Source organism: Nocardiopsis sp. iso_238, from assembly GCF_056173325.1.
Genome location: NZ_CM149668.1, coordinates 3,815,979 through 3,873,649, shown reverse-complemented (window position 1 = coordinate 3,873,649; position 57,671 = coordinate 3,815,979). Strand labels below are relative to the sequence as shown.

The 57,671-nt window shown below is 71.6% G+C and carries 49 protein-coding genes (2 of these 49 cut by a window edge); 21 read left to right on the top strand and 28 right to left on the bottom strand.

The window, feature by feature from the left end; genetic code table 11:
* The 5 genes from AC0VYL_RS17555 to AC0VYL_RS17535 all read left to right on the top strand — a co-directional run.
* Positions 1–864, top strand: partial view of a MetQ/NlpA family ABC transporter substrate-binding protein gene (locus tag AC0VYL_RS17555; RefSeq protein ID WP_475454148.1) — the 3' portion only. The gene continues 3 nt to the left of window position 1, outside the view; 864 of the gene's 867 nt are visible here — the last part of the coding sequence; its start codon lies beyond the left edge, outside the window; it ends in the stop codon at positions 862–864.
* Between the two features lie 246 nt (positions 865–1,110).
* Positions 1,111–2,163 (top strand): ABC transporter substrate-binding protein, encoded by a 1,053-nt coding sequence (locus AC0VYL_RS17550; protein ID WP_475454146.1) that lies wholly within the window; start codon positions 1,111–1,113, stop codon positions 2,161–2,163.
* Between the two features lie 140 nt (positions 2,164–2,303).
* Positions 2,304–3,353, top strand: coding sequence for an ABC transporter substrate-binding protein (locus AC0VYL_RS17545; protein ID WP_475480874.1), 1,050 nt, complete (start codon positions 2,304–2,306; stop codon positions 3,351–3,353).
* A gap of 7 nt (positions 3,354–3,360) precedes the next feature.
* Positions 3,361–4,134, top strand: a complete 774-nt coding sequence (locus tag AC0VYL_RS17540; protein WP_475454142.1) for an ABC transporter ATP-binding protein — start codon at positions 3,361–3,363, stop codon at positions 4,132–4,134.
* Entirely contained in the window at positions 4,127–4,999 is an 873-nt protein-coding gene (locus AC0VYL_RS17535) for an ABC transporter permease (RefSeq protein WP_475454140.1), read from the top strand. Before AC0VYL_RS17540 ends, AC0VYL_RS17535 begins: the two co-directional genes overlap by 8 nt.
* 86 nt (positions 5,000–5,085) lie before the next feature.
* On the opposite strand, the gene AC0VYL_RS17530 is transcribed toward AC0VYL_RS17535, so the two are convergent.
* The 5 genes from AC0VYL_RS17530 to AC0VYL_RS17510 form a co-directional block, all read right to left on the bottom strand.
* Positions 5,086–5,874 carry a TSUP family transporter gene (locus AC0VYL_RS17530; RefSeq protein WP_475480873.1) on the bottom strand — a complete coding sequence of 263 codons (789 nt, stop codon included), beginning with the start codon at positions 5,872–5,874 and terminating at the stop codon, positions 5,086–5,088.
* 47 nt (positions 5,875–5,921) lie between these two features.
* The gene (locus AC0VYL_RS17525) at positions 5,922–7,082 is read right to left on the bottom strand and encodes an iron-containing alcohol dehydrogenase (protein WP_475480872.1); all 1,161 of its coding nucleotides are present in this window, start codon (positions 7,080–7,082) and stop codon (positions 5,922–5,924) included.
* A gap of 212 nt (positions 7,083–7,294) precedes the next feature.
* A complete protein-coding gene (locus AC0VYL_RS17520; protein WP_475454134.1) occupies positions 7,295–7,891 on the bottom strand; it encodes a Dps family protein in 597 nt (198 codons plus the stop codon).
* Between the two features lie 113 nt (positions 7,892–8,004).
* Positions 8,005–9,219: a cytochrome P450 family protein gene (locus AC0VYL_RS17515; RefSeq protein WP_475480871.1), complete on the bottom strand. Its 1,215-nt coding sequence runs from the start codon at positions 9,217–9,219 to the stop codon at positions 8,005–8,007.
* A 74-nt stretch (positions 9,220–9,293) separates the two neighbouring features.
* Positions 9,294–10,457, bottom strand: a complete 1,164-nt coding sequence (locus tag AC0VYL_RS17510; protein WP_475480870.1) for a PucR family transcriptional regulator — start codon at positions 10,455–10,457, stop codon at positions 9,294–9,296.
* A gap of 303 nt (positions 10,458–10,760) precedes the next feature.
* Here AC0VYL_RS17510 and AC0VYL_RS17505 point away from each other — a divergent pair, with 303 nt between their 5' ends.
* Positions 10,761–11,588 carry an aldo/keto reductase gene (locus AC0VYL_RS17505; protein WP_475463122.1) on the top strand — a complete coding sequence of 276 codons (828 nt, stop codon included), beginning with the start codon at positions 10,761–10,763 and terminating at the stop codon, positions 11,586–11,588.
* A 45-nt stretch (positions 11,589–11,633) separates the two neighbouring features.
* Here AC0VYL_RS17505 and AC0VYL_RS17500 read toward each other — a convergent pair whose 3' ends face one another.
* Positions 11,634–11,789, bottom strand: coding sequence for a hypothetical protein (locus AC0VYL_RS17500; protein WP_352388736.1), 156 nt, complete (start codon positions 11,787–11,789; stop codon positions 11,634–11,636).
* Between the two features lie 82 nt (positions 11,790–11,871).
* Between AC0VYL_RS17500 and AC0VYL_RS17495 the strand changes: the two genes are divergently transcribed.
* The gene (locus tag AC0VYL_RS17495) at positions 11,872–12,402 is read left to right on the top strand and encodes a RidA family protein (RefSeq protein ID WP_475454128.1); all 531 of its coding nucleotides are present in this window, start codon (positions 11,872–11,874) and stop codon (positions 12,400–12,402) included.
* 51 nt (positions 12,403–12,453) lie between these two features.
* On the opposite strand, the gene AC0VYL_RS17490 is transcribed toward AC0VYL_RS17495, so the two are convergent.
* A complete protein-coding gene (locus tag AC0VYL_RS17490; protein WP_475480869.1) occupies positions 12,454–13,365 on the bottom strand; it encodes a DMT family transporter in 912 nt (303 codons plus the stop codon).
* A 63-nt stretch (positions 13,366–13,428) separates the two neighbouring features.
* Between AC0VYL_RS17490 and AC0VYL_RS17485 the strand changes: the two genes are divergently transcribed.
* Positions 13,429–14,028: a TetR/AcrR family transcriptional regulator gene (locus tag AC0VYL_RS17485; RefSeq protein ID WP_475480868.1), complete on the top strand. Its 600-nt coding sequence runs from the start codon at positions 13,429–13,431 to the stop codon at positions 14,026–14,028.
* Here AC0VYL_RS17485 and AC0VYL_RS17480 read toward each other — a convergent pair.
* Entirely contained in the window at positions 14,025–14,909 is an 885-nt protein-coding gene (locus tag AC0VYL_RS17480) for a sulfotransferase family protein (protein WP_475454122.1), read from the bottom strand. The two genes, AC0VYL_RS17485 and AC0VYL_RS17480, sit on opposite strands and share 4 nt — an antisense overlap.
* A gap of 166 nt (positions 14,910–15,075) precedes the next feature.
* On the opposite strand from AC0VYL_RS17480, the gene AC0VYL_RS17475 reads away from it, so the two are divergent.
* Positions 15,076–15,873 carry an SIR2 family NAD-dependent protein deacylase gene (locus AC0VYL_RS17475; protein WP_475454120.1) on the top strand — a complete coding sequence of 266 codons (798 nt, stop codon included), beginning with the start codon at positions 15,076–15,078 and terminating at the stop codon, positions 15,871–15,873.
* Here the strand turns inward: AC0VYL_RS17475 and AC0VYL_RS17470 are convergent.
* The 4 genes from AC0VYL_RS17470 to AC0VYL_RS17455 form a co-directional block, all read right to left on the bottom strand.
* Positions 15,851–19,150, bottom strand: a complete 3,300-nt coding sequence (locus AC0VYL_RS17470; protein ID WP_475480867.1) for an NACHT domain-containing protein — start codon at positions 19,148–19,150, stop codon at positions 15,851–15,853. The genes AC0VYL_RS17475 and AC0VYL_RS17470 overlap by 23 nt on opposite strands.
* 171 nt (positions 19,151–19,321) lie before the next feature.
* Positions 19,322–22,531, bottom strand: a complete 3,210-nt coding sequence (locus AC0VYL_RS17465) for an NACHT domain-containing protein (RefSeq protein ID WP_475480866.1) — start codon at positions 22,529–22,531, stop codon at positions 19,322–19,324.
* A gap of 166 nt (positions 22,532–22,697) precedes the next feature.
* Positions 22,698–23,372: a uracil-DNA glycosylase gene (locus tag AC0VYL_RS17460; protein ID WP_475454114.1), complete on the bottom strand. Its 675-nt coding sequence runs from the start codon at positions 23,370–23,372 to the stop codon at positions 22,698–22,700.
* A 91-nt stretch (positions 23,373–23,463) separates the two neighbouring features.
* Positions 23,464–25,086, bottom strand: coding sequence for a serine/threonine-protein kinase (locus AC0VYL_RS17455; protein ID WP_475480865.1), 1,623 nt, complete (start codon positions 25,084–25,086; stop codon positions 23,464–23,466).
* 154 nt (positions 25,087–25,240) lie between these two features.
* On the opposite strand from AC0VYL_RS17455, the gene AC0VYL_RS17450 reads away from it, so the two are divergent.
* Complete coding sequence (locus AC0VYL_RS17450; protein WP_475480864.1) at positions 25,241–27,382, top strand: protein kinase domain-containing protein; 2,142 nt, start codon at positions 25,241–25,243, stop codon at positions 27,380–27,382.
* 115 nt (positions 27,383–27,497) lie between these two features.
* On the opposite strand, the gene AC0VYL_RS17445 is transcribed toward AC0VYL_RS17450, so the two are convergent.
* The 6 genes from AC0VYL_RS17445 to yczE form a co-directional block, all read right to left on the bottom strand.
* Complete coding sequence (locus AC0VYL_RS17445; RefSeq protein ID WP_475480863.1) at positions 27,498–28,022, bottom strand: hypothetical protein; 525 nt, start codon at positions 28,020–28,022, stop codon at positions 27,498–27,500.
* Between the two features lie 2 nt (positions 28,023–28,024).
* Positions 28,025–28,873, bottom strand: a complete 849-nt coding sequence (locus tag AC0VYL_RS17440; protein ID WP_475480862.1) for a hypothetical protein — start codon at positions 28,871–28,873, stop codon at positions 28,025–28,027.
* 78 nt (positions 28,874–28,951) lie between these two features.
* On the bottom strand, positions 28,952–29,191 hold the full coding sequence (locus AC0VYL_RS17435; RefSeq protein ID WP_475480861.1) for a hypothetical protein: 240 nt from the start codon (positions 29,189–29,191) through the stop codon (positions 28,952–28,954).
* A gap of 112 nt (positions 29,192–29,303) precedes the next feature.
* Entirely contained in the window at positions 29,304–29,807 is a 504-nt protein-coding gene (locus AC0VYL_RS17430; protein WP_475480860.1) for a hypothetical protein, read from the bottom strand.
* Between the two features lie 200 nt (positions 29,808–30,007).
* Complete coding sequence (locus AC0VYL_RS17425; RefSeq protein ID WP_475463121.1) at positions 30,008–31,813, bottom strand: glycoside hydrolase family 15 protein; 1,806 nt, start codon at positions 31,811–31,813, stop codon at positions 30,008–30,010.
* Positions 31,814–32,203: 390 nt separating this feature from the next.
* The gene (gene yczE / locus AC0VYL_RS17420) at positions 32,204–32,884 is read right to left on the bottom strand and encodes a membrane protein YczE (RefSeq protein ID WP_475480859.1); all 681 of its coding nucleotides are present in this window, start codon (positions 32,882–32,884) and stop codon (positions 32,204–32,206) included.
* A gap of 161 nt (positions 32,885–33,045) precedes the next feature.
* Here yczE and yczR point away from each other — a divergent pair, with 161 nt between their 5' ends.
* The gene (gene yczR, locus AC0VYL_RS17415) at positions 33,046–34,506 is read left to right on the top strand and encodes a MocR-like transcription factor YczR (protein ID WP_475480858.1); all 1,461 of its coding nucleotides are present in this window, start codon (positions 33,046–33,048) and stop codon (positions 34,504–34,506) included.
* 36 nt (positions 34,507–34,542) lie between these two features.
* Here the strand turns inward: yczR and AC0VYL_RS17410 are convergent, their stop codons facing one another.
* A complete protein-coding gene (locus AC0VYL_RS17410) occupies positions 34,543–35,364 on the bottom strand; it encodes a lysophospholipase (protein WP_475480857.1) in 822 nt (273 codons plus the stop codon).
* Positions 35,365–35,677: 313 nt separating this feature from the next.
* Between AC0VYL_RS17410 and moaA the strand changes: the two genes are divergently transcribed.
* The 4 genes from moaA to AC0VYL_RS17390 all read left to right on the top strand — a co-directional run bounded on the left by moaA (position 35,678) and on the right by AC0VYL_RS17390 (position 42,261).
* Positions 35,678–36,685: a GTP 3',8-cyclase MoaA gene (gene moaA / locus AC0VYL_RS17405; RefSeq protein ID WP_475463119.1), complete on the top strand. Its 1,008-nt coding sequence runs from the start codon at positions 35,678–35,680 to the stop codon at positions 36,683–36,685.
* 137 nt (positions 36,686–36,822) lie between these two features.
* The gene (locus AC0VYL_RS17400; RefSeq protein WP_475454094.1) at positions 36,823–38,010 is read left to right on the top strand and encodes an RtcB family protein; all 1,188 of its coding nucleotides are present in this window, start codon (positions 36,823–36,825) and stop codon (positions 38,008–38,010) included.
* A 44-nt stretch (positions 38,011–38,054) separates the two neighbouring features.
* A complete protein-coding gene (mobA, locus tag AC0VYL_RS17395) occupies positions 38,055–38,657 on the top strand; it encodes a molybdenum cofactor guanylyltransferase (protein WP_475480856.1) in 603 nt (200 codons plus the stop codon).
* A 127-nt stretch (positions 38,658–38,784) separates the two neighbouring features.
* On the top strand, positions 38,785–42,261 hold the full coding sequence (locus AC0VYL_RS17390; protein ID WP_475480855.1) for a hypothetical protein: 3,477 nt from the start codon (positions 38,785–38,787) through the stop codon (positions 42,259–42,261).
* Between the two features lie 4 nt (positions 42,262–42,265).
* Here AC0VYL_RS17390 and AC0VYL_RS17385 read toward each other — a convergent pair whose 3' ends face one another.
* Positions 42,266–42,523 (bottom strand): hypothetical protein, encoded by a 258-nt coding sequence (locus tag AC0VYL_RS17385; RefSeq protein ID WP_475454088.1) that lies wholly within the window; start codon positions 42,521–42,523, stop codon positions 42,266–42,268.
* A 546-nt stretch (positions 42,524–43,069) separates the two neighbouring features.
* On the opposite strand from AC0VYL_RS17385, the gene AC0VYL_RS17380 reads away from it, so the two are divergent.
* Positions 43,070–43,279 (top strand): dodecin, encoded by a 210-nt coding sequence (locus tag AC0VYL_RS17380; protein ID WP_475454086.1) that lies wholly within the window; start codon positions 43,070–43,072, stop codon positions 43,277–43,279.
* An 84-nt stretch (positions 43,280–43,363) separates the two neighbouring features.
* On the opposite strand, the gene AC0VYL_RS17375 is transcribed toward AC0VYL_RS17380, so the two are convergent.
* The 3 genes from AC0VYL_RS17375 to AC0VYL_RS17365 all read right to left on the bottom strand — a co-directional run bounded on the left by AC0VYL_RS17375 (position 43,364) and on the right by AC0VYL_RS17365 (position 46,849).
* Positions 43,364–44,161 (bottom strand): VldE C-terminal domain-containing protein, encoded by a 798-nt coding sequence (locus tag AC0VYL_RS17375; protein WP_475480854.1) that lies wholly within the window; start codon positions 44,159–44,161, stop codon positions 43,364–43,366.
* A 183-nt stretch (positions 44,162–44,344) separates the two neighbouring features.
* Entirely contained in the window at positions 44,345–45,067 is a 723-nt protein-coding gene (locus AC0VYL_RS17370; RefSeq protein WP_475480853.1) for a cell wall anchor protein, read from the bottom strand.
* A gap of 231 nt (positions 45,068–45,298) precedes the next feature.
* Positions 45,299–46,849: an LCP family protein gene (locus tag AC0VYL_RS17365; RefSeq protein ID WP_475480852.1), complete on the bottom strand. Its 1,551-nt coding sequence runs from the start codon at positions 46,847–46,849 to the stop codon at positions 45,299–45,301.
* Between the two features lie 448 nt (positions 46,850–47,297).
* On the opposite strand from AC0VYL_RS17365, the gene AC0VYL_RS17360 reads away from it, so the two are divergent.
* From AC0VYL_RS17360 to AC0VYL_RS17350, 3 genes are all read left to right on the top strand, one after another.
* Positions 47,298–48,206 (top strand): Lrp/AsnC family transcriptional regulator, encoded by a 909-nt coding sequence (locus AC0VYL_RS17360; RefSeq protein WP_475454078.1) that lies wholly within the window; start codon positions 47,298–47,300, stop codon positions 48,204–48,206.
* Positions 48,207–48,313: 107 nt separating this feature from the next.
* Positions 48,314–49,189 carry a dihydropteroate synthase gene (gene folP / locus AC0VYL_RS17355; protein WP_475480851.1) on the top strand — a complete coding sequence of 292 codons (876 nt, stop codon included), beginning with the start codon at positions 48,314–48,316 and terminating at the stop codon, positions 49,187–49,189.
* Positions 49,190–49,413: 224 nt separating this feature from the next.
* Positions 49,414–50,160, top strand: a complete 747-nt coding sequence (locus AC0VYL_RS17350; RefSeq protein WP_475463117.1) for an RraA family protein — start codon at positions 49,414–49,416, stop codon at positions 50,158–50,160.
* Between the two features lie 84 nt (positions 50,161–50,244).
* On the opposite strand, the gene AC0VYL_RS17345 is transcribed toward AC0VYL_RS17350, so the two are convergent.
* On the bottom strand, positions 50,245–50,946 hold the full coding sequence (locus tag AC0VYL_RS17345; protein WP_475463115.1) for a FadR/GntR family transcriptional regulator: 702 nt from the start codon (positions 50,944–50,946) through the stop codon (positions 50,245–50,247).
* A 168-nt stretch (positions 50,947–51,114) separates the two neighbouring features.
* Here AC0VYL_RS17345 and AC0VYL_RS17340 point away from each other — a divergent pair, with 168 nt between their 5' ends.
* Entirely contained in the window at positions 51,115–52,386 is a 1,272-nt protein-coding gene (locus AC0VYL_RS17340) for a CynX/NimT family MFS transporter (protein ID WP_475480850.1), read from the top strand.
* A gap of 13 nt (positions 52,387–52,399) precedes the next feature.
* Here the strand turns inward: AC0VYL_RS17340 and AC0VYL_RS17335 are convergent, their stop codons facing one another.
* The 3 genes from AC0VYL_RS17335 to aceA form a co-directional block, all read right to left on the bottom strand.
* Positions 52,400–53,257 carry a CPBP family intramembrane glutamic endopeptidase gene (locus AC0VYL_RS17335; RefSeq protein WP_475480849.1) on the bottom strand — a complete coding sequence of 286 codons (858 nt, stop codon included), beginning with the start codon at positions 53,255–53,257 and terminating at the stop codon, positions 52,400–52,402.
* Positions 53,258–53,296: 39 nt separating this feature from the next.
* On the bottom strand, positions 53,297–53,566 hold the full coding sequence (locus tag AC0VYL_RS17330; protein ID WP_475480848.1) for a hypothetical protein: 270 nt from the start codon (positions 53,564–53,566) through the stop codon (positions 53,297–53,299).
* 281 nt (positions 53,567–53,847) lie between these two features.
* The gene (aceA, locus tag AC0VYL_RS17325; protein ID WP_475454069.1) at positions 53,848–55,146 is read right to left on the bottom strand and encodes an isocitrate lyase; all 1,299 of its coding nucleotides are present in this window, start codon (positions 55,144–55,146) and stop codon (positions 53,848–53,850) included.
* 217 nt (positions 55,147–55,363) lie between these two features.
* Between aceA and AC0VYL_RS17320 the strand changes: the two genes are divergently transcribed.
* On the top strand, positions 55,364–56,803 hold the full coding sequence (locus AC0VYL_RS17320; RefSeq protein WP_475454067.1) for a helix-turn-helix domain-containing protein: 1,440 nt from the start codon (positions 55,364–55,366) through the stop codon (positions 56,801–56,803).
* Positions 56,804–56,894: 91 nt separating this feature from the next.
* Here the strand turns inward: AC0VYL_RS17320 and AC0VYL_RS17315 are convergent, their stop codons facing one another.
* Positions 56,895–57,671, bottom strand: the 3' portion of a protein-coding gene (locus AC0VYL_RS17315) for an alpha-hydroxy-acid oxidizing protein (RefSeq protein WP_475480847.1). It continues 384 nt past the right edge of the window; only the last 777 of its 1,161 coding nucleotides appear in the window; the start codon falls outside the window, past its right edge; it ends in the stop codon at positions 56,895–56,897.

Here is a 57,671-nt window from a genome sequence, read left to right as displayed (position 1 = left end):
CGCACGACCTCGACCCTCATCGGCGCGGCCGCCCTGGCTCTGACCCTCGCCGCCTGCGGTTCCCCCAGTGAGCAGGCCTCCGGGTCCGCCGACGCCGAGGCCGGGGAGGGGCCGCTCCGGGTCGGAGTCAGCCCGGTGCCGCACGGTGACATCCTCGCCTTCATCGACGAGAACCTCGCGGAGGAGGCCGGGCTGGAGCTGGAGATCGAGGAGATCGCCGACTACAACACGCCCAACGCCGGGCTCGTCAACGGTGACCTGGACGCCAACTACTTCCAGCACCGTTCGTTCCTGAACGAGTGGGTGGAGAACGGCCCCGACGCGGAACTAACCTACGTCACGGACGTCCACATCGAGCGGCTGGGGCTCTACTCCGAGACCTACGAGGGCGCGGACGACCTGCCCACCGGTGCCAAGATCGCGGTCCCCAACGACCCGGCCAACCTCTACCGCGCGTTGACGATCCTGGAGACCGAGGGTCTGATCACCGTGGACCCCGACGCCGGTGAGACCGCCACCGAGAAGGACGTCGTCGACAACCCGAACGACCTCGTCATCACGCCGCTGGAGGCAGCGCAGCTGCCGCGCTCCATCGCCGACGTCGACGCGGCGGTCATCAACGGCAACTACGCCATCGAGGCCGGGGTCACCGAGGACGCCAACGTCCTGGCCTGGGAGCCCGAGGGCGACGACTACGTCGAGAAGTACGCCAACGGCCTGGTCGCCCTGGAGGAGAACGCCGACGACGAGCGCGTCCAGCTGCTGGCCGAGCTGCTGCACGACGAGCGGGTCCTGGAGTACGTCCAGGAGACCTGGCAGGGCGTGGTGCTGCCGGTCGACGCCGACGGCTCCGTCGCGGAGTAGCGTCCCCACGGGCCCGCGGGTCCGTCGCGCCCCTGGCGCCCTTCCCTCCCCTCGGGGCGGTGGAGCCTTCCGGCTCCGCCGCCCCTTTCGTGTTCCCTGGCGAGTACTGGGAGTATGACTCTCCGTAGTCAGGGCGGGTAAAGTGTCCTGAGTCACAGGAAACCTCCGCGCCTCCTGTTCCACAAAACCTACTTATTAAGTAGAGTTTGGCCCGTTCGCCCCTCTGATCACCCGAAAAGGACCCTCATGAGCCTGCGCAAGACCGTGCTTTCGGCCGCCGCCACGGTACTGGCGATCGGGATGGTCGCGACCGCCTGCGGCGGGTCGGCCGACGGTGGCGGGGGCGGGGACGCCGACACCCTGACCCTCGGCTACTTCCCGAACATCACCCACGCGCCCGCCCTGGTCGGCGTGGAGAACGGCACCTTCGACGACGCCCTGGGCGACGTCGAGCTGGACACCCAGACCTTCAACGCGGGCCCGGACGCCATCAACGCGCTGTTCGCCGGGGAGGTCGACGCCACCTTCATCGGACCCAACCCGGCCATCAACGGGTGGTCCCAGTCCGACGGCACGGCCCTGCGCGTCATCGCGGGTTCCACCTCGCGCGGTGCGGGGCTCGTGGTCCGTCCCGGGATCGACTCCGTGGACGACCTGCCCGGCACCACGCTGTCCACGCCGCAACTGGCCAACACCCAGGACGTGGCGCTGCGCTGGTTCGCCCAGGAGCAGGGTTGGGACGTCGACACCGAGGGCGGCGGCGACCTCTCGATCATCCCGCAGGACAACTCGGACATCATCAACGCCTTCGAGCTCGGGGAGATCGACGGCGCCTGGGTACCCGAGCCGCACCTGAGCCGCCTGCTGGTGGAGCTCGGCGGGGAACTGCTGGTGGACGAGACGGACCTCTGGGAGGAGACCGGTGGCGAGTTCGTCACCACGCACCTGATCGTCAGTGCCGAGTTCCTGGAGGCCCACCCCGACGTGGTGGAGGACCTGCTGCGCGGCCACATCGAGACCGTCGACTGGATCAACGACAATTCCGAGGAGGCGCAGGCGGCCGCCATCGCCCACCTGGAGTCGGTCTCCGGCAGTGGGCCCAGCCCCGAGGTGGTCGCCTCGGCCTTCGAGAACACGGTCTTCACCGTGGACCCGATCGCCCCCTCGCTTCGGGGCGGTGCGGAACACGCCGAGGGCGTGGGCCTGCTCGAGCCGGTCGATCTGGAGGGCATCTACGCCCTGGACCCGCTCAACAAGCTCCTCTCCGAGGGCGGCGGCGAGGCGGTCGCGGGGCTGTAGCGGCCCCCCTTGGAGCGGGGGTGGCGGAGTCGGACGGGGGCCGCCACCCCGGCTCGCGCCACCCCGGTGCTTTCACAAAACCTACTTATTAAGTAGAGTTTTCCCCGTCCCTCCGCAGACGCCCCGACAAGGACCCTGAGATGCGCGTTTCCCCGACCCCGCTGAGATCCACCGCGGCCGCCCTGGCCCTGGGGCTGGTCGCCACCGGGTGCGGGGGCGAGGGGGGAGGTGGCTCCGCCGCCACCCTGACCCTCGGCTACTTCCCGAACATCACCCACGCGCCCGCGCTCGTGGGCGTGGAACGGGGCATCCTCGACGAGGCCCTGGGCGACGTCGAGTTCGCCACCCAGACCTTCCACAACGGGCCCGACGCCGTCAACGCGGTCTTCTCCGGAGAGATCGACGCCGCCTTCCTCGGTCCCAACCCCGCCGTCAACGGCTGGTCGCAGTCCGAGGGCGAGGCCCTGCACGTCATCGCGGGGGCCGCTACCCAGGGCACCGGCCTGGTGGTCCGCGACGACATCGAGACCATCGACGACCTGCCCGGACACACCTTCTCCACACCGATGCTCGGCGGCACCCAGGACGTGGCGCTGCGCTGGTTCGCCCAGGAAAAGGGCTGGGAGGTCGACACCGCGGGCGGCGGCGACCTCTCGATCATCCCGCAGGACAACCCCGACACCGTGGACGCGTTCCGGCTCGGGGAGATCGACGGCGCCTGGATCCCCGAACCCCACCTGAGCCGGGTCCTGGCCGAGGACGACGCACACCTGCTCATCGACGAACCCGAGCTGTGGGAGGAGACCGACGGCCAGTACGTGACCACCCTCCTCGTCGTCAGCGCCGAGTTCCTGGAGAACGACCCCGGAGCCGTGGCCGACCTGCTGCGCGGCCACGTCGCTTCGGTCGACTGGATCAACGACAACCCGGAGGAGGCGGCCGAGACCTCCCGCGCCCACCTGGAGGCCCTCACCGGCGGTGAACTCGATCCCGGGCTCACCACCGCGGCCTTCGAGAACGTCACGTTCACCGTGGACCCGGTCGCGCCGTCGCTCCTGGTCCAGGCGGAGCAGGCCGAGGCCATCGGACTGCTGGACCCCGTCGACCTCAACGGAATCTACGCCCTCGACCCGCTGAACGACGTCCTGGCCGAGGCCGGACACGCGCGGGTCGCCGGGCTGGAAGGGTAAGGGCACCATGACCGCCATCACCGAACCCCGGACGACCGGGACGAACGCCGTGGAGATCGACGCCATCTCCAAGGTCTTCGGCCGGGGCAGGGGCGCCGTGACCGCCATCGACGGCATGTCGATCAGCGTCGGCGCCGGGGAGTTCCTGTCCATCGTCGGCGCCTCGGGCTGCGGCAAGAGCACCCTGCTGTCACTGGTCGCGGGCCTGGAGGAGCCCACCACCGGGGCCGTGGACGTCGGGGACCACCGCGTGGCCATGATGTTCCAGGAGGCCGCGTTGTTCCCGTGGCTCACCGTGGGGGCCAACATCGAGGTCCCCATGAAGGTGAACCGGGTCCCCAGGGCCGAGCGCCGCAGGCGCGCCATGGAACTCCTGGACCTGGTCCGTCTGACCGGTTTCGAGCGCAAGCGCCCCCACGAGCTCTCCGGCGGCATGCGCCAGCGCGTGGCCCTGGCCCGCGCCCTGGCACAGGACGCCGACGTCCTGCTCATGGACGAGCCGTTCGGCGCGCTCGACGCCATGACCCGCGACATCCTCCACGACGAGCTGGAACGGATCTGGCGGGAGAAGTCGCTGACCGTCCTGTTCGTCACCCACAACGTGCGGGAGGCCGTGCGCCTGGGGGACCGGGTCGTGCTCCTGTCCAGCCGCCCGGGCCGCGTCATCGAGGAGTTCACGGTGGACGGCGAACGCCCCCGCCGGATCGACTCCGTGCCCATCGCGGAGCAGGCCGCCGCCATCACCGACCGACTGCGTGAGGAGGTCTCGCGCCATGCCTGAGACCGACGTGCGGGACCGCCAGGTCCAGGGGCTCGACGCCCTCGAACTCCAGCCGCGACGCGGCGTCGACGAACGCGGCGCCGGGGAGGTCGCCCGCGGGATCTGGGCCGCCACCTGGCCCAAACTGGCCGCCGTGGTCATCGTGCTCGCCGCCTGGCAGGCGGTCGTGTGGTCCGGGTGGCGCACGGAGTTCGTGTTCCCCGGCCCGGACCGGGTGCTGCCCACGCTGTTCAACGAGGTGACCAGCCCCGAGTTCTGGACCGCCGTCCAGGTCACCATGCGCCGCGCCTTCGTCGGGTTCGCGCTGGCCCTGGCTGTGGGCGTGGTCGTCGGACTGGCGGTGTCGCAGTTCAAACCGCTGCGGGCGGCGATCGGCTCACTGATCACCGGGCTCCAGACCATGCCGTCGATCGTGTGGTTCCCGTTCGCGATGCTGCTGTACGGCATCAGCGAGTCCGCGATCATGTTCGTGATCATCCTGGGCGCCGCACCCTCGATCGCGGGCGGCCTGACCTCGGGCATCGACTACGTGTCCCCGTCGCTGCTGCGGGCGGGCAAGGTCATGGGCCTGCGCGGGGTCCAGCGCTACACGCTGCTGGTCGTCCCGGCCGCGCTGCCGATGTTCGTGACCGGCCTCAAACAGGGCTGGGCGTTCGCCTGGCGTTCGCTGATGGCCGGCGAACTGCTGGTCATCATCAACCAGCAGAACTCGATCGGCTGGGCGCTGAGCCAGGCCCGCCAGCTCAACGACGCCGAACGGCTGCTCAGCTACATCATCATCGTGCTGGTCATCGGCATCATGATCGACGTCTTCTTCAGCTGGGCGGACCGCTCCCTGCGCCGCCGCTGGGGTATCACGCAGTAGCCCGAGGACCCGGGGAGGGGAAGGGGCGGGGCCGCGCGTTCGCGAGAGCGCGCGGCCCCACCGCGTTCGGGGCCGGGACCCACCGGTCAGGCCAGCAGACCGAGCAGGTAGGCGACACCGGTGAGCGACACCAGACCGCCGAGCAGGAACCGCAGCGGACGCTCTCCCATACGACGTCCGAGCCCGACGCCCACCAGGGCCCCCAGCGCGCCGCCCACCCCCAGCGCGAGGCCCACCCCCCAGTCCGGGGCGGCCGGGGCCGCGCCGAAACCGATCCGGTCGAAGGCGGCGTAGGCGCTCAGTCCCACCGCCGAGGTGACCAGGGTGGTGGTCAGCCCCACCAGGGCCGCGCGGGAGGTGTGCCAGCCGCCCACCGTGATCAGCAGTGGGGCCAGGAGCGATCCTCCGCCGATCCCCACGGCGGCGCCGAGGAGCGCGGCACCTCCGGCCGCGAGGGCGAGCGGGGCACCGCCCGCGCGGCCCCGCCCCACCGATGGTTCGGGACGGGCGTGCGCCCTGGTGACCAGCAGGCGGGCGCCCATGCCGAGCATGAGCACCGCGAGCAGGCCCCGGAACAGCGCCGGGTCCGACAGCCACGTCACGCGGACGGCCGCCCCGGCGACCGCGCACGGGACCGCCGCCCCGGCGGCGACCAGAGCCCCGGTGCCGTGGCCGCGTACGGAGCACGCCAGACGGCTCAGCCCGAGCGGGGTGGCCACGACGTTGTAGAGCAGGTTGGTGGCGCTGACCGCGGGGCCGTGCAGGCCCAGCACGCTGAGCTGGACGGGCAGGAGGAGCACGGCCCCGGACACCCCCACCGGCGTGGTGGCGGCGGCGACGGCGAATCCGGCCAGGACGGCGAGGAACAGGGTCACCCGAAAACCCTACTGCATCAGTAGGAAAAAGGGCGGTGGTCCTCAGGTCATCCGTACACCGCGTGGTACAGCTCCACGATCTCCTCGGCCCCGGGCACCCGGGGGTTGTTGTCGGGCGACCCCGAGGCGAGCGCCTGCTCCGCCATGAGCGGGGCCAGCTCCCACCAGCGCTCGGCCCCGATCCCGTACTCGCGCGGGGTCGGCACCTCCAGCTCCTGGTTGAGCAGGCGCAGCTCCCACACCAGGGCCCCCGTGGCCTCACCGGTGGTGCTGTCCGGGGCGGCCAACCCCATCGCGCGGGCGCAGTCGGCGTAGCGCTCGGGCGCGGAGGGCACCGAGAACTCCGTGACGGCGGGCAGGAGCATGGCGTTGGAGAGCCCGTGCGCCACGCCGAAGTGCGCGCCGACCGGCCGACTCATCCCGTGCACCAGGGCGACGCTGGAGTTGGAGAAGGCCATCCCCGCCTGGGTGGCGCCCACCATCACCGCCTCGCGGGCGGTCCGGTCGTCCGGGTCGGAGTACACGGTCCGCAGGTGGGTGAAGATCGTGCGCATCGCCTCGCGAGCGAACCCGTCCGAGACCGGGTTGGCCCTGGCGCTCACGTACGCCTCGATCGCGTGGGTCAGGGCGTCCACCCCGGTGTCGGCGGTCAGCCGTCGGGGCATGCCCAGCGTGAGCTCGAAGTCCACCAGCGCGGCTCGTGGCAGCATCGCCAACCCCGCGCAGAGCATCTTCTCGCCGGTCTCCGCGTCGGTGATGATGCTGTAGCGCGTGCACTCCGAGCCGCTGCCCGCCGTGGTCGGCACCGCCACCACGGGCAGGGCGGGGGCGTCGGTGACCACCGGCGCCCGGTAGTCGCGCATCCGCCCGCCGTGCGCGCCCACCAGGGCCACGGCCTTGGCGGTGTCGATGGGGCTGCCGCCGCCCACCGCGACCAGGGAGTCGAAGGCGCCCTCCTTCAGCGCCCGCACCCCCTCCTCCACCACGGCGGTCGTGGGGTCGGGGACCGTGTCGGCGAACACTCCGGGGGAGGCGCCCGCGCCCTCCAGGTCGGCCAGGAGCCGCCGGAAGAACGGCTGTCGCGCGATGAAGGGGTCGGTCACCAGGAGCGGTCGGGACAGGCCGAGGGAGTCCAGGGTCCCGGCCAGTTCGGCCGAGGCCCCCGCACCCACGCGGATGATCTGGGGCAGGACGATGGAAGCGGACACTCGGGGTACCTCCGGGGGCGGGAGTACGGGCACGGTCGGACACCCCCGGGTGCCGGGGGCCGTGACGCCCGGTACCTACCCCGCTCTCCGATTCGACTCCTCCCGGACCGTACCGATTTCGTACCGCCTCCGTGACGCACCGTCCCGGCACGGGCGGAGGGCCGGGCACGGAGCCCGGCCCTCCGGCACGGTCCTACGGCGGGCGGACCCGGTCAGGCGTGCACGAGTGGAGTGTCCACCAGGTGCTCGGCCACGAACCAGGCCTCCAGTTCGTTGGTGCGGATCACGTCCGACACCAGGACGTCGTTGGTGCCGTCGTCGCCCAGTTCCTGCACGCGCGCGGCGGCGTCGTGGGCGTCCTCCAGGATCGACTCGTGCGCCTCCAGGAGCCGGGAGAGCATCGCCGGAACCTCCTCCACGCCGTTCGGCGGGCGGGGGATGCTGGTCAGCTCCGCGACGTGCCTCGGGTCGCCCACGGCCACCCCGCCCAGGGTCTGGACGCGCTCCGCGACGGTGTCGATCAGCTCCGTCAGCTCCCCGGCGTGCTTGTCCATCAGCAGGTGCAGCTGGTAGAACGTGTGACCGCGCATGAGCCAGTGGTGCTTCTTGTACATGTCGTGCAGGATGCGGAGATCGCACAACACCTGGTTGAGCCGCTGACACGAGTACATGCGCGCGTCGTAGGACAGACCGACCGGCAGCTGACGGACCGTCCCGAACTTCTGGATCTCCTCACCCCTCTGGTGGAGCCACGGCTGGCTGTTGCGCGGCTTGGGTGTCTGGCTCGAACTCTGGTCGGCGGTGGTCACTGCGGGTTCCCCCTCCGGGTCGGTGCACTGCGTGGAGCAGGAGGCTCCGCCAGCCAGTCTTGGTCACGGACCGTTGTCGGGAGAGAAAACGAACGCCATGTGGTGGCAAGGATTCAGGCGACCCTCCGGTCGAAGGTGACGGGCAGCTCGAACAGACCGTGCATGATCATGCTCGGCCACCACCGCAGCTCGCTCTCGTCCACGGCCAGGCGCAGGCCCGGGAGGCCTTCCAGGACGGCGGTGACGGCCACCCGGGCCTCCACCCGGGCCAGCCGCGCCCCCACACAGAAGTGCGCGCCGTGCCCGAAGGACAGGTGCGAGGCCGCACGCCGGGGATCGAAGACGTCCGGGTCCTCGTACCGACGCGGGTCGCGCCCGGCCGCCAGCAGCGACACCAGGACCGGTTCCCCCGCCTCCAAGCGGACCCCGCCCACCGTCGTGGGCTCAGCGGGGAAGCGCCAGGTCGCGTTCTGGAGGGGGCTCTCCAGTCGCAGCGACTCCTCGATCGCCGGTCCCACCAGCTCGGGGTCCTCGCGCAGCCGCGCCAGTTCCCCGGGGTCGCGCAGGAGGATCAGCAGCATGTTGCCGATCAGTGCGACCGTCGTCTCGTGCCCCGCCACCAGCAGCAGGAACGCCGTCGAGGTCACCTCGTCGCGGGTGAGCTCGCCGGCGCGGTGGGCCTCCACCAGGTCGCCCAGGAGGTCGTCGGAGGGCGCGCGCAGCCGGGCCTCCACCAGCCCGCCCAGGTAGGCGTCGAACCAGTCCGTGGCCGCGCCGATCGCCTCGTACTCGTCCGGGGAGGAGGAGTCGATCACCGCCGCCTGGCGGTGGAACTCGGGCCGGTCCGCCTCCGGCACCCCGAGGATGTCGCAGATGATCGCGATGGGCAGCGGGTAGGCCAGGTCACGCACCAGGTCCGGTGCGGCCTCCTTCCCCAACGCGGCCACGAGCTCCCCGGCGATCCGTTCGGCGCTCTCCTCCAGTGCCCGGACCCGGCGCGGGCTGAACGCCGCGCCGGTCACCCTCCGAAGCCGGGAGTGGTCGGGCGCGTCCACGTTGACCATGCTGCGCACCAGGCTGGGCCGGTGGTCGAAGGGCAACCCCAGACCGGCGCGGTACCAGGTCCCGTCGGCGCGCCGGGGGTCCTTGAGCATGGCGGGGTCGGCCAGCACCGAACGGGCGTCGCCGTACCGGGTCACCAGCCACGCCCAAGCGCCGCCGGGGAGGTCGACGCGGTGGACGGGATCGTGCTCGCGCAGCCACCGGTAGGCCGAGTGGGGGTCCGCCTCGAACTCGGGTCCGTGCAGGGCGGGGGGTGTGAGGGTCATCGCCGGTCTCTCCTTGGGGGTGCGGTTCGCCCGGTTCCTACCCACCTGGGGACGGCGGTGTCGCGGGGGTCGATTTAGGGCGACACGGCGCAGGCCGTCTCCAGGACGAACCTCGGCCAGGGGCGGTGCGGGTCGTGGCCGGTGAGTTCCCGGACCCGTCGCAGCCGGTACCGCAGGGTCTGGGCGTGGACGTGCAGCGACTCCGCCGCCGTGGTCGCCGCGCCGGTACGGAAGTAGGCGCGCAGCGTGTCCAGCAGGTGCCGGTTGTCGTGGGTCAGCAGCGGTCCCAGGACCACCCGGCGCACGGTCGTCGGCGCGACCCCGCCCCCGTTGAGCAGCGCGAGCACGTACGCGTCGGAGTCCCGCAGCAGGCCGTCCGCGCCGAAGGCGTGCGGAGGAGCGGTCTCCACGGCCCCGTCCGCCAGCCGGTACGCGGCGGACAGGTCGGCCAGCCCGCGCGGTTCCAGGGCACAGCCCCGCCACCCCCGTGCCACGAGCGCCTCCGTGAGTCGTCCGGCGTCCTCGGGAGCGGCCAGGACGACCACCCGTCCCGACCGGGTGGTCACCAGGGGGTCCGCTCCGTCAGGGGACGCCTCCGCCACCAGTTCCAGACCCACGGCCACCGTGACGTCGTCCGCGCGCACGGGTTCGGTGACCACCAGCACCGCCGGGTCGGGCGGTGCGATGCCCAGGGTGCGGGCCCGGTCCCGGATGGCGCCCTGGGAGGCCTGGCGGCCGATCAGCAGGTCGTCGAGGAGCGCGCGCCGGGCGCGTTCACGGTCCGCGTCCAGCCGTTCGGCGGCCTCGGCGTGGCCGGTCTCCAGGCTCTCGGAGATCTGGTCGAGGGAGGCCAACCACAGTTCGCTCAGAGCGAACACGTCGGCGGCGTCGAGCCTGTCGCCCGCCTGAGCGCGCAGCAACCGCACGGCGGCGGCCGAACCGACCCGGTGCGCCCGGACCACGGCGCCGATCGAACGTCCGTCGGCGGCCCGTGCCCGGCCGATCCCACGGAGCCGCTCCACGTCCTCCGGGGGCAGGCGGCGTTCCCCGCGCACCCACAGCTCCAGGGACCGGGTGACCAGCCAGCCGGTGATCGCCCGGACCTCCCCGAGCTGGGAGCCGTGCAGCGCCCGGTAGGCGGGCACCTCCGCGTAGACCTCGGAGACGATCCGCTCCACCAGTCCGGCCCGGTCGCGCTCCAGCTCCGCGCTGACCCGCATGCGCTCCGTACGCCCCATGCGCCTCCTCCGTCCCACGCCGTCGGTCCCCGGCGTCTCCCTCGGGAGCGCCGTCGCGCCCACACGGGGCGGGCAGCCTATCGCCCCCTCCCGCACCCGGCCGAGACCGGCCATCCGGGTAAAAACCGTGCACATGTGCGGCGCAGCCTCAGAGGCCGACCTCTGCTGACATGGCAGTATGCGCACACAGGCCCGGGAGAGAGCACGTGTCCAACACCGAGCGCCGGCGTGCCGGGCGCGCCGGGCACACCGGTCGGCCAGTGGAACGGCAGAGCCGGACGGGGAAGACGGGGGATGAGGACGATGACGGTTCCCGGCATCGCGCTGAACAACGGGCTGCAAATGCCGCAGCTGGGTTTCGGCGTGTGGCAGGTGCCCGACGACGCCGTGGGCGAGGCGGTCTCACACGCCCTCGCGGCGGGTTACCGCAGTATCGACACCGCCGCCGCGTACGGCAACGAGGAGGGGGTGGGCGAGGCGCTGCGCAGTTCGGGGCTCCAGCGGGAGGACGTGTTCGTCACCACCAAGCTCGCCAACGCCGACCAGGGCTACGACGCCGCACTGCGCGCCTTCGACGCCAGCCTGGAGCGGCTCGGCCTGGACGTGGTGGACCTCTACCTCATCCACTGGCCACTGCCCGAACGCGACCTCTACGTGCCCACCTGGAAGGCGTTGGAGCGCCTGTACGCGGAGGGCCGGGCCCGTGCGATCGGCGTCTGCAACTTCAAACGCCCGCACCTGGAGCGGGTCATGAAGGAGGGCGGGATCGCTCCCATGGTCAACCAGATCGAACTGCACCCGCTGCTCTCGCAGGAGAAGACGCGGGCCTTCGACTCCGACCACAACATCGCCACGGAGGCCTGGAGCCCGCTGGGGCAGGGCGAACTCCTCCGCCACCCGCTGATCACCGAGATCGCCGAGGAGATCGAACGTACGCCCGCGCAGGTGCTGCTGCGGTGGCACGTCCAGCTGGGCAACGTGGTCATCCCGAAGTCGGTGACGCCCGAGCGCATCCGCGCCAACTTCGAGATCTTCGACTTCGAGCTCTCGGAGGAGGACATGGCCCGGATCAACGGCCTCGACGAGGGCCACCGGTTCGGACCCGACCCGGACACCTTCGACGGGGAGTGAGCCGCGCGGCCGACCGCTGACCGGGGGCGGCGCGGCTCGCGGTGCCTAGCGGAGCTCGCGGAGCCTGCGGGCACCGGCCAGGGTGGCGTCGATGCCGTCGCGGCGCACACGGGCGACGTACACGCCACCGCCGACGAAGATCGCGAGGAAGAGCCCGACCACAGCGGTCAGGGCCAGGACGGACAGCACGGAAGAGATCATGCGGTCATGGTAGCCGCATGTCGGACGACGCTCTCACCGGGGGAGTCCCGGGTGCGCGCCGAGCGAGACGGAGGGTCCGCCGATGGACCAGACACCGCACGAGATCATCAACCCGCTCTCCCTTCCCGACCCCGTGGGCTACGCACACGCCCTCGTGGTGACCCCGGGCCGCACCGTGTACGTGGGCGGAGAGGCCTCCCTGCGCTCCGACGGGGCACTGGCCGGCGACTCGCTGGTCCAGCAGTTCGACCACGCGCTCGCCAACCTGGTGGAGGCGCTGCGGACGGCGGGGGCCGAACCCGCCCACGTGGTGAGCATGCGCGTCTACACCACCTCTGTCGGTGTCTACCGGGTCAACCTCAAGACGCTCGGCTCGGTCTACCGGCGCCACATGGGCCGCTACTACCCGCCGATGGCCGTCCTGGGAGTCACCGAACTCCTGAAGGAGGGGGCCCAGGTCGAACTGGAGTGCGTGGCCGTGATCCCGGACGCGCGTGACGACGCCGAGCTGGACGCGGAGAGGCCCCGCGGTCTCGTGGAGGAGGTCGACGACCCGTTCGTGGACGATCCCGGAACCGACGAGCCCGAGGAACCCGAGGAGGCGCGGGCCTGAGCCGCGCCGGGCCGCGCCCCGACCCCGACGGTCGGGGGCGCGCCCGCTCGGTCACCGTTCCGGGGACCGCACCAGGAGCACCGCGACCACGCACACGCCCATCCCGGCCAGTGCGCCCGCGCCCACCGGGTCCCCGAACATCAGCCAGGTCCACACCAGCGTGGTGGGCGGTGTCAGGTAGAGCAGCGCCGAGACCCGCGCCACGCTGGTCCGGGCCAGGTTGACCCAGTACAGCCCGTAGCCGCCCAGCGTGGACAGCAGGACCACCCACGCCACCGCGGCCCAGAACCCCGGCGCGGCCGGTGGGGCCAGGGTCCCCGTCGCGGCGGCCAGACCGGTGAACAGGACCGCGCTCACCGCGCACTGCACGGCCAGGGCCTCCACCAGGCTCCCTCCGGGACGTGCCCGCCGCTCCACCAGGGTGGCGGCCACCAACGAGAGCATGGCGCCGAACGGGAGCGCGTACGCCCACCAGGGGGCGGATCCGGTCCGGAGCAGGTCCGCGCCGACCACCATCCCCACACCCGCCAGGCCCACCAGAAGCCCCAGGACCTGGCGTCCTCGCACCCGCTCCCCGAGCAGGGGAACGGCGAGCGCGGTGGCGACCATCGGCTGGAGAGCGGCGACCAGCGCGCTGGTCCCGGCGGCCACCCCCGCCTCGGCGGCCGCCACCACCCCGTACAGGTACCCGGCCTGGGCCAGCGCCCCGAGCACCGCGTGCAGGGCCAAGTCGCGGCCGCTCATCCGGGTCCCCCGCCACAGGCACCAGGCCACCAGCAGCCCGCCGACGATGAGGAACCTCCAGGCCAGCAGGGTGGTGGCCGGGGCCTGCCGGGTGCCCAGCTCGGCGCCGACGAACCCCGAACTCCACATCACCACCAGTCCCGCGGCCAACAGGAACGGGAGGAGGGAACGGGTGGTGGTGGTCGGGCGAGTCCGTGTGCGCGAAGTGATGACGTCCATGGCGCGAGATAAACACACCGGTCGGTATACTCACAATGTAGTCACCGACCCCGGGAGGAAACGATGACCGGCATCACCGAGGCACCCCGGCTCACCCCCGCCGCGCGCCGCGTACTGGACGTGGCCACCGAGCTCTTCTACACCCAGGGGATCAACACCGTGGGCATGGAGTTGGTCGCGGAGCGAGCCGGGGTCACCAAGAAGACCATCTACGACCGGTTCGGCTCCAAACAGCGGCTGGTCGTCGCCTACCTGCGCGCCCGGGACACCCGCTGGCGCGACTTCCTCGACACCCACCAGGACCCGGACGCCTCACCCCGTGCCCGGATCGGGACGACCTTCGAGGCCCTGGACGCGTGGATGCGGCAGGAGAACCAGCGCGGCTGCGCCATGGTCAACGCCTACGCCGAACTGTCCGACCCCGAGCACCCCGGTCGAGCCGTGGCCGAGGAGCAGAAGAGGTGGCTGCGCGACCTGTACACCGACCTCGCCCGGGAGTGCGGGGCGACCGCTCCCGAAGAGCTGGGCGGCGTCCTGGCGATGCTGCACGAGGGAGCCGTCGTCGCGCGCAACGTCACGGGGGACCCCGACGCCGCCCTGACGGCCCGCGCGGCCGCCGACACCCTGCTCACCGCCCACGGGGTCCCCGGCGAGACGGTCTAGAGGTACCCCAGCCGGGAGAGTTCGTGGCGGGCCACCTCGTGCACGTCACCGTGGTCCCTGCGGGTCAACCTCTCCCGCCACGCGCCCACGCCCCAGGAGTGGTCGGTCAGCAGTTCGCTGGCCGAGACCCGGGCGCCGGTGAACTCCAGGAGGCGTTCGGCGGTCTCGACCTCCTGACCGTGCACGTCCTCGTAGCGCAGGGTCATCAGCTGCTCGGGGCCGATCTCCTTGCGCAGCCGCGCGGACATGCGCACCGCGCCCCGCCAGCGCATCGCGCACTTGGTCGCCACCGACCCGTCGGTGAAGTCGCCCAGGTCCGACTCCTCCTCCAGGCCGAAGAAGTGGTTGGGGAACTCGTGGTCCAGCTTCATGAAGCTGGGCTTGAGCCAGGCCAGCGACCGCTCGTCCTCCATCATGTCCGCCACCACGTCGCGGCCGTCGCGGATGATCTGGACGAAGCGCGCGTCGGGGAACGCGGTGTGCAGGGCGCTGGCTGAGTACAGGAGGTCCGGGCTGGCGTCGCCGTAACGGCGCGCCGCGGCGCTGTGCTCGCAGGGTTCGGCGGAGGCGTTGGCGGGCACCCGGGCGCCGGGCCCGGGGCACCTGGGGCAGGTCAGGGGGGTGAGATGCCAGATCTCGGCGTAGGCCTCGCGCAGCAGGGTCGCGGTGCCCGACACCTTCTCCTGAGCCAGGGAGGGGCGTCTGGCCACGGCGTAGACGGCGTTGAGCACGCCCGGGGAGCCGGCACCCAGATGGAAGCCGGGCGCGCGGGCCAGGGCGCGGGCGATCACCGGAACCCCGGAGTGGGGCGCGCCGAGCACGAACACCGGGCGCTCGACCTTGGTCCCGTTGACCACGAGGATGTAGGAGGGCTGCTTCATGATTGTGTCGTATTTTTGCACCCTTTGCCCTTCTCGTGTGCATCGGTCGGGGCCTGGTGGCACCCGCCCCACACGTTCCCCGAGGTTAAGGGCAGGATCAGTCCGGAAAGCGCCGTGCTGGGCCAAGACCGGGGAAAGCCGTGCAAAGACGTTGTAAGAATGGGGTATGGCCTCGATGACCGACGACACCACGCCGTTCGCTGACCCCGAGGGGTTCGAACACGCGGCGGACCTGCTCGCCTCCGCGCGACGCATCACCGTCCTGACCGGCGCCGGAGTGTCCACCGACTCCGGCATCCCGGACTTCCGCGGTCCCCAGGGGCTGTGGACCACCGATCCGGACGCCGAGGCGATGTCGGACATCGACAGCTACATGGGCGACGTGGACGTACGCCGTCGTACCTGGTTGGCCCGCCGCTCCCACCAGGTGTGGAAGGCCGAACCCAACGCGGCCCACCTCGCCCTGGCCGACCTGGCCGCCGCCGGTCGCCTCCACGCGCTGGTCACCCAGAACATCGACGGCCTGCACCAGCGCGCCGGAGTGCCGGAGGACGAGGTCATCGAGGTCCACGGGACGATGCTCCGGGTCATGTGCATGACCTGCGGGCTGCGCACCCCCAGTCCGGAGGTGCTCGGCCGCCTGGACGAGGAGTCCGACCCCCGGTGTCCGGTGTGCGGCGGCATCCAGAAGACGGACACCATCTCCTTCGGCCAGCGCCTGGACCCCGAGGTCATCGAACGCGCCGCCCAGGCGGCCCGCGAGTGCGAGGTGTTCGTGGCGATCGGTACCTCGCTCACGGTCCACCCGGTGGCCGGGCTGTGTGACGTCGCCATGATGGGGCGGGCCGCGCTGGTGGTGGTCAACGCCGAACCCACCCCGTACGACGACTACGCCAGCGCGGTCCTGCACGACCCCATCGGTGACGTCCTTCCGTCCCTGGTCAGGCGGGCCCTGGCGGTCTAGGGGGCGGGTTCCCCCGCTCCGAGTACGCCCCGTCGAGCAGCGGTTTGACGTCCATGACGCTGTTCTCCGAGCCCTGGAGGTGGGCGTCCGGACCGAAGGTCTCGTCGGACGGCCCGGACCCGCCGTCAAGAGTCCCGAGCACACGCCGCAGCTGCTCGACGAGCGACGGCGGCAGGTCCGGGGCGAGTTGGTCGAGGACTGCTCGGGTCTCACCGTCGCGGGGGTGGACGCGCCCGAGGTCGATCGTCCTCCACAGGCCGACCGCCAGCTCGTCTCGCAGACCGAGCCGGTAGTCCTCGCCCGCCAGCGGACTCCTGAGGTCCTCGACCGCCTGCCTGAGGGCCGACAGTGTGGACGCGCTCATCGAGGGATCCGTCAGAACCCTTCGGTAGGCGTCCAGTCTGCGCTGGGGCAGCTCCGTGACCGGGGACAGCCGCAGCAGGAGGAGCTCGTGGGCGAGTGACCACAGGTCGTCGGAGCGCGTGTCGCCCGTCCACGCCCCCAGGTGGGATACGTGCTGTTCGATGAAGGGGAAGAGGTCGATGGTCAGTCTGGCGGCGGTGCCGTTGATGCGCAGCGCGATGGAACGCAGCAGCTGACCGGCGGGACCAGTGTGTGACACCAGGTGCGAGTGGTGGTCGATCGCCGGGGTGTGGCCCCGCGTGGAGCGGGTGAGTTCCGGCAGGTCGAACCTGATGCTCTCACCGACGTCCACGGGGGATCCGCTCTCCAACTCCACGCAGGAGCGCCCGTCCCGGTGGTGCCGCATCCTCAACGTGTCCAGGACGGTGAACCAGTCGGCCGAGGGCAGGGCACGCCACAGAGCCGCCGCCGAACGCCACTGGTGCAGGGCGGGAGCCTCCCCGTCGTGGTCGGGGAAGAGCTCACGGACGTCCACCGGCCCCTCCCGCGCGAGCAGGAGCAGGGACAGCAGGTTCACCGTGTAGTACGCCTGCCTGACGGTCAGCGGTAGGCGTCGGGGCTGGTAGGCGGAGTGCAGGTGATCAGCGGACGGGTAGGGAGCCCGTCGGAAGAGTTCGACGAGCAGCTCACCGTAGTGTGCGCGGCGTTCCTCGCTCCCGGAGACGTCCTCCGTGATCAGCTCCCTGAGGAAGTCGGTGGTCCGTTCCCGGTCCGCGTAGCAGGCGAAGGACGACGTCGCGTACAGGAGGCCGTCACCGGGCGGCTCGCTCCAGGGATCGTCCTCCCGATTGCGCGCGTGGTGGTCGACCAGGGTTCTGAGAGTCCTGGAGACCAGACGGGCCACCAGGTACTCCCCGAACGTGCCGTGCAGGAACTCGTACGCGCTGAGCGGGGTCTGGTCCCGCCCGCTGACTCTGGCCTGGGACACGTGCACGAAGAAGAAGCGGCCCAGCAACAGGTCGGCGGCCCGGACGGGGAAGCCGGAGTGGGACTCCTGTTGGGGGCCGTCCAGCCTGAGCGTCCTGAGGTCGTCGCCCACCTCCTCGGAGCCCACCGTCTGCCTCTGGCGGGTGAACATCGCCAGCGCCGTGGCCTCCAGACGGCGCAGCTCGCCCTGGACCTCCCGCCTCAGGTCCCTCTCACTGAGCGCGTCACGGTGTTTGCGCACCTGGCGCCGGACGAAGGTGGTCAACAACCGTTCGTACAGCTGCCCGAGGGACATCGACCTCGGTGACCGCCGCAGGTCGTTGTCCTGCGCGTCGTAGACCAGCAGTAGCAACAGCAGCAGGGGCTGCTGGCTCAGCTCCGGATAGTGCATCAGGCGGTCCAGGTCCAACGGGCGCAGCCCGGGGGAGCGGAACCGTTCCCGGTTCGCCCGGTTCCAGGCCTCCAGTACCCGTCCGATCCGCTCCCGGCCGAACGGTTCGAGCCGGATCACCGTGCTGCGTTCGGGAAACCGGACCCGGCTGGCACTGAGCGTGCGGCTGGTGACGATCACCGCCACGGGCTGTCCCATGACCTCCTGGTGGGTCTGGAAGTCCCGGATCTGTTCCAGGTAGTTGTGCCGCTCCACACCGGCGGCCTGGAGGAGTTCGTCGAACCCGTCCAGGATGACCACTGGCAGGGCTCCCTGGGCCTCGGCCAGCAGCTTCGTCCAGCTGACCCGTTGGAGGAGGTCGAGTTCGAGCCCCTCCTCGATCTGGGTGTGGACGGCCGCGTCCGCGCTGACCGAGCGCAGCTCCACACGGATCGCCAGGAAGTCCTCCTCCGGCAGCCGCGCGGCCAACACCTCGGTGAGCTTGGACTTGCCCGCGCCAGGTTCGCCCAGCAGCACGGTCGGGTACCGCGTCGTGTCCGGGTGTGTGAGGCGGACGGCCAGGAACTGTTGCAGATCCGGGAGGAGCTCGCGTGTCTTCCACCATTCCCTGACCGAGGGGGTGTCGCCCTGGGCCACCCGGGCCACCCGTGCGCTCGGCGGCACGTAGCAGTCGCTCAGGGCGGGGATGACCATCCCGGAGGGCAGGTCCTCCGGGAGCACGTCGTCCACGGGGAGTACCGGCCTGCGCAGCAGTGCCTGGTACTTGCGGGAGAGGCGGATCCGCAGATCGCCCACCGACCTGCCCGAGGAAATCCGGGACAGCCGCTCGTGCAGCTCGGCGAAGGCGTCGCCCACCTGCCTGACCTCGTGCCGCGTCCTCTGGTGCTCACGCAGGTTCGCCCACATGCCGAACTCGGGGGCCTCGGCGCACAGCTTCAGGTAGTGGGCCCGATAGGCCGCGAGCGCCCGCCGCGGAAGGCTCTCGCACAGCGCCGCCTCCAACCTGCCGCCCCGCCCGGTGTCGACTCCGGCCCGTTCGGTGGCCTCCAGTCCCCTGGTCAACTGGTGCAGTCCGAGCGCGCTGTTCGCGAAGACCCGCTCCGCCCGTTCGAAGAGATCCTCCCGCCCCCACAGGAAGTCCTCAGCCGGGGCGTGGACCTCCTCCGACCTCAGGGCGCGCTCCAGGATCAGGGCCTGTTCCTCCGGGCTCACCTCCAGCTCGGTGGCGCGCAGGCGCAGTCCGGCGTCGGCCAGGCACGCGTCCAGGGGTTCGAAGAAGGAGACGATCAGCAGGATCCGGTGAGCCGCCTCGATCCGCTGCGTCCGGGAGTACCTGTCGGTGCCCCGGAGTTTGGCGCCCAGGTCGGCCAGGGCCCTGTGACCCTGGCCGACCACGAACGACCGCAGCCCGAACAGGCCGGGTACCCCGACCGCGTCCAGTCCCTCCTCGGTCATCTTCTCCGCGAGGTTCCACAAGGTGCTGTCGTTCCCGCTGAGCTCTTTCAGGGCGCTGGCGTAGGTGACCGGCTTAGCCATCGAGGGGGTGGCCTCTCCATGTCCGCTGGGGGAGGAAGCGTGACTCGGACATCACGCTACGTGTGATGGGAGGGGCGCGGAAGGGGTTCAGCCCACCTGTGGACGACTCCGCGCCACCCCGGGACTCCGGCCACCGGGCCGAGGCTCCGGGGACCCCGGTCCGTGTCCGGTTCAGGGGCCGGCCGAGCCCCCGGGCACGGTCGGGTGGGTCTCGCCCGTGGCGGCCTGCGCGACGGGTACGGAGGCCGTGGCGCCCTGTCCGAGCACGGGTCCGTCCGCCTGGCTGCCGAGCAGCAACAGCAGTTCCCGCCTGAGCCGTTGGAAGGAGTCCCACACCTCCGGGGGAGTGGTCTCGCTCCGACGCATCGCGCGGAGTGCCTCCTGCACCATTCGGGACAGCGCGAGATGGGGGTCCGCGCCCAGCCGGTCCGGCCAGGACCGCAGGTCCTCCACGGCCTGCCTCAGAACGGTGAGCACCACCTGGTCCGGTGCGCCGCGGAAGATGAGACGGGAGTAGCTGTTCAGGCGGTCGGTGACCATGGCCTCCGGGATCTGGTCGATCGGTTCCAGGCGCAGCCGCAGGACCTCGTGGGTCTCGACCCAGGACTTGTGGTCTCCGCTGGTGTACCAGGTGCCCAGGTCGTCGGAGACGTAGCGCAGGTACGGAGTCAGCAGCAGGGCCATGCGAGAGGCCGTCCCGTTGGCGCGCATTGCCGTGGACCGGAGCAGTCGGGAGACCACCGTCGAGTACGGCACCTCCACCTCGTAGGGGTTGAGGGTCGCGGGGTCGCCCGGGGAGTCAGCGCGGAGCTCGAAGCCGACGCACTCACCGACGTTCACGGGTTCACCGCGGTCGCGGCTGAGCGCGCTGAAGGGCTGTTCACCCCTCCAGTACCCCAGGTGGCGCATCCGCATGAAGTCGATGATCCCGAACCACTGGGTGGCGGACAGGGCGCGCCAGAGGGAGACCGTCCGCCGCCAGGCGTGCCAGGGGTCGTCCGTGTCCGGATAGAGGCTCTCCAGGGGCACCGGCTCCTCGCTGACCAGGATCAGGAGGGTGATCAGGTTCGCGGTGTAGCGGGCCTCCCGCGAAGTGACGGGTATCCGCAGGGGTTCGTACCCGGAGAACGAGCGGTTGGCCGCGGGGAAGGGCGCCTCCCGGAAGAGCTCCAGGACCAGGTCCCGGAACTCCTCCCGCAGGTCGGGTTCCTCCTCCAGCCGCCGGGCCAGCAGCTCGTCCAGGAAGGTCACCACCCGGTCGCGACCCGCGTACGCCGCGAAGGAGGCCAGGGCGTACAGCTCGCCGTCGTCCAGCTGCAGGGCCCGGCTCCGGCGGCGGGACACCCGGGCGCGGTCCTCGACCAGTTCCGTCAGGGCCGCGACCACCATGCGGGCCACCAGGTACTCGCCGAAGGTGGCGTGCAGGAACTCGAAGGCGCTGCTGGTGCCGTCCGTGGTCCTGGACCGCGCCTCGTGGACGAAGAAGAACCGTCCCAGCACCTGGTGGGCGGGGGCGATCTGGCCGTGCAGGTCGGCGTCGCCGGGATTCTCCGCCGCCTCGGGCATGAGGACGGCCAGGTCCGCGTCCAGCTCCTCCGCGCGCACGCTCTGGCGCCCCCGGGCGAACATCGCCATCGCGGCCACCTCCAGCCGCCGCAGCTCGTCCTCGATCGCCCGGTCGAGGTCACGCCCGCCCAGGTGGGGCCGGTGCTTGTCGACCTCGCGCCGGGCGAACATGGTGAGCAGCCGCTCGTACAGCTCACCGTGGGAGAGGCTGTCCGAGGCGTTGAGCAGGGCGTTGCCGTGGGCGTCGTAGATGAGCAGCATGATCAGGAGCAGGGGCTGCTCGGCCAGGTCGCGGTAGCGGAGCACCGCCTCCGGGGTGAGCGGCCTCAGCTTCGTGGACCCGAAAACGCGCGTGTTGGCGCGGGTCCACACGCCGAGCATCTGCTCGATCTGGGTGTCGTCGAAGGCCTCCAGACGGATGACCGTGGTCAGCGGGGGGAACCGGGTCCGGTCCGCCACCAGGGTCCGGCTGGTCACGATCACGACCACCGGCTGCCCCAGCGCCTCCTGGCGCTGCTGGAACTCCTGGACCCGTTCCAGGTAGTCGGAGCGGTCCACTCCCGTCGCCTGGAGGAGTTCGTCGAAGCCGTCCAGGATGACGACCGGCAGCGCGCCGTCGGCGTCGTCGGCCAGTTCCCGCCAGGACACGCTGGTGTGCAGGTCGGCCCGCAGCCCCTCCTCGATCTGGACGTGCAGGGGCGCGTTGGGGCTGACGGCGCGCAGCTCCACGCGGATGGGGAGGAAGTCCTCCGGCGGCAGCTGGGCGGCGAGCATCTCGGTGAACTTGGACTTGCCGGCGCCGGGGTGGCCGAGGATCACCGTGGGGTACTCGGTGGCCCTGGGGTGCGTGATCAGGGAGGCGACGATCGTCTGGAGGTCGTCCTGGACGGGAAACTCCCGCCACCATTCGTCACTGGCCGCGTTGTGGGTCTCGCGTGCCATGGTGACCCGTCCGCGCGGTGGGATGTAGGCCGTGCGGAGCGAGGGGAGCACGAGCCCGGCCGGGGCGTCGTCGGAGCGCAGGACCGGCCGGTTGAGCACCGCCTGGTAGGAGGCGGTGAGCTCCTGCCTCCTCCGGGTGACCGGACGCGAGGAGCTGATGCGGGCCAGTTGTTCGTGCAGGTCGGACAGGCCGGTGCCGATCTCCTGCCGGGTCCGTTCGTGCTCGCTCGTGTGCAGCCACATGCCGAACTCGGGGACCTCCGCGCCCAACCGTCGGATGTTCTCGTCCAGGCGTCCGGGTACCACCTGGGCCATGGTGGTCTTGAACTTCCTCACCAGGAGGTGGTCCTCGGTGATCCCGTGCCGTTCGGCCACCGCGAGGCCGCAGGCGAAGTCAGCGACGCAGGCGGCCGCGCCCTGAGCGAACTCGACTGTCACCGTGCCGCGCGCTCTCCGGTGGCCCGAGTGCGTGATCGGGAACGACGGCCGTGGACCGGGGAGTTCCAGCAGCCGTGCCCCCAACAACGCGAACTGTTCGTCCGAGGTGATCTCCAGATCGTCCAGCCCGAAGGGCATCCCGACCCGTGTGAACACCTCGTCGGCGGCCTCGAAGACGGACGTGACCACCAGGATCTGGTGGGCGGCCTGGATCTTCTCGGACCGGGACAGGCGGCTCTCGTTCCGGAGCCTGCCGCCCAGGCCCTCCAGCAGCTGGCGGCCCTTGCTCACCAGGGCGCCGCGCATCCCGAACAGGTCGGGGACACCCACCAGGCCCAGGCCGCCGTCGGCCACCTTCTCCGCGAGGTCCAGGGCCTCCGAGTCGCCACTGCCGAGGATCTTGAGCGCGTCACTGTAGGTGAGCCGTCTGGCCATCGGTCGGGTGCCTCTTCCACGTCCGGGGGTGTCTGGGCGGGAACGCGATCGGACCCGACACCGGGGGTGGCGTCGAGTCCGCACGTCAGAAGGGTTTCGCGAGTATGGGGTTGTGCGTTGCCCGGGCGTCCGCGGGGGAGCGGACGCTCACGGGCGGTGAGACGCCCTAGGGCAGCTGCCAGTTCACCGGATCGGCGCCCTGTTCCCGGAGCAGCTCGTTGGTCCTGCTGAACGGCCTGGAACCGAAGAAGCCGTTGCGGGCCGAGAGCGGGCTCGGGTGCGCGGACTCCACGCACGGGACGCCCGGCATCATCGGTCGGAGGTTGCGGGCGTCGCGGCCCCACAGGATCGACACGAGCGGCTTGCCGCGCTCGGCCAGGGCGCGGATGGCCTGCTCGGTGACGGCCTCCCAGCCCTTGCCCCGATGCGATCCGGCGTTGCCCGGGGCCACCGTCAGGACCCTGTTGAGCAGCAGGACGCCCTGCTCCGTCCACGGCGTGAGGTCACCGTTGGAGGGCATCGGAGTGCCCAGGTCCTCGCCCATCTCCTTGTAGATGTTGCGCAGGCTCGCGGGAAGACGGACCTCCGGCGCCACCGAGAAGCTCAGCCCGACGGCGTTCCCGGGGGTGGGGTAGGGGTCCTGCCCCACGATCAGCACGCGCACGTCGTCGAAGGGCTGTTGGAACGCACGTAGGACGTGGTCCCCGGCGGGCAGGTAGGTGCGGCCCCCGGCGACCTCCTGGCGGAGGAAGTCGCCCATAGCGGCGATCTGCGGGGCGACGGGCTCCAGCGCCTTCGCCCAACCGCTGTCCATGATCTCGTGCAGGTCCTTGTTCGACATGGCCAGAACACTAGCGGCAGCCACGGACATCCAGACCCGTTTCGATCCCCGTGGCCGTCACACCCGCGTCACGGCTCCTGGCGCGCGCGGGTCAGGCGCGGACGCGCTCCCGCCATCGGTCCAGGTGGGAGCGGACGGCCCGGGTCCGGGAGGACTCCTCGCCGTGCAGTCGGGCGTGGTGGACCACCAGGGCCTCGTAGCGGCGGACAGCCTCCGCCGCGCGGCCGGAGTGCCCCAGGTAGGCGGCCTGGTAGTGGCGGGCGCGCAGGGTCAGGGAGTCGTCCTCACCGCGCGTTCGGGCCAGGTCCGGGACCAGCGCGGACAGCTCCCGCACCGCGCCCTCCGGATCCCCGGACTCACCGAGCTCGAAGGCGAGGTGCAACCGTGTGGTCTGCACCCGCTCCGCGTCCGCTCCGTGCGCCGACACCAGGTCCGGGACCAGACCGGCGTGGGTCCGGGCGGCCAGGGCGTGGTCACCGGCGCGGCCCGCGTTGGTGGCCAGGTAGTAGCGGGCCGCGAGGGTCTCGGGGTGGCGGGCCCCGTACGTCCGGAGCAGGTCGGGGAGGAGAGCTCGGAACCCGCGCACCGCGCGCGCGTGGTCCCCGCCCTTGCCCGTCGCGTAGGCCTCCCGGCGCCGGGCACGCAGGGTGTCGGGGTGGTCGGGGCCGAGTACGGCGCCCAGAGCGGGCAGCAGACCGCGCAGGTCCTCGGCGGCCGTTCCGAACTCGCCCGCCTCCGCCCGCGCGCGGGCGGCCTCCACCAGCTCGCGCAGGCGGGCGGGGGAGAGGTCCGGCCCGGGCGGCACCGCGGCCTCCGTGTACACGAGAGTCGGCGTCGCAGGGGTGGGTGCGGACCGGCGCGGCGGCGGAAGGAAGGCCGACAACCGTTCCCCGACCTCCTCCGCGTTCGCGGGCCGCTCCTCGGGACGCTTCGCCAACATCGCCGTGACCAGCTGGGACAGTCCCACGGGGACCTCCGGGCGCAGCGTCGCCACCGAGCGCGGAGGATCGGTGAGGTGCATCCGCAGCACCGTCAGCGGGTTGGGGTCGTGGAACGGCGGGCGCCCCGTCAGCAGCTGGAACAGGATGGCTCCCAGCGAGTACAGGTCGCTCGGCCGGTCGACGCGCACCTGCTCCGGCGACATGTAGAGGGGTGTCCCCACGACCTGGCCGGTCCGGGTGATGCGGTCGCTGCGGGTCGCCTCGGTGAACGCCGCGATCCCGAAGTCCAGCACCTTCAGGGTGCCGTTCCCGGTGCCCCGCTCGACCACCATCAGGTTGCCGGGCTTGACGTCGCGGTGCACGATCCCGGCGGCGTGCGCCGCGCCCAGCCCGGACGCCGCCTGGGAGACCAGGTCGACGGCGCGCCCCAGTGGCGCGGGCCCGCCCTCCCGGAGCACGGCGGTCAGGGATCGCCCGGTGACCAGTTCCATCACCGCGAACACCGAGCCCGTGTCGGCGTCCTGTCCGAAGTCGTACAGGATGACCACGTTGGGGTGGCCCGCCAGACGCGCGGTGAGCCGGGCCTCGCGGCGGAACCGCGCCACGGCCTCGGACGAGTCCGCCCTCCCGGGCCGGATCAGCTTGACCGCGACCGGGCGGTCCAGCAGTTCGTCGACGGCCCGCCATACCTCGCCCATCCCGCCCTCGCCCAGGAGGGAGAGGAGCCGGTACCGCCCGCTCAGGACCCTGTCCTCCGCCACCGGCTCCCTCACCTTCGGACTGTGTTCGACGGTCGCCCCAACGGCCGTCGGCCCCGGTCTCGGGGCGGTACGGGGCATGGGGGTACAGCCGTTGAGGCTACTGTGTTGCCTGTGCCGACGGCACCCTGAACCCCTGATCCCCCTGTGTGGAAAGAGTGTCAGAGCCGTGAGCCTGAATCTCTACGTCGGTCCGGACGCGCAGCCGGACAAGTACCGTCTGGTCCGTCTCGTGGGACGCGGTGGCGAGGCCACGCTCTACCTGGCGGAGGTGAGCCTGGCCGGGCAGACCGAACCCGTCGTGGTGAAGGTCCTCAACTCCGACGTCACCTCCAACGACGAGCAGTTCGCCGAACTCAGCGCCAAGTGGGGCGAGCAGGCCGAACTCCTCCGCTTCATCAACCGGCTCGGGGTCGTGGGGGTCCGGGAGCACTTCGAGGGCGCCCCCGAGCACCCCGCCGACGGGGCGGCCGGGAACGGCGACGAGCGCGCCCTCTACCTGGTCATGAACTACGTCGAGGGACTGGACCTGCGCGACTGGCGGGCGGAGAACGTGGTGGAGGGGCCCCGCGGTCGGCGCGAGGTACTGCGGTGCCTGGAGCAGATCGCCCAGGTGCTGGACGTCCTCCACTCGGGTCGCGCCACCCCGTCGAAGCGCGTGGTGGTGCACGGCGACCTCTCGCCCGGCAACATCATGATCAGCGTCGAGGGTCAGGCCACCCTGGTGGACTTCGGGCTGAGCCGGATCGCCGCCCGGCACATGACCGCGCGCCCCTGGTTCACCCCCGGGTACGCGGCCCCGGAGATCTTCAACGGCGAGTACTCGCCCGCGACGGACCGGTACGCCTTCGGCGCGATCGCGTACTTCGCCCTGACCGGCGAGGACCCGCCGCCCGCACCGGAGCAGCTGCGCGAGAGGCTCGGCGCGCTCCCGGTGCTGGCCGAGGCGGGAGAGGCGCGGCGCGAGTTCGTCCTGCGCATGTTCTCGGTCGAGCCCTCCGAACGCCCCGAGGCTTCGGAGTGGGTGCGCGCCCTGCGCTCCCTGGCGACCTCCTCGGTGCCCTGGACCGCCCCGGCCTCCGAACCCGCGGGCTTCGGAGATCCGGGAGACGCCCTCGGCACGGCCAGCCCGGTGAGTCCGGACTCCGGGGACGGGGTGACCGGAGGCTCGGCCCCGCCGGAGGGCGCGCGCTTCGCGGGTCCGCCACCGGTCAGCACCCCCGCCGACGGTACGACCGGCGGTGACACCGGCACGGCGCCCGGCACCGACGGCCCCCCACAGGAGCCCAGGCGTCCCGTCGGCGGTATGCGGGGCGTTCCCACGGCCCAGCCCCCGGCCGCGCGGATCCCGTCCCAGCCCGGCGCCCCGCAGGGCGACCCCCCGACTGCGGCCGCCCCGTCCGGAGGGAGCGTCCCCGGTCCCCGCCGTCCCCCGGTCGGACCGCCGCCCCCGAACCCCGCCGGGCCGCCCCGGCCACGCGGTGCGATGGACGGCGGCACCGCCCCGTACGGCGTCGCGGCGCACGGCGGACCGATGACGAACCACCCGGGCCAGGCGCCCGGTCCGCACCCCAGCGGTCCGTTGTACGGCGGACCGCGGGCGACCGGCGCCTTCGCGGCCCCGCCCCGGCCGCCCGCCTCCGAGAAGCCGAAGCGCGGGTCCCGCAGGCCCGTGGTGGTGGGGTTGGCGATCCTCGCGGTCGTGTTCACGACCCTCGGCGCCGGAGGTACCTACGTGGTCATGGACCGGGTCGTCCCGCTGTTCTCCGAATCGAACGGCACCAACCTCGCGGAGGTGGCCTTCGAACCCTCGGACGACCCCGAACCCTCCGAGCCCGTCACCGACGACGTCCCCGTGGACGCCGACAAGGAGACCGGCGTCCCCGAACCCTCCGGGACCCCGTCCCCGGACGCGGACGGTCCCTACTCCCTCTCCCAGCTGAACTGGGTGGACTCGGAGGACGCCTGGGAGTGGGGGCGCGCCGAGATGGACGGCGAGGTCCACAACAACGCGTTGGTCACCGAGGCGGGTTGCAGCGTCTGCGACCACTGGGTCGAGTACAACCTCAGCCGGTCCTGGGGGACGTTCGACGCCACGGTCGGACTGGACGACAACTCCAGGTCGGGGAAGAACATGACCTTCACGGTCTACGCGGACGGTGAGCGGGTGGCCACCGAGACGGTGACCCTGGGTGAGACCGTCGACATCGAGGCCGATGTCAGCGGAGCCCTGCGTCTGCGTCTCGAGGTGGAGTCCGACGACACGGACCTGGTCGCGGTGTGGGCCGCTCCCACGCTGGTCGGGGACTGACCCGGCGCCCCGGGTACCGGTCGCCGGACACACCCGGTGGGAGTGTTCTCCCACGGACGCGATGGTTCTTGTGCTGCCGGATCGTTCGGCCCGCTCCTCGGACGGCCCCGCCCCGTCACGAGAACAGGCCGACCAGCAAGGACGTGAGAGCGAACAGGACCGTGACGAGCAGGACCACACGCAGGACCGCCGCCGAGACGCTCAGGGCGCGGTCGACCGCACGGAAGCGGTGGTTCAGGGTCCGGATCCGGTCCCGCTCCTCTTCCAGGTGTCGCTCCAGGTCCTCCCGCTGCTTCCCGGCGAGCCGTTCCGCCTCGTCGTAGGACCTCCGCAACTCGTCCAGGTGTTCCCTGGCCTGCTCAGGACCGACGGCGGCCCTGAGCTGTTCAGGGTGATCGCTGCTGGGCATGTACCCGTAGATGCGGCTCTCGCAGTTCCGGACCGCCACCAGGCGCTTCCGGAAGGATTCACGGTCGATCTCCAGGCCCCGTTCCTTCCGCTCCCGAACGAGTCCGGTGACGACCAGGTCGTCGGTCGCGTGCACGGACCTCCTGCGGGCGTCGCCGTGAACCCAGCTCAGTGCCAGGAGGGCCGGTACGGAAAGCGCGATCAGAAGTGTGCTCCAGATGGCGTCGGACACGGCTAGTAACCCATTCCCATTTCCTGGCTTCTCTGTCGCGGAACCGATGTCTGAGCCCGCGAAGCCAGCTCGACGAGTCGTTCACCCGGCGATGTGACCACGGATCCCCGAGCGCCTTCGTCAGTGTGCTTCGGGGGGACCGTGCCCTCCCGGGGGGCTGTCTCCTGGGGCGAGACCGGATGCGTCGGTGTTCCCTGCCTCCGGGGAGCCGGGTCGTCCTGTGCCGAACCCTGCGGCTCCTTCCCGGCTCGCTCGGGTCGGTAGGCTTCGATGATCTCGGCGAGTGCCTCCTGGTACAGCTCCTCCGGAGACCTGCTCTTCTGGAGAAGCTCCTGCGGAGTGCTGGTGGTGATGTCCTCCAGTTCGCTCCTCCTTTCGTTGACGACGGTCGTCATCCTTTCGATGGCGGACCTGACGTTGTGTGACTTCGCGATGTACGCGTTGTCCTGTTCGATGGCCAGGCGTGCCATCCGCTCCTGGGACTCGGTCAGCCCCGAGAGGTCGACGATCTCGAAGGTCCCGTCGGACCGACTCCGGACGTTTCCGGCCTCGACGAGTTTCGCGTAGTTCTCCGTGATCCTCGCCAGCTGGAAATCGATCCTTTTCCTGGACTCCTCCAAGGCCTCGGGAAGAGGCTCCGCCCGGTCGGCGAGCCTTTCCGCGCGGTTCTTCTTCTCCTGGGTGAGGGAGTTCCTGATCTCCTCGATCTCGATGAGGAGCTCGGTCGTTTCGTCGAGGGATCTCTCAGCTCTTCTCTTTTCCGCGGATCGGTGTTCTCCGTCCTCCCTCATACGCTGTCGGATCTTCTCCTGGATGACCGTGCGGATCGCGGCGGTGGCCAGCGCGACCATGACCCCCACGATGGCTGTCGGCAGAGCGACGACGGCGGGCTCCTCTGTTCGGTGGTCGGCGTGCGCGATGGGTCCGTACTAGTGGGACGAGCCGCTGTCGAGGTGCGGGGCCGCGGCGGCCTCGGAGCTCTCCCTGACCTGCAGGAGGTTCTTGGTGACGTAGTCCGTGCCGAGGCGATCTCCTTCTCTCGCCACTTCCCGGACCGCGCTCTCGAGCGCCCCGACTCTTCCTCCGAGGAATCCCTCCGCGCCGGCGACCTCACCACGGGTTCTCTGGATTCCGTCCAGGTCCCGTTCGAGGCGGTTCATGTAGTCCATGTCGGGAACGAGGACGGCGGACCCGGCTCTCGCTCTGTGGAGTGTGTGGGCGAAGGTCAGCGCCGCAGATGCCGCCAGGATCAGCAATAGGATGACCGAAGGGGTCGGCACGTCATCTTTCCCATTCTCGCGTCGGTTCGATACCGGTGGGCTTCGGCTTCGTCCGGGGGAGGGTGTTCCCGGGCCTCCTGTGGCCCTTGCCCGCTGGTGTGGCCGGTTCCGTCCCGGGTGATTCCTGTTGTCCTGCCTCGGACTGGCGTCCTCGTGCCTCTGCGGCGACGTCGAAGATCTCCTGGACCGCCTGCGAGTTCGAGGCGAGCCTGGATTCGGAGAACTTCTCGATCCGTTTCGCCAGGGTCTCCATGTCGTCGAGTTCCGCCTTCCTGTTGCCGAAGCTCTGGTCCTCCTCCTTCCTGAGGGCCCTGAGCTTGAAGGCGACGTGACTCAGTTTGTCCTTGATGCTCTTCCTGGGGCCGTCGAGAGCCAGTCTCCGGGTCTCCAGTTGTCTCTGCTTGTCCTTCTCGGACTCCTTTCCTAGAAGACTGGCCGTGATGGTGGCCGCCGCCGTGACGGCGACGGCGGATACGCGCGCTGCGGTGAGCCAATTCTGTGCCACGGGTGCCTTCTCATGCTGTGCGGTGAGCGGCTTCGTTCCGAAGGCCGGACTTCTGGCTGGGGGAGGGGACACCAACAGGTTTTTTACCAGGGTTTCGCAGCGGGAGGCGACACCCTGTATGGCCGCTTTCGGTCATCCGCTTGACGCACGGGAACGCCCCCGCGCTCGGGCGCGGGGGCGGGGGCGTTCCGGGGTGGTGCCTAGTCGGCGCGCCAGCCGCCCTGGCGGTCCGCGAGGTTGAGCGCCGTGGTCACCAGGGGCACGTGGCTGAAGGCCTGCGGGAAGTTCCCCACCTGGCGGCCGCCCCTCGGGTCCCACTCCTCAGCGAGCAGGCCAACGTCGTTGCGCAGGGACAGTAGCCGCTCGAACAGTTCCCGGGCCTCGTTCTGGCGGCCGATGGACAGCAGGGCGTTGGCCATCCAGAAGCTGCACGCCAGGAAGGCGCCCTCGTCGCCGGGGAGCTGGTCGGCGGAGTTCTCCAGGTCGGTGCGGTAGCGGAGCACGAACCCGTCCACCATCAGGTCCTCGCGGATCGCCTCGATGGTGCCGACCACACGGGGGTCGTCGTAGGGGAGGAAGCCGACCTCGGGGATGAGCAGCAGGGCCGCGTCCAGCTCCTTGCTGCCGTAGTACTGGGTGAAGGTGTTGCGCTGGGGGTCGTAGCCGTACTCGCACACCTCCGCGTGGATGGTGTCGCGCAGCGCCCGCCACCGTTCGATGGGCCCCTCGGTGCCGAACTCCTCGATGCTGCGCACGGCCCGGTCGGCCGCCACCCAGGCCATCACCTTCGAGTGGACGAAGTGCTGCCGGGGGCCGCGCACCTCCCACAGGCCCTCGTCGGGCTCGTCCCAGCACCACTCCAGGTAGTTGACCAGGGAGCGCTGGAGACCCCACAGGTGCTCACCGCCCTGGATACCCGAGCGTCGGGCCAGGTGCAGCACGTCCATGACCTCGCCGTACACGTCCAGCTGGTACTGGCCCACGGCGGCGTTGCCGATCCGGACCGGGCTGGAGGACTCGTATCCCGGAAGCCACTCGGCCTCCCACTCGGTGAGGCGGCGTTCGCCCCGGATGCCGTACATGATCTGCATCAGTTGAGGTTCACCCGCGACGGCACGGGCCAGCCACTCGCGCCAGGCCATGGCCTCGTCCGTGTACCCCGAGCGGATCAGCGCCTCCAGGGTGATGGTGGCGTCGCGCAGCCAGCAGTACCGGTAGTCCCAGTTGCGGACCCCGCCGATCTCCTCGGGGAGGGAGGTGGTGGGCGCGGCCACGATCCCGCCGGTGGGGCGGTAGGTCAGGCCCTTCAGCGTGATGAGGGAGCGCACCACGGCCTCGCGGTAGGGGCCGTCGTAGGTGCACTGGTCCACCCACTTCTCCCAGAAGCGCTCGGTGCGGGAGAGGGCCTTCTCCGCGTCCAGGTGGTCGGACTCCTCCACCTGGGAGGGGTGCCAGGTCATCACGAACGGCACGCGCTGCCCGGCCGTGACGTCGAAGGTGGTGTCGTGGGTGAAGTTGTGGCCCTTGAGGGCCACGGGGGCGCTGAGCCAGATCGCGTCCGGACCGGCGATGGCGACCAGCTCGGTTCCGGCACGGTGCATCCACGGGACGACGTGCCCGTAGTCGAAACGGATGCGCATGGTGGTGCTCATGCGCACGGTACCGCTCAGCCCCTCCACGATCCGCACGATGTGCGGGGCGCCGCCCCGGGGCGGCATGAAGTCGATGACCCGGACGGACCCGGTGTCGGTGTCCCACTCCTGTTCCAGGATGAGGGTCTCGCCCCGGTAGTGCCTCCGTTCCGCCTTCTCCGACCCGTCGGCCGGACGCAGGGTCCAGTGCCCGTTCTGTTCGTCGCCCAGGATCGCGGAGAAGCAGGCCGAGGAGTCGAAGTCGGGAAGGCACGCCCAGTCGATGGACCCGTCCCGCCCGACCAGCGCGGCGGTCTGCATGTCGCCGATCATTGCGTAGTCTTCAATCCAGCCGGGCACGCGGCTCACCCCCAACACGTCGTCTTCGTCTGTGCGGTGGCGCGAGCCGCCCCGTCGCCACGGGGAGTGTCGCGTCCGCGCGCGCACGCCCGTGTGCGCCCCCTCGTCGGGGACCCGTCGCCCGACCCTCCTGGCCGGGGCGCCGTTCCGGTCATGTCTCCCCCCGGACCGCCCGCAGCTGCCTCGTACCCGGTTATGTGCCCAGGCGCGGGCAGGCGAAAAGGCCGGATGTGGAAAGGACCCGTCCCGCACCGGTCACCGCGGTCCCCATCTTCCATGCTCCACGGGGGCCTGGCTACGGGTGGATGCACGTGCATCCGGGCGTGCGGGAAGTATGTCGCGGTATGGGTGGCTTCCGCCGGGGAGAAGTTATGACGCGGTGATCAACGGGAGGTGACGGGTCGGCTAACGGCCCGACAGAGTGGGGCTTTCCGGCGTTTCCTCCGGCATCCGCAGCATCGGGAGGAACACCTGGGCCAGGGGGCCGATCGTCACCATGAACACCACGGTCCCCACGCCGACGGTTCCACCGAGCAGGAACCCGGACAGCGCCACGGTCACCTCGATGAGGGTGCGGGCCCGCCGGATCGACAACCCGCGCGCGGCCAGTCCCGTCATCAGGCCGTCACGGGGCCCGGGTCCCAGTCCCACGCCGATGTAGAGACCGGTGGCGACCGCGCACACCAGGACCCCGGACGCAAGGAGGAGGATCCTGACGGCCAGTGCCTCGGGCACGGGCAGCAGCCAGAGGGACAGGTCCACGGACGCGCCGACCACCACCACGTTGCTCAGGGTGCCGAGTCCCGCCCTCTGGCGCAGCGGGATCCACAGCAGGATCAGGAGGGCGCCGACGATGACGCTCCAGGTGCCGATCGACAGGCCGGTCTGGAGCGCCAGCCCCTGGTGCAGCACGTCCCAGGGCATGGCGCCGAGGTCGGAGCGGATGAGCAGGGCGCCGCTCAATCCGTACATGGAGAGGCCGAGGTAGAGCTGGGTGAGGCGGCGCAGTCGCGGGCGCGGCAGGACCGGGGTGATCAGAACGCGTCGGACCAGGGCCGACACGGGGCTCAGGGGTCGTTCGGGCAAGGCCGACCTCCACTTTCACGCGTACCGGTGAAGAGATACATGGGGTGGTTGGATGACCGTCCGCAGAGGGGGCCACATCGGTATCGTGGCCCAGGTGGTGCTCGGATTGAAGAGCCAATCCTGGCAACTGGCCCGATTTCTCCCCCGGTGAGGTGAATCCCATGGCGAGGCAGCGCACCGACCACCCCGGAACCGGTGGCGGCACACGGCGGATCAACGGTCGGCTGCTCGCCCGGCTGATCGGTGAGGCCCCGGTCGAACGCCCCTTCTACCTCGCGATCGCCCGTGCCGTGAGCGGGCTGGTCCTGGACGGACGGGTCCCCACGCACACCCGGCTGCCCGCCGAGCGCGACCTCGCCTCCGCGCTGGGGGTCAGTCGCAACACCGTCACCGCCGCCTACTCCTGGCTCCGGGACAACAGCTTCCTCGACAGCCGACAGGGCGCGGGCAGCTGGACCGTCCTGCCGGACTCGGGAACCCGGGGTCCGGCGCCCTTCGTCCCCGCCGCCGAACAGATCGACCTCGGCGTGGCCGCGCCCCCGGCGGTCGACGGACTGCGCGCCGCCTCCTTCCACGCCTCCGAACAGCTCGCGGCCCACGTGGGCGGGATCGGCTACTACCCCTACGGCCTCCCCGAGCTGCGGCACGCCATCGCCCGGCGGTACGTGGAGCGCGGGCTGCCGACCACGCCCGAGCAGATCTTCGTCACCAGCGGCGCCCAGCAGGGCGTCACCCTGGCGATGGAACTGCTGGTCAACGAGGGGGACGAGGTCCTGCTGGAATCGCCCACCTACCCGCACGGCCTGGACGCGGCCCGCCGCAACGGCGCCCGCGTCCGCACCACCGGGGTGACCCCGCAGGGCTGGGACATGGAGTACCTGGTGGACGCCTTCCGCCAGCGCCGACCGTCGGTGGCGTACATGATCCCGGACTTCCACAACCCGACCGGCGCGCTCATGGACGACGACGAACGCCGGGTCCTGGTCCGGGAGGCCCGCCGCGCGGGCAGCCACCTGATCATCGACGAGTCCGGGGCGGAGCTGGCCATCGACTCCGGCGACCTGCCCGCCCCGGTGGCCGCGTACGACACCGACGGGCGCGTGCTGACGGTGGGTTCGGTGGCGAAGCTGTTCTGGGGCGGGCTGCGGGTGGGCTGGGTGCGCGCGACCCCGCCCATGGTCACCCGGATCATGGCGATCCGTCAGCGCGTGGACCTGGCCGGGTCGGTGCACGACCAGCTCACCGCGACCCACCTGCTGTCCGACGTGCTGCGTATCCGGGCCGAGCGCAGCCGCCAGCTGCGCCGCAACCGGGACGCGCTGCTGTCCGCGCTGCGGGAGCGCCTGCCGGACTGGCGGCCCAGCGTGCCCGGCGGCGGTCTGGTGCTGTGGGCCGCGATGCCCCAGCCGGTCGCGACGGCGCTGTCGGAGGCCGCGATCCGGCACGGCGTCCACCCGGCGGCCGGGCCGGTGTTCGGCGTGGACGGCACCCTGGAGCGGTACCTGCGCCTGGCCTACACCCGACCGCCGGACGTGCTGGTGGACGCGGTGGAGCGGCTGGCGGCGGCCTACGCCGAGACCCTCGCCCACCCCTCGCAGCCACGCGGCCAGTTGTACGTCTGAGTTCCCGGACCGGACACCGGGGCTCGCGCCGTCCGGTCAGACGGCGAAGCGCCGCGCGAAGCGGACCACCTCGTCGATGACCTCGTCGCGGTTGGTCTCGTTGAACACCTCGTGCCGGGCGCCGGGGAACACGCGCACCGTGACGTCCTCTCCCGCCACCGCCTCGATGCCCACCCTGGTGTCGGAGAGCGGCACCAGCCGGTCCTCGTGGCCGTGCACCCACAGCAGGGGGAGCGAGCCGAGGCTGCCCGCGTCGTTGCCCCGCCTCAACTCGGTGAGCAGGGCGTTCACGGTGGCGCGTTTGAACGGGCCGTGCCAGACCAGTTCGTCGGCCACGTAGGCCGCGCCGACGGCGGGGTCGCGCGAGAGCGTGGCCGGGTCGATGGGGGCGTCCGGGATCACCTCGGCGGCGGCCATCTCCTCCAGGGCGGTCCAGCGTCCCAGGACCGGGCCGGTCAGCGCCAGGGCCTGCACCGCCCCCGGGTTCACCTGGGCGTAGCGGGTGGCGATCAGGCCGCCCATGGAGTGGCCGACCATCACGAGGGGGAGGCTGCGGTAGGCGGTACGGGCCTGGGTGACGACGCGGTGGACGTCCTCGACCACACCCGCGTAGTCCTCGATCAGCGCTCTCTCCCCGGAGGAGCCGCCGTGGCCCCGGTGGTCGGCCCCGTAGACCACCGCTCCGGCGGCGCACAGGTCCCTGGCGACCTGGTCGTAGCGGCCGAGGTGTTCGCCGTAGCCGTGCACGAGCACGGCGAGCCAGGTCGGTTCGCCCTCGGTCGGGGCCCAGGCCCGTGCCGCCAGCTTCCCGGAACCGTCGGGTCCTCCGGCCAGCCCCCACTCACGTGTGCTGATCACCGTGTCCTGCCTCCTCGTTGCCGCGGCCGTCTGCGACGATCGGGTGGTCGCCGCCCGGAGTGGTCACCCTAGAACATCCCGCGGGCGGTGCCGGGGCCCGCGGCGGGGGCCGTGGTCGCGGCGCGCGTTTGGGGTATCGGTCGGAGACGGCGGTGTGATCTCGTGCGAGTTGACGAAATATGCCAAATGGTGCGATCGCGACGACTTGCCGTGAAACTGGATCTTCTACGCTTAAGAGCGGGTATCCCTCTCCTGGGTGTACCCCCGTGCTTTTCCCGACAGCCAATCCGGACTGGAGAGGAGGATGACGCTCGTGCTGGCTGACTCCTATGGCCGCGTGGCGACGGACCTGCGTGTGTCGCTCACCGATCGGTGCAACCTCAGGTGTACCTACTGCATGCCGCCGGAGGGACTGGAGTGGCTTCCCAAACCCGAGCTGCTCACGGACGACGAACTCCTCCGCCTGATCCGTATCGGCGTCACCCGCCTCGGGATCGACGAGGTCCGCTTCACCGGCGGTGAACCCCTGCTGCGACGCGGCCTGGTGAACATCGTCGCGGGCACCACCGCCCTCGACCCCCGCCCGCAGACCGCGCTGACCACCAACGGGATCGGGCTCGCCCGGACCGCGCCCGCCCTGGCCGAGGCCGGGCTGGACCGGGTCAACGTCTCCCTCGACACCCTCGACCCCGTCGTCTTCGAGAAACTGGCCCGGCGCCGCCGCCTGCCCGACGTCCTGGACGGGATGGCCGCCGCCGCGAGCGCCGGACTCACCCCGGTCAAGGTGAACGCCGTGCTCATGCGCGACGCCAACGACCACGAGGCCGCCGACCTTCTCCGCTTCTGCGTGGAGCACGGCTACGAGCTGCGCTTCATCGAACAGATGCCCCTGGACGCCCAGCACGGCTGGCGCCGGGACACCATGATCACCGCCGACGAGATCCTGGCGCGGCTGGAGACCGAGTTCGACCTCGACCCGGCCGACGCCGACACCCGGGGCAGCGCCCCCGCAGAGCTCTTCCGCCTGCGCGGCCAGAGCTTCCCCAACGGCGAACCGGCCACGGTCGGCGTGATCGGTTCGGTCACCCGCCCGTTCTGCGGTGCCTGCGACCGGGTCCGGCTCACCGCCGACGGGCAGATCCGCAACTGCCTCTTCGCCCGCGAGGAGTCCGACCTGCGCACACCGTTGCGCGAGGGCGCCACCGACGACGAGATCGCCGACCGCTGGCGTGCCGCCGTCGCCTCCAAGCTGCCCGGCCACGGCATCAACGACCCGAGCTTCCTCCAGCCCGCCCGACCGATGTCCGCCATCGGCGGCTGATCCGAACCGGCCACCGAGGGGACCTACCGGGATAAACCGGTTGCCGTCCTCCCGCCGCTCTGGCTTGATGTTCCGGGGCACCGACACCGCAGAACGGCGGTGCCCCGGGGCGGGAACGAGAGAACGGGAGGTGCCCCATGCCCTACACCGAAGTCCCCGGCGACCTGGTACCGATCCGCATGTGGGCCGACCCCGCGCAGGTCGAGTCCGCCGCCATGGACCAGCTCCGCAACGTGACGCGCATGCCCTGGACGCACGGCCTGGCCGTCATGCCCGACGTCCACTACGGCAAGGGCGCCACGGTCGGTTCCGTGATCGCGATGCGCGACGCCGTCAGCCCGGCGGCCGTGGGCGTCGACATCGGCTGCGGCATGACCGCCGTGCGCACCGGCCTGACCGCCGAGCGCCTTCCCGACGACCTCGGGGCCCTGCGCTCGGCCCTGGAGGCCGCCATCCCGGTCGGCTTCCACGCCCACGACGAACCCGTCGACCCCGCGCGGGTCCCCGGGCTCGGCGGTTCCGGGTGGGACCGCTTCTGGGACGGTTTCGACGGGCTCGCCTCCGCCGTGCACCCCCGGAACGAACGCGCCCGGCGCCAGATGGGAACCCTCGGCGGCGGCAACCACTTCCTGGAGGTGTGCCTCGACGACGACGGCGCCGTCTGGATGGTCCTGCACTCGGGCTCGCGCAACATCGGCAAGGAACTGGCCGACCACCACATCACCCAGGCGCAGGCCCTTCCGCACAACCAGGACCTGCCCGACCGCGACCTCTCCGTGTTCGTGACCGGAACCCCCGAGATGGACGCCTACCGGCGCGACCTGTTCTGGGCGCAGGACTACGCCCGCCGCAACCGGGACGTCATGATGGCCCTGGCCTGCCAGGTCCTGGCCGAACGTGTCCCCGGCACCACGTTCGAGCAGCGGATCTCCTGCCACCACAACTACGTGGCGGAGGAGACCTACGACGGCGTGGACGTACTTGTCACCCGGAAGGGGGCTATTCGTGCTGGTTCGGGTGAGTTTGGTGTGATTCCAGGCAGCATGGCCACCGGGACGTACATCGTGAAGGGCCTCGGCAACCCCGCCTCCTTCAACTCCGCCTCGCACGGCGCCGGACGCCGCATGAGCCGGAACAAGGCCCGCAAGACCTTCACCCGGGCCGACCTCGTCGAGCAGACCCAGGGCGTGGAGTGCCGCAAGGACCTCGGCGTCGTGGACGAGATCCCCGCCGCCTACAAGGACCTGGAGTCGGTGATCGAGGCCCAGACCGACCTGGTCGAGGTGGTCGCCCACCTGCGCCAGGTGGTGTGCGTCAAGGGGTGAGCCCCCGCCCTCCCGGCGGCCGCCGCGTGCGGCATGCTGGGAGGGTGACCGAGAACCTCGACGCGGTGGTGCTGGCCGGGGGAGCGGCGACCCGTATGGGCGGCGCCGACAAGCCCGGCCTCACCGTCGCCGGACGCACCCTGCTGGAACACGTGGTGGGCGCCGTGCGCGCCCACGCACCGCACGCCGACGTGACCGTGGTGGGGCCCGAACGCGACCGCCCCCGGGCCCGCTACGTCCGTGAGGACCCGCCCGGGGCGGGCCCCGTCCCCGCCCTGCGCACCGGCCTGGCCCGGGTGCGCGCCGCCCGGGTGGCGCTGCTCGCGGCCGACCTGCCCCACCTGGCCCCGAGCCACCTCGCCGCCCTGTGCGCCGCGCTCGGTGGCGGGGGCGCGGGGGAGGCCCGCGGGGCGGTGTTCGTGGACGCCACCGGCCGCGAGCAGTGGCTCACCGGGGTCTGGGACACCGCCGCGCTGCGCACCGCCCTCGACGACTACACGGGGCGCTCGCTCCACCGGCTGCTCGGCCCCCTCGACCCCGTGCGGGTGCCGCTCACCGACGCCCCGGAGGAGTTCGACGTGGACACCCCCGAGGCCCTGGAACGCGCCCGCGCCGTCTGGACCCCCAGGGATCCGGAGCCGAGCTGACCGGCCCCGCCGCACCGGAGGGAGCGGACCCGGACGCACCACGTGGCCTGCGGGACTTGCCCGGCTCGGGGAGCTGGGCCATCATGGCCGTCATGACGATCAGGAAGGGCGGAATCCGCCCGGGCCGTTGAGCCCCACCGCGCCGACGTACGGGTCGGCCGCCGAAATCCTCGCCTCCCTTGAGGGCCTGAGCCCCCACGCGCGCACGCGCGCGCTGGCCCGCCACGCCCGACTCCGCGCCGCCACACCGCGACTGGCCCCGCTCCTGCACGGCCTGTCCGAGCTCGGCCACCACCGCGACGCCCTGCACGTCGCGATCGTGGCCAAGCACCTCGACACCGTCGCCCGGTACCTGGGCGGACCCGACACCGAACTGCGCGGAGCCGCCCTGCGCGCCGTCCGCACCCTCCCCCTCCCGGACCCGGTGGTCCTGACAGCCCTCGACGACGCCCCCGGCGGACTGCGCCGCGCCCTGTACCGCGCCCTCTTCCAGGGCCGCCGTACGGAGCTCTCCGACTCCCTGCTGGACCGGGTCCGGGCCCGGTACGGCGACGCCGAGGCGGCCGCCCTGCTGCCCGCCTGCTCCCGCGACACGGTACGGCGCCGTCTGCCCGGCCTCGTCCACGCCCTGCGCTCCTGGCGCCGACTGGCCCGCCGCCACCCGGACACCCTCGCCGACCACATCGCCGACCGCTTCGGCGCCACGGACGCCGACCGGTCCACCCATCACCGCTGGAACCGCGCCCTCACAGCCCTGGACCCCGTACGCCCCGCCCGGGTGGCGCAGATCGTCGGTCCCGACCGGCTGAACGGCTACCCGCACGCGCTTCGGGTCTCCGACGCCGACCGCCTCAGTTCACCCCACCCGGACGTCTCCCGGGGCCGGGTCGGACGCGAACTGAGCCGGGCGACGCGCACCCGCCCGGCCACCGCCCGGTGCGTCCTCCGGTCCCTGCCCGCGAAGGAGGCCGCCGTCCTCCTGGACCGGGCGGTGGCCCGGTGGGACCGTTCCCGCACCCCCGAGGCCCTGCTGCCCTACCTGGGACTGCTGCCCCGCGACCGGGCGGCGGAACTGGCCCGCGAGGCCCTGACCGAACTGGCGGTCTTCCAACGGGTCAACAGCCGAACCCTCGTCCCCGACCAGGATCTCGACGCCATCGCGCACCTGCCCTACGCCGAGGCCTCCGTGCGGCTGGACGAGGCCGCCTCCTGCGGCGACCCCGAGCGCAGGGCCCGGGGACTGTCCCGACTCGTCGAGGCCACGGCCCGCACCGGTGACCCGGCACTGCTGGCCCGGATCCTGACGGAGCGGGTCGAACGCCACGGCGCCGACCGCGACCCCGTCCGCCGCGCCCTCCTGCTCGCCCTGTCCGAGGTCGGCCCCCGCCTGCTCGTGTCGTGCCTGCCGTCCCTGCACCGCCTGACGGAGGACACGGTGCGGGCCCGCGACACCTCGGCCGCCACCCGCGACGTCCTGCGGCACCTGGCCTCCCGTCTCCTGCGCCACTCAGGTACCCGCGACCACGAACCCGCCGTGCTCTGGGGGACCGGCGTCTACCGGAGACTGGTCGAACGGTTCGGCGCCGACGGGCTGGGCGACCCCGACCGGCCCCGGCACAACGCCCCCTGGTGGGCGGTGCGGCGCCGCCGGACCCCGCCCTGGTGGGTCACCGAGGAACACGGCGCGCACCGGCACGGGCCCGAACCCCGCCTGTACCAGGTCCTGCCGCCCGGAGCGGAGGACCTCCTCCTCGAACAGCTGAGCGGCTTCCTGGCCGGGGCCGGTCGCCGGGGCGACCACGGGCCCGCCGTCGCCCTGGCCGCCGAACTCGGCCACCGGGGACGCCGTGCGACCGCGCTCGACGGCCACCTGCGTGCCGCCGTGCTGGCCGACCCCGGCTCCGCCACCGCCGCCCGCGCCGCGGCCCTGTACCTGACCGGCCCCGACCGGGACCGGCGGGCGCTGCGCCTGTTCGAGGAGGACCCGGCCACCGCGCGCCTCCCCCGCGTGTGGGAGCTCCTGACCCGCCGACACCCCGCGTCGGTGGCCCTGCGGGCCCTGGAGTCCGCCGCGCCCGCTCCGGGCGGAGGCGATCACGGCACCGCCGTGTGGGTGCCCCGCGTCAGCCGTGCGCTGCTCCTGGAATGGCCGAACGCCCCGCGTGACGGGCTGCGCGCACACCTGCTCGCCGTCGCCGGGGAAACGGCCCTGGCCGCCGCCGACCGTGAGGCGGCCCTGCGGTCGCTCAGCGCCCTCCCTGGCGCACACCGGCACCTGACCGTCTTCCTGGACGACGGCGAGGTCGTGCTCCGCGAGGCGGCCATGTCCGCGCTCGGCCGCTCCGACCAGCCCGAGCTCGCGCTGGAACTGCTGGCCGCGCACTCCGACGGCCCCCGCTCGCGGGCGGCCGGACCGGCCCTGTCCCGCTGTGCGGAGCGGGCACGCCCGTCCGCCCTCGGACCGCTCCTGTCCCGCCTGTTGGAGGGGCCCGGGAAGGTGACCGTCCGCCGGACCGCCGCGCGGCTGCTGGCCCGGCACCGACCGCCCGGAGCGGTGGCGGCCCTGGTCCGCGTTCTGCGCCGACCGGACGAACACCGCGACGTGCTCGCCGCCGTGGCGGCGGCCCTGCTGGTCCTCGCGGATCTGCCGGGGGCCCTCGACGCGTTGGCCCAGCGGGTCCCGGACTTCACCGAGGAGGAGGTCCAGGTGGCCCTGTTGGGGGTGGACCCCGAGCGGCTGTCCCCGGGCCTGAGGCGAACGGCGGCCGACACCCTCGCCGCCCTGCCCCCGCCCCGCCGCACGCACTGGCGGATGAGCGGCTGGTGGGGGCGGTGGACCGCCTGGGGGTCGGAGACGGTGGACGACGTCGTGGCGGCCGTCTGCGATCCCGACCAGCCGTTCGAGCGCGCGCTGGCCACGCTCCGACAGGTCCTCGCCCGAGGCAGGGGGCATGACCGGCTCGCCGGGGCGCTCGAACGCCTCCTGGACCAGCTGCCCGCGCCCGGGCAGCTGCCTCCGGACGCGGGGACGGGTGCCCTCGAACGCGTCAGGGACGCGCACCGGAGGGCGCGCGAGGTGGTGGGCCTCCTACGGTCCGCCCTCCTCTCCGCTCCGTCAGGGGACACGGTGGTGCGAGACCAGGCCGACCGCGCCGTGGACCTGCTCACCGCGCGCCGCGAACTCGTCGGGCTCGCGCTCCGCCTGCTCGACGCCGAACTGGTGCGTGCCGTCAGAACGGCCGAGGACACCCACGAGTCGGAACCGCTGGTGGACTGTCTGCTCCGGACGGCGCGACTGCTCGCCACGCGCCCCGGGCACGACGGGCACCGGTGGATCTCCGTGGTCCGACCGGTGTGCGACCGGTCCGGAGATCCGCGCGTCGGAGAGGAGACCGCGGCCCGGGTGGCGCGCCGTCTCCTGGAGGAGGCCGAGGCGGACGAAGGTCGGGTCGGTCAGGGGACGGGTCTGCTCGGGCTGACCCTGGTCCAGAACGCACTGAGCGGCGGCGCCTGGGCCCGGCCCTGGTCCGAGCTGCTGGCCGTCGCGGGGAGCTGCCGTCACGAGGAGGTCCGTCTGAGGGCCTGGGGCACCGCCGTGGAGTGACGGGTCAGGGGCGGGCGCCGGGCCCGTCCCCACCGTCCTGACCAGCGTCGCCGTCCAGGAACTCGGCCATCGGAACCGTCTCACGCAGGAACCCGCGCAGGCCGAGGAAGTTGGCGAGGTAGTCGCGGTGCTCGTCGCAGGCCACCCACACCTTGCGGCGGTCGGGGGTGTGCAGCTTGGGGTTGTTCCACACGAGCGCCCAGTCGGCGGGGGCGCGGCAGCCCCTGCGTGAGCAGTGTGTGTCCGGTGCGGTATTACCCAATGCTGGTCCCCAGGCGACAAAGCGGATTCGGCGGTCAAGCCCCGGCCACGGCCGGGTATTCCCGCCGACCGGGTGCGGACAAAAGGCGACGCCGGGTGGTTACGGGGGCAAACCACCCGGCGTCGCGCGATGTTTCGACGGGGGCTCGAAACATCGTCCCGCGCTTCGACGGGGGATCGAAGCGCTAGACCCAATGTACACCGACGCCCCCCGGGGTACGTCAAGAGTGAGTTACGACGTTGTCTCGGGACAGTCCCGCCAGGGCGGGTCCTAAGTCCCAGGTCAGGTCTTATCTGACACTTCACCCGCCGTTCCGGGCCCCTTCCCCGGGCCCATTCCCTGGTCGGAACCGCTGTCCCGCTGGCCAAGGGCGCCCCAACCGGGACCAAAGGCCTCAGAAACAATCAGCAAAGTCCACCGATCCGTTCTCCGGAAAGGTTCAGGGAGTAAATCAGGGGGCCCGTGTGGCCGGTGGGGATTGAGGGCAGGCAGGGAGCGGGGCCGGGTTCGCGAGGCCCCAGCCACCGACTACACAGGGGGTCACCCATGACCGGCCACACCTACCGCGTCACGGAAATCGTCGGAACCTCTCCCGAGGGCGTCGACCAGGCGATCCGCAACGGCATCCAGCGGGCCTCGGCCACGCTGCGCGGGCTCGACTGGTTCGAGGTCACCGAGGTCCGGGGCCACATCGAGGACGGCGATGTCGCCCACTTCCAGGTGGGCCTCAAGGTCGGTTTCCGGTTGGACGACTGACCTCCCCCGACGGCTCCGGACCGGCGACACCGTCCGTGCGTGGCGAGGGGCCGGGGCCGTGGGGGTTCGGTCCCGGCCCCTCGCTCAGGAATCGTCGTCGTCCGGCGCCGGACCGCGCAGCACGTCCACGTGCACGTGGTCCAGGTGCCGCAGGATCTCGTTGTCCGGGTCGGCCTCGTAGTGGCGCCAGCCCATCGACGGGTACCGGGTGCTCCAGATCTTGTCGTCGAAGATGATCACGTCGATCTGGTAGTCGGGCGCGTGCGCGATCAGCCAGTGCGCCAGCAGCCACCCCTCGCGGCGGTTGTCCTCGTTGACCGGACGGTAGAAGACGTCGAGCGCCCGGCCCTCGTAGTGGGCGGAGTCCTCGCCGTGGCCGGTGTCGTACCCGCCGGCCACGAACCCGCCGATCTCGGTGTCGGCGAAGTCGTTCTCGATCCCCTTCTTGAGGGTCTTGGCGCGCGGGGTCAGCCCGGAGCCCAGCTCCTCCTCGAACTCGACCTCCTCGCCCGAGTAGCGGCAGCTCATCGAGGGTCCGGCGTCGTCCTCGGGCCCGTTGACCAGGGCGTCCATCACCTCGTCGGGGATGTCGTCCACGTCGGGCCGCGAGATGGGCGCGTCCTCACCCTGGGCGATCACGGCGGCCGCAGTGCTGGCCCGCTTGGCCTCGTCGCGGTCGAGCCTGACCTGCTCCTCACCGGTCCACACCGAGCAGTCCGGCCCCCACGGCGTCGACGTGGGGAAGCTCCGGTTCTGGTTGGCCACCACCCACTGGGTGCCCAGCACGGCGATCACGGCCAGGACGGCCAGGGCCGCCACGGACAGGACCAGTCCGTGCCATCGTCGGTGGACCCGGGAGGCCCCGGGAATCCTGTGGGTCATGCACTCCGCCCCTCCACGCCGGAGACGGGGCGGCGGTGCCGCCGTCGACGTCCCGGGCGCCCGTCACTGTCCGGCTCCCTCGCACACTCCTCCGTCTATGGGACACAACGGGAACAACTCTCATTCCCGACAGTGACACGGATCAAGCGCGGGCGGCCGTGCCGGATGCGGGGGACGCGTCGGTCACCACACCGACCACAGGACCATCACACCGCCCAGGAGCAGGGTCAACGCCCAGACCCGGTCCATGGTCACGCCCTTCCAGCGCAGTGCGTGCACGCCGAGGAAGTCGTGGGCGATCAGCGCGGCCACCCCCGCCGCGCCGAGCATGGCCAGCGAGTGCACCCCGGTCGCGGCGAGCCCGAGCAGGGTGGCGTCCCACAGGCTCCACGCCCCCTCGGCGGCCACCGACGCTCCCGCGGTCGCCTCGGTGGCGGCCTCGGGGCCGGTCCCGCCCCCGGCGGCCCCGTGTCCCGCGTGGGCGCCGCCCTCCGCGTGCGTGTGGTCGAGCTGCCCCGAGAGCACCGGCATGACCATGAGGCCGGCCCCGTGCGCCGAGGACATCAGGAAGGACCAGGCGGTCAGCTGCCACAGCGACAGGCGCACGTCCCGCCAGTGGAAGTGCTGGCGCGACAGCAGGATCACCATTCCCACCAGCACGATCAGCCCCCCGCCCAGGACAGGGAAGAGGACCGACGCGGTGGCCGACCCCGTGACGGTGATCGCCACCGCCGCGACGGCGACGCTGACCGCGTGCCCCACGGCGATCGCGGGCAGGGCCGCCAGCACCTGACGGCGTCCGCCCTCCTGGAGGCCCCTGCTGACGGCGAGCAACCACCCCATGCCGGGGTGTAGCCCGTGGAAGGCGCCCAAAGCGACGAGAGTCCAGAGCTGAGCTGTGGTCACCGCGCCAGGTTCACACGCCCGCAGGGGGCGGACAACGGTCCGTGGCCAACTGTCCGACACCGGTCACCCTGTGTCGCCGGGGTTTGCCGGAACCCCCCAGGGGCATCGGTCCAGGGCGAAGAGCAGGTCACCGCCGCGTCGCCCAGGGCATGAACGAGCGCGGCCGCCCCGACGGGGTCGGGGCGGCCGCGGACTCCGGCACCGAGGGGTTCGGCGGACCGAACCGGTGCCTCAGGGGCAGATCGAACCGAGGTCGGTGGCCTCCGAACCGACCTGGCGGCCCGGGTCGGCGGGGGAGGGCTCGTCCAGACCGGTGTAGCGCTGCCACTCGGTCCGCTCGTCGTCCTCCCACTCCTCCCACTCCTCCGGGGTCGGGTTCTCGACGTCCTCGGGACCGTCACCGTCCGGGGAGGCGGAGGGGTCGACCAGCGGCGCCTCGTCCCCGCGCTCCTCGCTGGCCCCGATCGCCTCAGCGACCAGCTCCTTGATCTCGTCCCAGTCCGGGTTGCCGGTGGACACCTGCGGCGGGGACAGCTGGAGCGCGCTCATGTCACCGTGGTCGGTGAGCTCGTCGGCCAGCTCGATGAAGGCGGGCACCTTCGACTGCGGGATGTCGGTGGTGAGCGTCCGCTTGGTGGCCCCGGCCAGCCGCCGGTAACTCGTCAGGATCGTGGTCGGGTCGACCTGTTCCGCGACGTACTTGACCAGGCACCCCTGGCGGCCCATCCGCCCGTAGTCGTCGGAGCCGATCCGGGACCGCCCGTACCAGAGCGCCTCGTGGCCGTCGAGGCGGCGCACCCCGGGCTCCAGCACCCCGCCGTGCACCCCGTACGGGATGGGCTCCTCGATCCGCACCCGCACGCCGCCCACGGCGTCGATCAGGTCGCGGAAGCCCATCATGTCGACCATCGTGTAGTACTCGACCTCCAGGCCGAGGTTGTACCCGATCACCTTCTTCAGGGTGTCCGCCGCGGGGTCCTGGGCGATCGGGTTGAGGGCCAGTTCGTCGGGCTCCTCGGCGATCGTCTGGTACACGTCGTTGAGCAGCAGGTCGAAGCCGTACGGCTCGGGGTAGCGCTCCGCGAGGGCGCTGTCCTCGGGGAAGTGCACGTTCTCCAGGTTGCGGGGCAGCCCCACCAGGACCGAGTCGCCGGTCTCGGTGTCGATGCTCGCCACCATCATGGTGTCGGTGCGCACGCCGTACCGGTTGTCGGCGGAGTCCGCGCCGATCAGCAGCACGTTGACGCGGTCCGCGCCGTACCAGGGGTCGGCCGCGTCGTGCGGGGGCAGGTCGTCGCGCTCGGGGGCGTCGAAGACCTCGGCCAGCGTCTCGTAGGCGGTGTAGCCGCCGTGGAGCGCCCAGGCGGCGGGCGCGCCGACGGTCAGGCACAGCAGCAGGACCACGACCCCGCCGAGGAGGCGATGGCCGAACCGGGCGCCCTCGGGGCGGGTGATGGTCCACGAGTGCACGATCACGGTCAACCACAGCACCACGACCACGAACACGGCGCCCATCAGGCCCAGCAGCCAGCGGTCCTGCACGGCCATCCCGGCCAGCACGGTCATCGCGCCGGACTCGTGGGTGCCGATCCGGAACAGCCAGAAGACCAGGGCGGCGATCCCCGCCAGGTAGGCGCCGAGGAGCACGGTCCCGGCGAACCGGCGCCTCATGCGCAGGTGCGCCACACCGGGGAGGGGAAGCGACGCGGCGGTCCACAGCAGCGCCCTTCCCGTGCTCAGGCGCGTGGGCGCCTTGTCCCGCCGCTCGTCCTCCGCTGCCACCAGCGTTTCCTCTCAAGCCGCGGGGCGATCAGGGCCGCCCCGTCCTCTACTCCTGATTGTTCGCGCCACGGTCTCCGTGGGCGGTCACTTTCTGTGCTTATGCCCTTTCCCAGGTGTGCGCGGGGGCTCGGCCCGTCGGTCGTCCCGCGCGGTGTGCCGTGGGCGCCCGCGGCGGGCGTCACGCGGACCCGTGTGATCAGTGTGGCGCTTTGTCGGGGTTGTGTGCACAGTGGCCACCTCATAAGGGGTGTTCTATACAAGTCTGTTATGTGGTCGAGAGTTGCCTGATGGGGCATTGGACGGCGCTGTCCGGCCGGTCAAAGGGGTGAATCAACCGATTTCTTTGGCGATCAGTAGTGAAGCGGCTCCACAACTGCGATGATCTGGCCGGAGGAGGGGGCGTCGTCCGGGGGTAAGGGCGGCGTCATGGGAACGAAAGGCAACCATCGTGCTCGATGCGGTTGACGCCGCGCTCATGCGGGCGTTGCAGGGGGACGGCAGAGCGACGTTCCAGGCCCTGGCGGACGGGGTGGGCCTGTCCAGGACGGCGGTCCGCGCCAGAGTCCGCCAGTTGGTGCAGTCGGGGGCGATCAGGATCGTCGGCGTGCTGCACGCCGGGGTCGTGGGTATGGAGGTCCTCGGTCACGTGTCGTTCCGGGTCAGCGGACCGGTCGGTCCGATGCTCGAGGCGCTGGGGGAACGCGAGGCCGTGACCTTCGCCGCGCAGGCCGCCGGGAGGTTCCCGGCCGTCGCGCAGGTCAGGGTCGCCGACGACGCGGCCCTGACCAAGGAGCTCACCGAACTGCGCTCACTGCCGGGTGTGGAGGGCGCGGAGGTCTTCCGCGCCAACGCCGTGTACAAGGACGCCCACAGCAGTGTGCGTGAACTCCGCGACATCGAGTTGGACGCGCTGGACTGGCGTCTGGTTCGGAGGCTGCTGAAGGACGGTCGGGCCTCGTACGCCGACCTGGCCCGGCAGGTGGGGCTGTCGCAGGCGGCGGCCCGGTCCCGGGTGGTGCGCCTGCTCAACTCGGGCGTGGTGCACGTGACCGCGCTGGTGGAACCGTCGGCGGTGGGCGCCAACGAACAGCTCGGCTTCGGACTCCGTTGCCGGGGTGACGCGGACGCGCTGGGCACGGCCATGGCGAACATGGGGCGGATCTCGTTCCTGGCCAGCGGCTTCGGTCGTTACGACGTGGTCGGGACGCTCACGGCGCCGGACCGTTTCCAACTGGTGGAGGCGCTGGAGCGGATCCGGGGCACGGCCGGGGTCGCGCACGTGGAGACCTGGGACCATCTCCAGGTCCGCAAGGAGCGCCGGGGCGGTGAGCGCTCGCTCGGCTGGGGCCCCGGCTGATCCCGGGCGGAACGCGAGGGCCGGTTCACGGCGCGGGGCACGGGTCCCGGGTCGTGAGCGGGTGGGGCGGGTGGTCGTCCGCCCCACCCGTACCCGAGGATGGAGTCATGGTGACGGACGGTCCGGAGACGCCGGAGACAGCAGCCAAGCGCGAACCGGGCACACTGCGGTTGCGCGGGCGGACCTTCGCGGGTCGGCGCTTCGCGGTGATGGGGGTGATCAACCGGACCCCCGACTCGTTCTACGACAGGGGCGCCACCTACGCTCTGGAGGCCGCGCTGGCCTCCGCCGACCACGCCGTGGCGGCCGGGGTGGACGTGATCGATGTCGGCGGGGTCAAGGCGGGGTACGGCGCGCACGTGGACGAGGCGGAGGAGGTCCGCCGCACCGTGCCGTTCGTCCGCGAGCTCCGGGACCGCCACCCCGACGTGGTGATCTCGGTGGACACCTGGCGGGCCGGGGTGGGCCGGGCCTGCGCCGAGGCCGGGGCGGACATGATCAACGACACCTGGGCGGGGGCCGACCCGGACCTGGCCCGGGTCGCGGCGGAGTTCGGCACCGGCCTGGTGTGCAGCCACAGCGGGGGGCTGGCCCCGCGCACCGACCCCCACCGCGTGCGCTACGACGACGTGGTCGCGGACGTGGTGTCCGGGGTGTGCGAGCTGGCCGAACGCGCGGTGTCGGTGGGCGTGCGTCCGGACGGGGTGATGATCGACCCCACGCACGACTTCGGCAAGAACACCTACCACTCCCTCGAACTCACCCGCCGTCTCGGTGAACTGGCGGCCACCGGATGGCCGGTGCTGGTGGCGGTCTCCAACAAGGACTTCGTGGGGGAGACCCTCAGCGCCGGGCTGACCGAGCGCGGTGACGGGACCCTGGCGACGTTGGCGGTGTCCGCCCGCGAGGGGGCCCGGGTCTTCCGGGTCCACGACGTCGCGGCCGCCCGCGCCGCCCTGGACGCGGTGGCGTCGGTGGTCTGACGCGGCGCCGGTCACCCTGCCTGGGAGGGGCCACCGCGGGTGGCCGGACGGACACGGTCCCGGCCCAGATGTAACCATCGGTAGCATTTTTACGTGTTTCGGGCTCGCATGCCTTGCGTCACGTTTAAGTTACCCGCGAGTATAGAAGGGGTCGGTCCGAACCGACCGCACCGGGCGCGGGTGTAATGGAGGCTGACGTGGCGCTTGCGAAGACGTTGACGGCTGTGGGGACGGTGGCCCTGGCCCGCTGTGGGGGGCGTCCCTTCGGGACCCACCTCTTCTCCGTCTGGCCGGGGGCGGCGTTCGCCGCGAGCGCCTTCCCCGTCCGCTGCGCACCGGGGGACAACCTCGCGCTGCACGTCGCGATCGCCCAGGCCCCGCCGGGCTCCGCCCTGGTGGTGGACGTCTCCGGAGAGTCCGAGTACGGCTACGTGGACGAGATCCTCGCCGTGGCCGCCCGCACCCGGGGCGTGGCCGGGATCGTCCTGGACGGCTGCGTGCGCGACATCGCCGCGATCGCCCGCTGTGAGCTGCCGGTCTTCGGTGCCGGGGTGGCGGTCCGCGAGGCCGGGCACGACGCGGGCGGCTCCGTGGGCCAGCAGGTGTTCATGGACGCGAGCGGCCCCGCCCCGCTGCCGGTCCGGCGCGGCGACTGGATCGTGGCCGACGACGACGGTGTCGTCTGCCTGCCGCGCGGCCAGGTGAGCACCATCATCGCCGAGACCATGGACAGCGTCTCCCGGGACCGGGAACTCATCGACGCCGTCTGCGCGGGGGAGAGCACCCTCGACCTCCTGGACCTGGACCCGTCCAGGGTGACCGGCTGGGAGGGGGCCGCCGACCGGGGGACCCGGCGCGGCCGTCCGAGGTCGATAGGGTCGCGGCGCGACGGTCGCGGGGTGCCGGAGGGGCACTCCCGTCCGAGGCTGGGCCCGCGCTCGGCGGTGGGCGACGTCTACGGCGGCGACTGAGTCCGCGCCGTCCCGGCGGGATCCACGGCGCGGGCCCGGAACCAGCACTGGCTCCGGGCCCGCACACGCGTTCGTCCCCGGCGCTCAGTCCTCGGTGAGCGAGAGGAGCTCGTCGAGGTAACAGGTGGCCTCGCGGGCGGCACGGACGGGGTCCGCCTCCCGGACGGCCTCGGTGAGGCCGCTGTGGTCGATCCCCTCGGTGGCGGAGGAGGGGCGGTCGGAGGCCTCGGCGCTCTGCTCGTAGGCGGTGTGCGCGATGCTGGCGTAGACGACCTGGGCGATGTCGTCGTACAGGTCGATCAGCAGGGTGTTGTGCGTGGCGTTGACCACCGCGCGGTGGAAGGTGAAGTCGGCCTCCACGAAGGCGCCCATGTCCTTGGTCCGCCAGGCCTCCTCGCGCAGGGCCATGGCGCGGTCGATGTCGGCCATGTCCTCCTTGCTGTGGCGCATGGCGGCCAGGCGCGCGGCCTCCACCTCCAGGGCGCGGCGCACCTCCAGGTTCTCCCGCAGCCGGGAGCGTTCGAGGCGGCGGCGCAGGGCCCCGCCGAGCTCACTGGAGGCGCGGACGAAGGTCCCCGCGCCCTGGCGGATCTCCAGCAGACCCGCGTGGGCCAGGGCTCTGACCGCCTCGCGGACGGTGTTGCGGCCGACCTCCAGTTGTTCGGACAGTTCGGACTCGGTGGGGATGCGATCACCGACGCCCCACTCACCGGAGTCGATCTGGGCTCGTAGCTGACTGATGACCTGGTCGACGAGACCGGTCCGGCGTGTCGACGCGAGGGGCACGCTCATACCTCCTAGGGGCGGGTCGCCGGATGACAGGCCCAGCGCACGGGTAGGGAACGGTTAAGGACGGAGCCTAGACCAGTTGGGCGCAGGAATAGGCCCCGAACGTCAATGCGTTATCCTCATGAAGTACATAGGGTCATCCTACGAATTTGTGAGCCACGTCCTATGAGCGTCACCCCCACGCGCGAGAACGCCGCGCAGGGCACCCCTCCTTCCGGCACCGACCAGCACCGAGCCGCGTCCCGCGCGGCTCTCCTGCTGATCGCCGTCGCGATCGCCCTCGCCGCGCTCAACCTGCGCACCGCGATCACCAGCGTGGGGCCCGTCCTCGGCGAGGTCACCCAGGGACTGGGCATGACCGCCGTGGGCGCCGGTGTCCTCACGACGCTCCCCGTCCTGTGCTTCGCGGTCTTCGGCGGGCTCACCCCACTGCTCAGCCGCCGTCTCGGCTCCCACCGCCTGCTCGTCCTCGCCCTGACCGCCGTCACCCTCGGCCTCGTCACGCGGGCCATGGCCCCCGAACCCTGGCTCTTCCTCGCCCTGAGCGTCGTGGCGCTCTCCGGCGGAGCCGTCGGCAACGTCATCCTCCCGGCCCTGGTCAAGCAGCACTTCCCGCACCGCGTGGGCCTGATGACCACCGTGTACACCACCGGTCTGGCCGTGGGCACCGCGATCGCGGCCGCCGCCACCGTTCCCCTGGAACAGGCCACGGGTAACTGGCGGATCGCCCTCGGCGCCTACGCCCTCTTCGGGCTCGTCGCGGCCCTGCCGTGGCTGCTGGCCCTGCGCCACGAACCCGCCCCCGGCGACGCCCGCGAGGCCCTCAGCGTCCGACAGGTACTCGGCACCGGGATCGGCTGGCAGTCCGTCCTGTACTTCGGCACCCAGTCCTCGATCGCCTACATCATGTTCGGCTGGTTCGCGCAGATGCTCCGCGACCAGGGCCTGGACGCCCAGTCCGCCGGGGTGATGCTCGCCTACCTCACCGCCCTGGGCATCCCGATGTCGCTGATCATGCCCTCGATCATCGTCCGTGTGCGCGACCAGCGCCCCTTCGTGCTGCTCTTCGTCACCGCGTACCTGATCGGCTTCGCCGGGATGTGGGTGTCCCCGCTCAACGGCACCTGGGTGTGGACGACCTTCGTCGGGATCGGCCTGGGCAGCTTCGTCATGGCGCTGACCATCTTCGCCGTACGCACCCGCACCGCCGAGGGCACCGCGGCCATGTCCGCCTCCAGCCAGAGTCTCGGCTACCTGCTCGGCGGAGCCGGGCCGTTCCTGTTCGGGCTCCTGCACGAGGTGAGCGGCGGCTGGCACGCCCCGATGGCGATGGTCATCGGTCTGGTGCTCCTCAACCTCGTCGTGGGCCTCCTGCTCGGCCGTCCCCGCTATCTGGAGGACGCCATCGCCGCCCGGGCGGCGGCGCGCCGGTCCTGAGCCCCCCGCCGGGTCAGACCGGCAGCCAGTCGATGCGGCCGATGAGGTACACGGCGCCCACGAACGCCACGACGTCGATCACCGTGTGGGCCACCACCAGCGGCATCACCCGTCCGTAGCGCAGGTAGAACCAGCCGAACACCAGCCCCATGACCAGGTTGCCGAAGAACATCCCCACACCCTGGTACAGGTGGTAGAAGGCGCGCAGGACCGAACTGGCCAGCACCGCCTTCCACGGCGCCCACCCCATCTGTCCCAGCCGGTGCAGCAGGTAGCCCACCACGATCACCTCCTCCAGGACGCCGTTCTTCAGCGCCTGGAGCACCAGGACCGGGGTGTCCCACCAGTTGCCGTCCAGCGTGCTGGGCACGATGGTGCGGGTGAGCCCGAGCTGCCAGGAGACCAGGTACACGACGAGCCCGCCGGTGCCGATCAGCGCGGCCAGGGCCAGCCCGCTCCAGGTGTCGAACCCCGGTCGGCGCAGGTCGAAGCCGACGGTGCGCGCGGACTCGCCGCCCCGGTGCAGCAGGTACACCACCAGCGCGACGGGGGCGAAGGCGAAGACCACCGAGTACAGCTGGAAGGACAGGTCCAGCCACGGCCGGTCCTCGGCGCGCGAGCGGATGAGGTTGGCGGTCTGGTCGGCCATCGACTCGGGCGAGGTGAGCACGCCCAGGAACGAGATGACCGCCGACACGGCGGCGGCGCCCAGCGACAGGGCGAGGACGCACAGCACCTCCCAGCGCATCAGGGAGCGGCTGGCGAGCTGGTGCTGGACGGTGGTTCCCGCGCGCGTCCCCTCGGCGGGCCCGGCGGAGCCGGTGGGGGAGGGGCGGGGAGCGCGCGGGTTCGGGTCGGTTCTGTCGGTCACGCGTCGAATCTACGCGCTGTCGACGGAGAGGTGAGCGACCTACTCGTCGTCGCCCTCGTCACCGTCCTCGTCGCCGTCACCCCCGCCTTCACCGTCGCCGCCCTCGTCATCGCCGCCGATGGCGTCGTCGATGCCCTGCTCGATGTTCTCCTCGACCTCCTGCTCGATCCCGTCCTTGACCTCCTGCTCGAGGTCGTCGGTGTTCTCGCAGGCGGCCGCGCCGAAGACGGCGACGGCGGCGATCGCGCTGGCCGCCACCACCCGTCGGGTCGTGGAGAGGGTCACTCTGCTGATGTCGTCGAGTTTCACGTCGGCTCCGTGTGCTTGGCGAAAGGGTGCTCGGGGCGGTCGGTCGGAACGTCCCGAGGCCGTGGGGGGCGGGCTCGACGGTTCCGTCACCCGTTGCTTGGAGCCACCGTATACGCGTACCGCTCCCACGCGGGCGGGCGCGGGGGTTTCGGACACACGAAGGCCGCCGACCATGCGCGAGTGACACGGACCGCGCATGGCCGACGGCCAGGGGGAGGCCGTCCCGCCCCGCCCCAGCCACGAAAGCGGGGAGGGACGGCCTCAGGGAACGAAGACCAGGGTCAGTGAGCCGCTGAGAACTGGTCTTCTTCGGTGGAGCCGGTGAGAGCCGTGGTGCTGGCCTCGGGGGAGATGGTCGTGCTGATCGCGTCGAAGTAGCCGGTGCCGACCTCGCGCTGGTGGCGGGTGGCGGTGTAACCGTCGGCCTCGGACGCGAACTCGGCCTCCTGGAGCTCGACGTACGACGTCATGCCGTTCTGGGCGTAGCCCTTGGCCAGGTTGAACATCGAGTGGTTGAGCGAGTGGAAGCCCGCCAGGGTGATGAACTGGAACTTGTAGCCCATGTGGCCGAGCTCGCGCTGGAACTTCGCGATGGTCGCGTCGTCGAGGTGACGCTTCCAGTTGAAGGACGGCGAGCAGTTGTAGGCCAGCATCTGGTCCGGGTACTCGGCCTTGATGCGCTCGGCGAAGTCGCGGGCGACCTCCAGGTCCGGGGTCGCGGTCTCCATCCAGAGCAGGTCGGAGTGCGGGGCGTAGGCGAGGCCGCGGGCCACGCAGGCCTCGACGCCGTTGCGGAAGCGGTAGAAGCCCTCGGCGGTGCGCTCACCGGTGGTGAAGGCCTGGTCGCGCTCGTCGATGTCGCTGGTGATCAGGGTCGCGGCCTGGGCGTCGGTCCGCGCGATGACCAGGGAGGGGACACCGGCGACGTCCGCGGCGAGGCGGGCGGCGTTCAGGGTCTTGACGTGCTGGCTGGTCGGGATGAGGACCTTCCCGCCCAGGTGGCCGCACTTCTTCTCGGAGGCGAGCTGGTCCTCCCAGTGGACACCGGCCGCGCCCGAGGCGATCATGCCCTTCATGAGCTCGTAGGCGTTGAGGACGCCGCCGAAGCCGGCCTCGGCGTCGGCCACGATCGGGGCCAGCCACTCGGGGGCGGTGTCGTCACCCTCGGACCAGGTGATCTGGTCGGCGCGCAGGAGCGCGTTGTTGATGCGGCGGACGACGGCCGGGACCGAGTTGGCCGGGTAGAGGCTCTGGTCCGGGTAGGTGCTGCCGGAGAGGTTGGCGTCGGCCGCGACCTGCCACCCGGAGAGGTAGATGGCCTTGAGGCCGGCGCGGACCTGCTGGACCGCCTGGTTGCCGGTGAGCGCGCCCAGGCTGTTGACGTAGTCCTCGGTGTGGAGCAGGTCCCACAGGCGTTCGGCGCCGCGCCGGGCCAGGGTGTGCTCCTCGGTGACCGAACCGCGCAGCTTGACGACGTCGTCGGCGGAGTAGGTGCGCTCGATACCGGCCCACCGGGGGTTGGTCTCCCAGTCGCGCTGGAGTGCGGCGCTGGCTTCCTGACGTCGAGCGCTGGTGCTCATGTTCGTTCCCGCCTTACGTGTAGTCCCCAAGGTCTTCGCACCGGTCGAGAGTCCTCCCAAGGGCCAGGGGGTGAGCCCCTGAGCGGTAAGTTCCCCGCCGGTAACTATGATTCTTGGGCAAGATCCAAGGGTTTTCCACTCGAAATCGGGTGAAGATCGTTGTTTCTTTCCGTAAGATGAAGCCATGGCGTACTTTGGTGCTGAAGAAATACCGTCTTTGACAGGTGACCTGGATCTCGTCACGTTTGGCCAGAGGCTCCGACATCTGCGCAAGGCGCGCGGGATGACCCTGTCCGACCTGGGGGAGCGCGTCGGGCGGGCGCCCTCGCAGCTCTCCCTGCTGGAGAACGGGAAACGTGAGCCGAAGCTCTCCCTGCTCACGTCCCTGGCCTCCGCCCTCGACGTGTCCGTCGAGGAACTCCTGTCGAAGCAGCCCCCGAGCCGCCGCGCGCAGCTGGAGATCGCGGTGGAGGAGGCCCAGCGCGACTCCCTGTACCAGGGCCTCAACCTCCCGCACCTGAAGGTGGGCAAGCGGGTCCCCAACGACGTCCTCGAACACATCGTCGGGCTCTACGACGAGCTCAAGAGGCGTAACGCCAAGCCGACCGCCACCCCCGAGGAGGCGCGCCGGGCCAACGCCGACCTGCGCCGCCAGATGCGGGAGCGGGGCAACTACTTCGAGACCATCGAGGCCGCGGCCGCCGACACCCTCTCGGCGGTCAACTACACGGCCGGGCCCCTCTCCCAGGGGCAGATCCTCGCGATCGCCACCCACCACGGGTTCTCCCTGAGGTACGTCCAGGACCTCCCCCGCTCGGTGCGCTCCCTGACCGACCACGTCAACCGGCGCATCTACCTCAAGCGCGAGACCACGCTGGGCATGCACAGCCCGCGCACGATCCTCCTCCAGACGCTCGGCCACGTGATCCTCGGCCACAACCAGCCCCGCGACTTCGGTGACTTCCTCCGCCAGCGCGTGGAGGCCAACTACTTCGCCGCCGCCGTCCTCATCCCCGAGACCACGGCGGTCACCTACCTCCAGGAGGCGAAGAAGGCGCGCGACCTGTCCGTGGAGGACCTGCGGGACGTCTACTCCGTCTCCTACGAGATGGCGGCGCACCGGTTCACCAACCTGGCCCACCGCCACCTGGACCTGGTCTGCCACTTCATCCGCAACGACGAGACCGGCATCATCTACAAGGCCTACGAGAACGACGGCCTGGTCTTCCCCACCGACGACAGCGGTGCCATCGAGGGCCAGCGCATGTGCCGCCAGTGGTCGGGCCGCCAGGTCTTCCAGTCACCCGACCGGTACTCGATCTACTACCAGTACACGGACAAGCCCAACGGCACCCATTGGTGCGTCGCCCACGTGGACCCCAGCCGCGAGCGCAACTTCGCCATCACCCTGGGCGTGCCCTACAAGGAGTCCCGCTGGTTCCGAGGACGCGAGACCACCAACCGCACCAAGTCCAACTGCCCCAACGGCGAGTGCTGCGTGCGTCCGCCCGCCCAGCTCGCCAGCCGCTGGGAGGGCAACGTGTGGCCCTCGGCCCGCGCCCACTCCCACGTGCTGTCGGCCCTGCCGTCGGGCACCTTCCCCGGCGTGGACGAGCACGACGTCTACACCTTCCTGGAGGGCCACAGCCAGGACTGAGCCCCGGACCCTCCACCGGTACCCGTGTGAGGGGGCCGACGCGTAAGGCGTCGGTCCCCTCACGGTCTCTCCGCCCCGTACCCGGAACCGCTCAGGCGCGCAGGTCCCGCAGCGCCTCCGGGGTGAGGTCGGCCAACGACGGGTAGCCGTCGACCGCCATGAGCAGGTCCGCCTCGGCCAGCAGGGACCGCAGCACGTGCACGATTCCGTCCGCCCCGCCCAGGGCCAGCCCGTAGACGTAGGGGCGGCCGACCGCCACCGCCGTGGCCCCCAGCGCCAGGGCCTTGACCGCGTCGCTGCCGGACCGCACCCCGGAGTCGAAGACCACCGGCAGGTCCGTGGCGGCGGCCACGTCCGGCAGACACTCCAGGGCCGGGATGCCGCCGTTGGCCTGGCGGCCGCCGTGGTTGGAGACGTAGACGGCGTCCACGCCCCCGTCCGCCGCCCGCCGGGCGTCGTCGGGGTGGCACACGCCCTTCACGATCAGCGGCAGGTCGGTCAGGGACCGCAACCACGGAAGGTCGTCCCAGGTCAAGGGGTTGCCGAAGACACCGGCCCAGTGCGCCACCACCGCGTCGCGCGGGGCGTCCGCGCCCACCCGCTCCTGGAAGACGGGGTCGGACGTGTAGTTGGCCAGGCAGTGGCCGCGCAGCATCGGCATGTTCGCGGTGGCCAGGTCACGCGGGCGCCAGCCGGTGACCCAGGTGTCCAGGGTGACGACGATCCCCGCGAACCCGGCCGCCTCGGCGCGGCGGACCAGGCTGGCCGCCAGCTCGCGGTCGGTCGGCGTGTACAGCTGGAAGAACCCGGGAGTGTCACCGAACCGCGCGGCGACCTCCTCCATCGGGTCCTGGGACAGGGTGGAGGC

Excerpts from the sequence above, each read along its gene's own strand:
- AC0VYL_RS17400 (WP_475454094.1), top strand. The coding sequence starts at position 36,823 with ATGCCCTACACCGAAGTCCCCGGCGACCTGGTACCGATCCGCATGTGG.
- AC0VYL_RS17460 (WP_475454114.1), bottom strand. The coding sequence starts at position 23,372 with ATGTCGAACAAGGACCTGCACGAGATCATGGACAGCGGTTGGGCGAAG.
- AC0VYL_RS17340 (WP_475480850.1), top strand. The coding sequence starts at position 51,115 with ATGAGCGTCACCCCCACGCGCGAGAACGCCGCGCAGGGCACCCCTCCT.
- AC0VYL_RS17505 (WP_475463122.1), top strand. The coding sequence starts at position 10,761 with ATGACGGTTCCCGGCATCGCGCTGAACAACGGGCTGCAAATGCCGCAG.
- AC0VYL_RS17490 (WP_475480869.1), bottom strand. The coding sequence starts at position 13,365 with ATGGACGTCATCACTTCGCGCACACGGACTCGCCCGACCACCACCACC.
- AC0VYL_RS17510 (WP_475480870.1), bottom strand. The coding sequence starts at position 10,457 with ATGGGGCGTACGGAGCGCATGCGGGTCAGCGCGGAGCTGGAGCGCGAC.
- AC0VYL_RS17550 (WP_475454146.1), top strand. The coding sequence starts at position 1,111 with ATGAGCCTGCGCAAGACCGTGCTTTCGGCCGCCGCCACGGTACTGGCG.
- aceA (WP_475454069.1), bottom strand. The coding sequence starts at position 55,146 with ATGAGCACCAGCGCTCGACGTCAGGAAGCCAGCGCCGCACTCCAGCGC.
- AC0VYL_RS17495 (WP_475454128.1), top strand. The coding sequence starts at position 11,872 with ATGGACCAGACACCGCACGAGATCATCAACCCGCTCTCCCTTCCCGAC.
- AC0VYL_RS17440 (WP_475480862.1), bottom strand. The coding sequence starts at position 28,873 with ATGGTCGCGCTGGCCACCGCCGCGATCCGCACGGTCATCCAGGAGAAG.
- AC0VYL_RS17540 (WP_475454142.1), top strand. The coding sequence starts at position 3,361 with ATGACCGCCATCACCGAACCCCGGACGACCGGGACGAACGCCGTGGAG.
- AC0VYL_RS17545 (WP_475480874.1), top strand. The coding sequence starts at position 2,304 with ATGCGCGTTTCCCCGACCCCGCTGAGATCCACCGCGGCCGCCCTGGCC.
- AC0VYL_RS17475 (WP_475454120.1), top strand. The coding sequence starts at position 15,076 with ATGGCCTCGATGACCGACGACACCACGCCGTTCGCTGACCCCGAGGGG.
- AC0VYL_RS17465 (WP_475480866.1), bottom strand. The coding sequence starts at position 22,531 with ATGGCCAGACGGCTCACCTACAGTGACGCGCTCAAGATCCTCGGCAGT.
- AC0VYL_RS17380 (WP_475454086.1), top strand. The coding sequence starts at position 43,070 with ATGACCGGCCACACCTACCGCGTCACGGAAATCGTCGGAACCTCTCCC.
- AC0VYL_RS17480 (WP_475454122.1), bottom strand. The coding sequence starts at position 14,909 with ATGAAGCAGCCCTCCTACATCCTCGTGGTCAACGGGACCAAGGTCGAG.
- AC0VYL_RS17470 (WP_475480867.1), bottom strand. The coding sequence starts at position 19,150 with ATGGCTAAGCCGGTCACCTACGCCAGCGCCCTGAAAGAGCTCAGCGGG.
- yczR (WP_475480858.1), top strand. The coding sequence starts at position 33,046 with ATGGCGAGGCAGCGCACCGACCACCCCGGAACCGGTGGCGGCACACGG.
- AC0VYL_RS17500 (WP_352388736.1), bottom strand. The coding sequence starts at position 11,789 with ATGATCTCTTCCGTGCTGTCCGTCCTGGCCCTGACCGCTGTGGTCGGG.
- AC0VYL_RS17515 (WP_475480871.1), bottom strand. The coding sequence starts at position 9,219 with ATGACCCTCACACCCCCCGCCCTGCACGGACCCGAGTTCGAGGCGGAC.
- folP (WP_475480851.1), top strand. The coding sequence starts at position 48,314 with ATGGTGACGGACGGTCCGGAGACGCCGGAGACAGCAGCCAAGCGCGAA.
- AC0VYL_RS17375 (WP_475480854.1), bottom strand. The coding sequence starts at position 44,161 with ATGACCCACAGGATTCCCGGGGCCTCCCGGGTCCACCGACGATGGCAC.
- AC0VYL_RS17535 (WP_475454140.1), top strand. The coding sequence starts at position 4,127 with ATGCCTGAGACCGACGTGCGGGACCGCCAGGTCCAGGGGCTCGACGCC.
- AC0VYL_RS17435 (WP_475480861.1), bottom strand. The coding sequence starts at position 29,191 with ATGGACTACATGAACCGCCTCGAACGGGACCTGGACGGAATCCAGAGA.
- AC0VYL_RS17485 (WP_475480868.1), top strand. The coding sequence starts at position 13,429 with ATGACCGGCATCACCGAGGCACCCCGGCTCACCCCCGCCGCGCGCCGC.